This window comes from Stenotrophomonas sp. 05N37 (assembly GCF_056397365.1).
The window spans coordinates 1-57671 of sequence record NZ_JBFTNG010000010.1 but is presented as its reverse complement, the minus strand read 5'-3'; the positions used below and the strand labels follow the sequence as shown (position 1 = coordinate 57671).

General features: G+C 68.5%; 46 protein-coding genes (1 of these 46 running past the window's edge). 24 read left to right on the top strand and 22 right to left on the bottom strand.

Annotated elements, in window-relative coordinates; genetic code table 11:
- Both AC1DGC_RS19320 and gnd read left to right on the top strand, forming a co-directional pair.
- On the top strand, positions 1-763 hold the 3' portion of the coding sequence (locus AC1DGC_RS19320) for a hypothetical protein (RefSeq protein ID WP_478048626.1). It extends 461 nt beyond the left edge of the window; only the last 763 of its 1224 coding nucleotides appear in the window; its start codon lies beyond the left edge, outside the window; its stop codon occupies positions 761-763.
- Positions 764-781: 18 nt separating this feature from the next.
- On the top strand, positions 782-1687 hold the full coding sequence (gnd, locus tag AC1DGC_RS19315; RefSeq protein ID WP_478048622.1) for a phosphogluconate dehydrogenase (NAD(+)-dependent, decarboxylating): 906 nt from the start codon (positions 782-784) through the stop codon (positions 1685-1687).
- A gap of 66 nt (positions 1688-1753) precedes the next feature.
- On the opposite strand, the gene AC1DGC_RS19310 is transcribed toward gnd, so the two are convergent.
- On the bottom strand, positions 1754-2809 hold the full coding sequence (locus tag AC1DGC_RS19310) for an oxidoreductase (RefSeq protein WP_478048621.1): 1056 nt from the start codon (positions 2807-2809) through the stop codon (positions 1754-1756).
- A gap of 168 nt (positions 2810-2977) precedes the next feature.
- On the opposite strand from AC1DGC_RS19310, the gene AC1DGC_RS19305 reads away from it, so the two are divergent.
- From AC1DGC_RS19305 to AC1DGC_RS19290, 4 genes are all read left to right on the top strand, one after another.
- Positions 2978-3364, top strand: a complete 387-nt coding sequence (locus AC1DGC_RS19305) for a BON domain-containing protein (RefSeq protein WP_259207781.1) — start codon at positions 2978-2980, stop codon at positions 3362-3364.
- 206 nt (positions 3365-3570) lie between these two features.
- On the top strand, positions 3571-5391 hold the full coding sequence (locus tag AC1DGC_RS19300) for a sensor histidine kinase (RefSeq protein ID WP_259207779.1): 1821 nt from the start codon (positions 3571-3573) through the stop codon (positions 5389-5391).
- Positions 5388-5828 (top strand): response regulator, encoded by a 441-nt coding sequence (locus AC1DGC_RS19295; RefSeq protein WP_259207777.1) that lies wholly within the window; start codon positions 5388-5390, stop codon positions 5826-5828. Before AC1DGC_RS19300 ends, AC1DGC_RS19295 begins: the two co-directional genes overlap by 4 nt.
- Before the next feature lie 4 nt (positions 5829-5832).
- The gene (locus tag AC1DGC_RS19290) at positions 5833-7350 is read left to right on the top strand and encodes an ATP-binding protein (protein ID WP_259207775.1); all 1518 of its coding nucleotides are present in this window, start codon (positions 5833-5835) and stop codon (positions 7348-7350) included.
- Positions 7351-7391: 41 nt separating this feature from the next.
- Here AC1DGC_RS19290 and AC1DGC_RS19285 read toward each other — a convergent pair whose 3' ends face one another.
- Positions 7392-8126 (bottom strand): proteasome-type protease, encoded by a 735-nt coding sequence (locus AC1DGC_RS19285; protein WP_394164174.1) that lies wholly within the window; start codon positions 8124-8126, stop codon positions 7392-7394.
- Between the two features lie 84 nt (positions 8127-8210).
- Here AC1DGC_RS19285 and folK point away from each other — a divergent pair, with 84 nt between their 5' ends.
- Positions 8211-8702, top strand: coding sequence for a 2-amino-4-hydroxy-6-hydroxymethyldihydropteridine diphosphokinase (gene folK / locus AC1DGC_RS19280; RefSeq protein ID WP_259207770.1), 492 nt, complete (start codon positions 8211-8213; stop codon positions 8700-8702).
- Positions 8703-8771: 69 nt separating this feature from the next.
- Here the strand turns inward: folK and AC1DGC_RS19275 are convergent, their stop codons facing one another.
- Entirely contained in the window at positions 8772-9509 is a 738-nt protein-coding gene (locus AC1DGC_RS19275; protein WP_478048620.1) for a pteridine reductase, read from the bottom strand.
- A gap of 55 nt (positions 9510-9564) precedes the next feature.
- Here AC1DGC_RS19275 and AC1DGC_RS19270 point away from each other — a divergent pair, with 55 nt between their 5' ends.
- Entirely contained in the window at positions 9565-10749 is a 1185-nt protein-coding gene (locus AC1DGC_RS19270; RefSeq protein WP_259207766.1) for a class I SAM-dependent methyltransferase, read from the top strand.
- A gap of 1 nt (position 10750) precedes the next feature.
- A complete protein-coding gene (locus AC1DGC_RS19265) occupies positions 10751-11140 on the top strand; it encodes a VanZ family protein (RefSeq protein WP_478048619.1) in 390 nt (129 codons plus the stop codon).
- Between the two features lie 87 nt (positions 11141-11227).
- Here the strand turns inward: AC1DGC_RS19265 and AC1DGC_RS19260 are convergent, their stop codons facing one another.
- The 3 genes from AC1DGC_RS19260 to AC1DGC_RS19250 form a co-directional block, all read right to left on the bottom strand.
- Entirely contained in the window at positions 11228-13564 is a 2337-nt protein-coding gene (locus AC1DGC_RS19260) for a beta-N-acetylhexosaminidase (RefSeq protein ID WP_478048618.1), read from the bottom strand.
- Positions 13565-13660: 96 nt separating this feature from the next.
- A complete protein-coding gene (locus AC1DGC_RS19255) occupies positions 13661-16291 on the bottom strand; it encodes a TonB-dependent receptor (RefSeq protein WP_259207760.1) in 2631 nt (876 codons plus the stop codon).
- A gap of 138 nt (positions 16292-16429) precedes the next feature.
- Complete coding sequence (locus AC1DGC_RS19250) at positions 16430-17455, bottom strand: glucokinase family protein (protein WP_259207821.1); 1026 nt, start codon at positions 17453-17455, stop codon at positions 16430-16432.
- 368 nt (positions 17456-17823) lie between these two features.
- Between AC1DGC_RS19250 and AC1DGC_RS19245 the strand changes: the two genes are divergently transcribed.
- The 6 genes from AC1DGC_RS19245 to AC1DGC_RS19220 all read left to right on the top strand — a co-directional run bounded on the left by AC1DGC_RS19245 (position 17824) and on the right by AC1DGC_RS19220 (position 27688).
- Positions 17824-19116 (top strand): sugar MFS transporter, encoded by a 1293-nt coding sequence (locus AC1DGC_RS19245; RefSeq protein ID WP_478048617.1) that lies wholly within the window; start codon positions 17824-17826, stop codon positions 19114-19116.
- 42 nt (positions 19117-19158) lie between these two features.
- Complete coding sequence (locus tag AC1DGC_RS19240; RefSeq protein ID WP_259207758.1) at positions 19159-20226, top strand: LacI family DNA-binding transcriptional regulator; 1068 nt, start codon at positions 19159-19161, stop codon at positions 20224-20226.
- 7 nt (positions 20227-20233) lie between these two features.
- Entirely contained in the window at positions 20234-21262 is a 1029-nt protein-coding gene (locus tag AC1DGC_RS19235) for an SIS domain-containing protein (protein ID WP_394164169.1), read from the top strand.
- Positions 21262-22410, top strand: coding sequence for an N-acetylglucosamine-6-phosphate deacetylase (nagA, locus tag AC1DGC_RS19230; protein ID WP_478048616.1), 1149 nt, complete (start codon positions 21262-21264; stop codon positions 22408-22410). Before AC1DGC_RS19235 ends, nagA begins: the two co-directional genes overlap by 1 nt.
- Positions 22407-23474 (top strand): acyltransferase family protein, encoded by a 1068-nt coding sequence (locus AC1DGC_RS19225; RefSeq protein WP_394164167.1) that lies wholly within the window; start codon positions 22407-22409, stop codon positions 23472-23474. The genes nagA and AC1DGC_RS19225 overlap by 4 nt, the downstream gene beginning before the upstream one ends.
- Before the next feature lie 272 nt (positions 23475-23746).
- Positions 23747-27688: an autotransporter domain-containing protein gene (locus AC1DGC_RS19220; RefSeq protein ID WP_478048615.1), complete on the top strand. Its 3942-nt coding sequence runs from the start codon at positions 23747-23749 to the stop codon at positions 27686-27688.
- A 48-nt stretch (positions 27689-27736) separates the two neighbouring features.
- Here the strand turns inward: AC1DGC_RS19220 and AC1DGC_RS19215 are convergent, their stop codons facing one another.
- The 3 genes from AC1DGC_RS19215 to AC1DGC_RS19205 form a co-directional block, all read right to left on the bottom strand.
- A complete protein-coding gene (locus tag AC1DGC_RS19215; RefSeq protein WP_259207753.1) occupies positions 27737-28231 on the bottom strand; it encodes a hypothetical protein in 495 nt (164 codons plus the stop codon).
- A gap of 125 nt (positions 28232-28356) precedes the next feature.
- A complete protein-coding gene (locus tag AC1DGC_RS19210) occupies positions 28357-29577 on the bottom strand; it encodes a multifunctional CCA addition/repair protein (protein ID WP_478048614.1) in 1221 nt (406 codons plus the stop codon).
- 128 nt (positions 29578-29705) lie between these two features.
- On the bottom strand, positions 29706-31697 hold the full coding sequence (locus AC1DGC_RS19205) for a transglycosylase SLT domain-containing protein (RefSeq protein WP_394164163.1): 1992 nt from the start codon (positions 31695-31697) through the stop codon (positions 29706-29708).
- Between the two features lie 133 nt (positions 31698-31830).
- Here AC1DGC_RS19205 and AC1DGC_RS19200 point away from each other — a divergent pair, with 133 nt between their 5' ends.
- The 3 genes from AC1DGC_RS19200 (at position 31831) to AC1DGC_RS19190 (ending at position 36166) form a co-directional block, all read left to right on the top strand.
- A complete protein-coding gene (locus AC1DGC_RS19200; RefSeq protein WP_394164162.1) occupies positions 31831-32238 on the top strand; it encodes an ExbD/TolR family protein in 408 nt (135 codons plus the stop codon).
- A 215-nt stretch (positions 32239-32453) separates the two neighbouring features.
- The gene (locus tag AC1DGC_RS19195; protein ID WP_478048613.1) at positions 32454-35327 is read left to right on the top strand and encodes a TonB-dependent receptor; all 2874 of its coding nucleotides are present in this window, start codon (positions 32454-32456) and stop codon (positions 35325-35327) included.
- A gap of 212 nt (positions 35328-35539) precedes the next feature.
- Entirely contained in the window at positions 35540-36166 is a 627-nt protein-coding gene (locus AC1DGC_RS19190; RefSeq protein WP_259207742.1) for a LysE family translocator, read from the top strand.
- On the opposite strand, the gene AC1DGC_RS19185 is transcribed toward AC1DGC_RS19190, so the two are convergent.
- The gene (locus AC1DGC_RS19185; RefSeq protein ID WP_478048612.1) at positions 36126-36800 is read right to left on the bottom strand and encodes a TetR/AcrR family transcriptional regulator; all 675 of its coding nucleotides are present in this window, start codon (positions 36798-36800) and stop codon (positions 36126-36128) included. The genes AC1DGC_RS19190 and AC1DGC_RS19185 overlap by 41 nt on opposite strands.
- Positions 36801-36929: 129 nt before the next feature.
- Between AC1DGC_RS19185 and AC1DGC_RS19180 the strand changes: the two genes are divergently transcribed.
- Positions 36930-37586 (top strand): O-methyltransferase, encoded by a 657-nt coding sequence (locus tag AC1DGC_RS19180; protein ID WP_449335564.1) that lies wholly within the window; start codon positions 36930-36932, stop codon positions 37584-37586.
- 28 nt (positions 37587-37614) lie between these two features.
- Positions 37615-38481, top strand: a complete 867-nt coding sequence (locus AC1DGC_RS19175) for an SDR family oxidoreductase (RefSeq protein ID WP_478048611.1) — start codon at positions 37615-37617, stop codon at positions 38479-38481.
- A 377-nt stretch (positions 38482-38858) separates the two neighbouring features.
- Here the strand turns inward: AC1DGC_RS19175 and fhuE are convergent, their stop codons facing one another.
- On the bottom strand, positions 38859-41021 hold the full coding sequence (fhuE, locus tag AC1DGC_RS19170) for a ferric-rhodotorulic acid/ferric-coprogen receptor FhuE (protein ID WP_478048610.1): 2163 nt from the start codon (positions 41019-41021) through the stop codon (positions 38859-38861).
- A gap of 323 nt (positions 41022-41344) precedes the next feature.
- On the opposite strand from fhuE, the gene AC1DGC_RS19165 reads away from it, so the two are divergent.
- Positions 41345-41824, top strand: a complete 480-nt coding sequence (locus tag AC1DGC_RS19165; RefSeq protein ID WP_478048609.1) for a VOC family protein — start codon at positions 41345-41347, stop codon at positions 41822-41824.
- A gap of 15 nt (positions 41825-41839) precedes the next feature.
- On the opposite strand, the gene AC1DGC_RS19160 is transcribed toward AC1DGC_RS19165, so the two are convergent.
- Positions 41840-42313, bottom strand: a complete 474-nt coding sequence (locus AC1DGC_RS19160) for an Lrp/AsnC family transcriptional regulator (protein ID WP_449335561.1) — start codon at positions 42311-42313, stop codon at positions 41840-41842.
- Between the two features lie 73 nt (positions 42314-42386).
- Between AC1DGC_RS19160 and AC1DGC_RS19155 the strand changes: the two genes are divergently transcribed.
- The gene (locus AC1DGC_RS19155; RefSeq protein WP_478048608.1) at positions 42387-43265 is read left to right on the top strand and encodes an EamA family transporter; all 879 of its coding nucleotides are present in this window, start codon (positions 42387-42389) and stop codon (positions 43263-43265) included.
- A gap of 95 nt (positions 43266-43360) precedes the next feature.
- Here the strand turns inward: AC1DGC_RS19155 and betA are convergent, their stop codons facing one another.
- The 7 genes from betA to AC1DGC_RS19120 all read right to left on the bottom strand — a co-directional run bounded on the left by betA (position 43361) and on the right by AC1DGC_RS19120 (position 51942).
- Positions 43361-45031: a choline dehydrogenase gene (gene betA / locus AC1DGC_RS19150; RefSeq protein ID WP_478048607.1), complete on the bottom strand. Its 1671-nt coding sequence runs from the start codon at positions 45029-45031 to the stop codon at positions 43361-43363.
- Positions 45032-45056: 25 nt separating this feature from the next.
- Positions 45057-46529, bottom strand: a complete 1473-nt coding sequence (gene betB, locus AC1DGC_RS19145) for a betaine-aldehyde dehydrogenase (protein ID WP_478048606.1) — start codon at positions 46527-46529, stop codon at positions 45057-45059.
- Positions 46530-46562: 33 nt separating this feature from the next.
- Complete coding sequence (gene betT, locus AC1DGC_RS19140; protein ID WP_478048605.1) at positions 46563-48542, bottom strand: choline BCCT transporter BetT; 1980 nt, start codon at positions 48540-48542, stop codon at positions 46563-46565.
- A 121-nt stretch (positions 48543-48663) separates the two neighbouring features.
- Positions 48664-49401, bottom strand: coding sequence for an endonuclease/exonuclease/phosphatase family protein (locus tag AC1DGC_RS19135; protein WP_478048625.1), 738 nt, complete (start codon positions 49399-49401; stop codon positions 48664-48666).
- 53 nt (positions 49402-49454) lie between these two features.
- Positions 49455-50282: a thiol:disulfide interchange protein DsbA/DsbL gene (locus AC1DGC_RS19130; RefSeq protein WP_259207726.1), complete on the bottom strand. Its 828-nt coding sequence runs from the start codon at positions 50280-50282 to the stop codon at positions 49455-49457.
- Between the two features lie 124 nt (positions 50283-50406).
- Positions 50407-51051: a thiol:disulfide interchange protein DsbA/DsbL gene (locus tag AC1DGC_RS19125; protein WP_259207723.1), complete on the bottom strand. Its 645-nt coding sequence runs from the start codon at positions 51049-51051 to the stop codon at positions 50407-50409.
- A gap of 105 nt (positions 51052-51156) precedes the next feature.
- The gene (locus AC1DGC_RS19120) at positions 51157-51942 is read right to left on the bottom strand and encodes a c-type cytochrome (protein ID WP_259207721.1); all 786 of its coding nucleotides are present in this window, start codon (positions 51940-51942) and stop codon (positions 51157-51159) included.
- 155 nt (positions 51943-52097) lie between these two features.
- On the opposite strand from AC1DGC_RS19120, the gene yihA reads away from it, so the two are divergent.
- Positions 52098-52721 carry a ribosome biogenesis GTP-binding protein YihA/YsxC gene (gene yihA / locus AC1DGC_RS19115; RefSeq protein WP_259207719.1) on the top strand — a complete coding sequence of 208 codons (624 nt, stop codon included), beginning with the start codon at positions 52098-52100 and terminating at the stop codon, positions 52719-52721.
- Positions 52722-53340: 619 nt separating this feature from the next.
- On the opposite strand, the gene AC1DGC_RS19110 is transcribed toward yihA, so the two are convergent.
- The 3 genes from AC1DGC_RS19110 to AC1DGC_RS19100 form a co-directional block, all read right to left on the bottom strand.
- Entirely contained in the window at positions 53341-54336 is a 996-nt protein-coding gene (locus AC1DGC_RS19110) for an MBL fold metallo-hydrolase (protein ID WP_478048604.1), read from the bottom strand.
- A 104-nt stretch (positions 54337-54440) separates the two neighbouring features.
- Positions 54441-55271 (bottom strand): helix-turn-helix transcriptional regulator, encoded by an 831-nt coding sequence (locus tag AC1DGC_RS19105; protein ID WP_478048603.1) that lies wholly within the window; start codon positions 55269-55271, stop codon positions 54441-54443.
- Positions 55271-55969: a VIT1/CCC1 transporter family protein gene (locus AC1DGC_RS19100; RefSeq protein ID WP_449336415.1), complete on the bottom strand. Its 699-nt coding sequence runs from the start codon at positions 55967-55969 to the stop codon at positions 55271-55273. Before AC1DGC_RS19100 ends, AC1DGC_RS19105 begins: the two co-directional genes overlap by 1 nt.
- 208 nt (positions 55970-56177) lie before the next feature.
- Between AC1DGC_RS19100 and AC1DGC_RS19095 the strand changes: the two genes are divergently transcribed.
- Positions 56178-57542: a glutamate--cysteine ligase gene (locus AC1DGC_RS19095; protein ID WP_394164149.1), complete on the top strand. Its 1365-nt coding sequence runs from the start codon at positions 56178-56180 to the stop codon at positions 57540-57542.
- Positions 57543-57671 lie beyond the last annotated feature (129 nt).

The following is a 57671-nucleotide window of genomic DNA, read 5'->3' as shown; positions in this document are numbered from 1 at the left end:
CTTCTATGATGGCCGCGTGCGCTCCGAATGCGGGGTGGGGCGGCAGGTGGCGCAGCTGGCGACCCAGCGCGAACTCTATGGCGATGCAGCCTTCGATGCCGAGTTCAGCCCGGGCGAGGTGTCGATCGGCACCTTCCTCACCCTGCACGACACCGACAGCATCCTGCTCGGTCGCCACGCGGGCACCTTCCTTGCCGACGGCAAGGCGGTCAAGACCGCGCAGCTCGGCCGCCAGGCCTTCGTCGGCGCGCCCGGCTTCATCGAACACGTGTTCGACAAACGCTACCTGGACGACATCAACAACCAGGCCGAGAACTTCGTGGTGGTCGATGTGAGCGACGCCGCTGCGCAAGCGCTGCGCAGCCACGGCGGTTTCGCCCATTACGATGCGATCAACCGGCGCATCTGGGCGCTGGCCCAGCGCATGCCCGGCCCCGGGCCGCGGCGCTTCGAACGCCTGCTGGTGGAGCGCGATCCGGTGTGGCGCAACGGCCTGCCGCCGGAGCAGCGACCGTTGCTGGCCGAGCTCGACGCCTTGCTGGACGATCCGTTCTACCAGGGGTTCGTGATTTACGTGCATCCTCGCGGTATACGTCCTGTCGGATACCACATCGCACGCCTGCTCGACCGCAACCCGCGCACGCCGTTTGCGTTCGAACTGGGCCTGCACAACCTGCATACCACGCTGTTCCGGCGCTGGATCGACGCACGCCTTCGCCAGTGCGATTCCCCGCCGGCAGCATCTCCGCAACACAACAACTGACACGCTGGAAGGTGATGGATGGATATTGCAATGATCGGCTTGGGAAAGATGGGCGCCAACATGGCCGAGCGCCTGCATCGCGGCGGCCATCGGGTGATCGGCGTCGATCCCGGCGAGGCGGCCCGTGACAGCGCCGCCACCCGCGGTTTCGAGGTGAGTGCCTCGATTGCCGACGCACTGGCGCAGCTGCCGGTGCCGCGCGTGGTGTGGCTGATGGTGCCCGCCGGCGAGGTGGTCGACCAGACTCTGGCCGCGCTGTCGCCGCACCTGTCCGAAGGCGACGTGGTGATCGATGGCGGCAACTCGTACTACAAGGATTCGATGCGCCGCGCCGAACAGATCAAGGGCGAGGACGTGAGCTACATCGACTGCGGCACCAGCGGGGGCGTGTGGGGCCTGCAGGAAGGCTACAGCCTGATGATCGGCGGCGAGACGGCCGCGGTGGAGCGGGTGGGCGCGATCTTCCGCACGCTGGCCCCGGGCGAGGATCGCGGCTGGGCGCACGTGGGGCCCAGCGGGGCGGGCCACTTCTGCAAGATGGTCCACAACGGCATCGAGTACGGGATGATGCAGGCCTACGCCGAAGGCTTCGCGCTGATGCAGCACAAGACCGCGTTCAACCTCGATCTCGCCCAGGTCGCCAAGGCCTGGCAGCACGGCAGCGTGGTGCGTTCGTGGCTGCTGGACCTCAGCGCCGATGCGCTCGGCCGCAATCCGCAGCTCGATGGCATCGCCCCGTACGTGGAAGATTCCGGCGAAGGCCGCTGGACGGTGGCCGAGGCGATCGACCTGGACGTGCCGGCACCGGTGATCACCCTGTCGCTGCTGGAGCGGCTGCGCTCGCGCGAGAAGAACTCCTTCAGCGACCGCCTGCTGGCGGCGATGCGCAACGAGTTTGGCGGCCACGCGATCAAGACCCGCTGAGCCGGCCCCAGGGCGCGCCGGCCGGTGGCCGGCTCGCCCTGGCCGCTTCAACCTCGAGCCATCGGCTCAGGCAGGCGGCGCATCCAGTTCGATGCGTCGCCCGCTATGCGCGCTGGCGGCCCCGGCCTCCAGCAGGCGCATTACCTGCAGCGCTTCCACCGCGCTCACCGTGGGCGCGCCCACCCCCTGCATGGCATCGCGGAAGGCGGCATACAGGCGGCGGTAGTCGCCCGGCACGTTGTCCACGCTGCTGCGCTGCAGGCGGTCCTCCGCATCCACGACCACGTGCTGGCCGTGCAACGGGTCCAGGCCCCAGCCTGGCGCGCCGGGCGCTACGCCGTCGCGCAGCTGCTCTTCCTGCACGTCGCGGCCGTCCTTGAGGTAGCTGCCGAGGCTGCCGTGCACGCGGAAGCGCGGCCCGGACGCGGCGACCAGCGAGCCGGCGTGCACGATCGCGCGATGCCGCGGGTAGTGCAGCACCGCGTGGAAATAATCATCGCTGCGCGCATCCCCGCGCTGCGCGGCCAGGTCGGCGCTGATCGCCTCGGGCCAGCCGAACAGCTGCAGCATCTGGTCGAGCAGGTGCGGCCCCAGGTCCATCCACAGGCCGGCACCAGGGGCATCGCTCTCGCGCCAGCGATCGCGTACCTGCGGGCGATAACGGTCGAAGTGCGAGTGGCACTCGGCGACCTCGCCCAGCACGCCAGCATCGAGCAGGCGGCGCAGGGTAAGGAAGTCCGCATCGAAGCGGCGGTTCTGGAACACGCTGACCACCCGTTCGGCCGCCTGCGCGGCCTGCACCACCGCCTCGGCCTCGGCCACGTCCAGGGTGAAGGGCTTGTCCACCAGCACATGCTTGCCAGCCTGCAACGCTGCGATCGCCAGCGGCGCGTGGTCGCGGTTGGGCGTGGCGATCACCACCGCGTCCAGGGCCGGATCCTCGAACAGCTGCTGCGGCGTGGCGCAGATGCGCACGTCGGTGAAGCTGCGCAGCAGCCGGTCGCGCTGCGAACTGACGATGCTGTGCAGCACCAGTCCGGGGGTGTGCTGGATCAGCGGCGCATGGAACACGCTGCCGGCCAGCCCGTAGCCGATCAATCCCACCTGCAGGGGCGTGGTCATGGCGAGCTCCATCAAGACGGGGGCAACCAGCGTAGCGGCTGCGCGCGCAGGGCGGAACATGAACGGTTGTGCAGGAAGCTGAGTGGTTCACGGCGGCGTTATGTTCCGCGCACGTGGCGAACACGGGCTTCCCCGGACACTGGCCACACACCCAAGGAGACACCGAACATGACCAACACTACGCGCACTCTGCTTGCTGCTTCGCTGGCCCTCGGCATGGTGCTGGGTACCTCCTCCGCCATGGCCAAGGATCCGCCGAAGACCACCGACCACGCGGCGATGACCCACGCCGACACGCATGATTCGGCCGAGCCGGTGACCGACAGCTGGATCACCACCAAGGTCAAGACCGATCTGCTGACCAGCAAGAATGTCCCGGGCACCGAAGTCATGGTGGAAACCGTGAACGGCGTGGTGACCCTGAAGGGCACCGTGGCCACGCAGGCCGAGTATGACAAGGCCCTGCGCGTGACCAAGGGCATCAAGGGCGTCAAGAGCGTCGACTCCACCGGCCTGAAGGTCGCTGGCGGTGCCGCCAAGGCCGCCAAGCGCTGATCCAGCGGAGTGTTTGACCGCTATGCACGAGGGCGCGCCGACTGGCGCGCCCTCGTCCTGTTTGAATGGTTCAGAAAAAAACAGCAGCCCTATTCACAATGCGCTGCGGTATATTCAGGGCTTCACCTGCGCCGGCGCGCCAGTGGGGCCGAGGCGGCCGCGATGGGGCCACCGCCGGCAACGGCACCGCGAGCTGAAGAGGGAATATGGCGCTGGTTTTCAGTGACGACGTCTGGGATCGCTGGCGCTTGCCGGCACTGGCACTGGCCGCGGTGGCCATCATCGTGGTGCCGTGGCTGACCTTGCGCAAGCTGGCCGATGACAACGTCGAAGCCATGCGCTGGGTGAGCCATACCCAGGACGTGGGCGTGGCGGTGTACCAGCTCCAGGCCGACGTGCGCGATGTGGAATCGGCCGCGCTCACGATGTCCAAGGGCGTCGATGCGCCGGGCCTGCGCGAGCGCCTGGGCCAGGCCAAGGACATCCCGAGGCGGCTGGCGCGACTGGCCGAACTGACCCGCGACAACCCCGACCAGCTGATCCGCATCGGTCGCATCCAGTCGATGGTGGAGCGGCGCATGGAGCTCGCCCGGCAACTGGCCCGCAGCACACCGGATTCGGACCAGCGCGAGCTGGTCCAGGACCTGACCACCCGTTACCCGATCCGCGGCCTGATCGAAGAACTGCAGGCCACCGAGGAAACGCTGCTGAACGAGCGCAGCCTGGCCTTCCAGAAGCAGCAGCGGCAGACCGAGCTCGTCTCCTGGTCCGCGCTGGCGGTGCAGTTGGCGCTGCTGGGGCTGGTGCTGTGGCTGCTGCACCGCCAGATCGCCCATCGCGCCACGGCCGAGCGTGCCTCGCTGCGCTCGGCCGCGCGTGCGGCCTCGGTGCTCCACACCGTGCGCGAGCCGATCGTGCTGCTCGACCGCGAGCTCAAGGTGCAGCTGCACAATCCGGCGTTCGCCGAACTGTACGGCCTGGACGAGGAGCAGCCGGCGGAAGGGCTGCGCCTTGACGGCATCGGCGATGGCGCGTGGAACGATGCGGTGGTGCGCCAGCGCCTGATCGACGTGCTGCTGCGCGGCCGCGAGCTGTGGGATTACGAGCACGAACAGCGCACCGCCGACGAGCAGGTGCGCACGATGTTGATCAATGCCCGGCGCATGCCGCTGCCGGACAAGGACGACGAAGTGGTGCTGATGACCGTCAGCGACGTCACCGTGCAGCGCGCCGTGCAGCAGCGCGTGGAAGAACTGAACCGCCAGCTGGAGGGCAAGGTGGAGCAGGTCTCCGAGGTGAACCGTGAGCTGGAAGCCTTCAGCTACTCGGTGTCCCACGACCTGCGCGCGCCGCTGCGCCACATCGGCGGGTTCTCTGACAAGCTGGCTCGGCACCTGGGCGACCAGGCCGATGAAAAATCCCTGCACTACCTGGGCGTGATCTCCAATTCGGCGCGGCGCATGGCGGCGCTGATCGATGACCTGCTGGTCTACTCGCGGCTGGGTCGCGCGGCGATGCGCATGCAGGCGGTGGACATGCAGTCGCTGGTGGCCGATACCCGCGCCATGCTGATGGCCAACCTGCAGAGCGAGGCCGAAGAGACCGGCGTGCATCGCCAGGTGGAGTGGACGGTGGCCCCGCTGCCGATCCTGGTCTCGGACGAAAACATGATGCGGCAGGTGTGGTTGAACCTGCTTGGCAACGCGCTCAAATATTCCTCCAACCGCGACCCGGCCCGGATCGAGGTCGAGTACCAGCAACAACCCGACGGTGGCCACCTGTTCACCGTGCGCGACAACGGCGCCGGCTTCGACATGGCGTACGCCGGCAAGCTGTTCGGCGTGTTCCAGCGCCTGCACAAGGCCAGCGACTACCCCGGCACCGGCATCGGCCTGGCCAGCGTGCGCCGCGTGCTGACCCGGCACGGCGGCCGCATCTGGGCCGAGTCGGCCGTCGATGCGGGCGCCACCTTCCATTTCCTGCTTCCCCCTGCGCTCGACGCAATCAACAAGGGCCCTGCCGCATGACCGCACTTCGTACCATCCTCCTCGCCGAGGACAGCCCTGCCGACGCCGAGATGGCTGTCGACGCCCTCAAAGAGGCTCGCCTGGCCAACCCGATCGTGCACGTCGAAGACGGCGTGGAAACGATGGACTACCTGCTTCGCCGCGGTGCCTACGCCAACCGCGAGGAAGGCCTGCCGGCGGTGCTGCTGCTGGACATCAAGATGCCGCGCATGGACGGCCTGGAAGTGCTGCGCGAGATCCGCAACACCGAGGAGCTCAAGCGCCTGCCGGTGGTGATCCTGTCGTCCTCGCGCGAAGAAAGCGACCTGGCCCGCAGCTGGGACATGGGCGTCAATGCCTACGTGGTCAAGCCGGTGGACGTGGACCAGTTCTTTGGTGCGGTCCAGACCCTGGGCAAGTTCTGGGCGGTGATCAACCAGGCGCCGGAAGTCGAGTAAGCCCATGCCGCTCACTGGCCCCTCGCTGGGAATGCTGCGCGTCCTGCTGGTGGAAGACTCCCCCGAGGACGCCGAACTGATGTGCGAGCAGATGCTCGATGCCGGGCTTGAGGCCAGCTTCGAGCGGGTGGAGAGCGCCGGCGAGCTGCGCGAAGCGCTGGCCCGGTTCGCCCCGGACATCGTGCTGTCGGACCTGGCCATGCCCGGTTTTTCCGGCAACGAGGCGCTGCAGATCGTGCGCGGCTGGCATCCGGACGTGCCCTTCATCTTCGTGTCCGGCACGATGGGTGAGGAAAACGCGGTGGCCGCGCTGCACCAGGGCGCCAACGACTACATCATCAAGCACCAGCCGGCGCGCCTGCCGTCCGCGGTGGCCCGCGCGGTGCGTGAGTCGCGCAGCACGATCGACCGCCAGCGGGTGGAAGCCGAACTGATGCGCGCGCAGCGCCTGGAGAGCCTGTCGCTGCTGGCCGCCGGGCTCAGCCACGACCTGCGCAACATCCTGCAGCCGCTGCTGATCATGCCGGACCTGCTCAAGGCGCGCACCGATGACCCGCAGCTGCACCACCTGGCCGACATCATCGCCGAGTGCGGCCGGCGCGGGCACGAGATGGCTGAGTCGATGCTGTCCTTCGTGCGCGGCTCGCGCAAACCCAGCGAGCAGATCTGCATCGCCCACCTGTTCGAGGCGGTGGAGCTGCTGTTGCGCAGCAACCTGCCGGACAAGGTGAGCCTGCACCTGGACGTGGCCGACGACGGCCTGGGCGTGGATGCCAATTACACCGAACTGCAGCAGGTGCTGCTGAACCTGTCGTTGAACGCGATCCAGGCCATGCCCAATGGCGGTCGCCTGACCCTGCGCGCCGCCGCCGATCGCGATGGCCAGGGCGAGGACTGGCTGCGCATCTCGGTGACCGACGAAGGCACCGGGATGAGCGCCGATACCCTGTCGCACCTGTTCAATCCGTTCTTCACCACCAAGGCCAACGGCACCGGGCTGGGGCTGATCTCGTGCAAGCGCATCATCGAAGGCGCGCGTGGCAGCATCCACGTGGACAGCACGGTGGGGGTGGGGACGCGGTTCGATCTGCTGCTGCCGATGCAGGAGGTGGGGGCGGACAGCGAAGCGGTGGACCAGCCGATTGCCGCCGGTACCGGCCAGTCGATCCTGGTGGTGGATGGCGAAGCCACGCGGCTGTCGCTGCTGGGCAACGCGCTGTCCAGCCAGGGCTACCACCTGCAGCTGGCCTCCGATGGTGCCGCCGCGCTGCGCTGGATGCAGCAGGAGGCGATGCCGGCGCTGGTGATCGCCGATGCCGGCTCCAAGCTGCTCTCGGCCAGCCACCTGCTGGGCGAGATGGCCGCACTGGGCTTCCGCGGTCCGGCGCTGGTGCTGGAGGAGGCGGACGTCACCGTGCCGCTGGCGGTATTTCCGCCGATGATCAACGTGCACGTGCTGCGCAAGCCGCTGGAGATGCAGCAGGTGTTCCGCTCGGTCGCCGAGGCGCTGGAAACCGCCTGATCCGCACAAGGTGATGCCGGCCAACGGCCGGCGTTACCGGGTCAGCGTTCCCAGGGAAACGCCGGCAGGCTGGCCACGGCCTGCTCCAGCTTGTGCGACCAGCTGCCGTGGATTTCCGCATACAGCGGGCTGTCGCCGGCCAGGCGCATGCGCTGGCTGATGCGCAGGTCGCCCTTGCGGATCAGCACCAGGTCCACCGGCAGCCCCACCGACAGGTTGGAGCGGATGGTCGAGTCCAGCGACACGATCGCGGTGCGCGCGGCGTCTTCCAGTCGCGTCGGCGGGCGGATGATGCGGTCCAGGATCGGTTTGCCGTACTTGGACTCGCCGATCTGCAGGAACGGCGTCTCCGGCGAGGCGGCGATCGCGTTGCCCAGCGGGTAGATCATGTACATGCCGGGCTGCTCGCCGCCGACCTGGCCGCCGAGGATCAGCGTGGCCTGGGTGTTGACCCCGTCGTGGCCGTGCTCGGGCGTGCTGCTCTTGACCTGGCTGTCGACCAGGATGCGCCCCACGTACTCGGCCACCTCGAACAGGTGCCGGTAGGCGCGCAGGTTCTGCTCGCGGCCTTCTTCCACGTCGCGGCGCAGCCGCGAGACCAGCAGTTGGGTGGTGGCCAGGTTGCCGGCGGCCATGATCACGAAGGCGGCCTGCCCGGGAAACTCGAATTCGTGCAGCTTGCGATGCACGCGGACGTCGTCCAGCGACGCGTTGGTACGGGTATCGGCGGCGAAGACCAGGCCCTCGTCCACCTCGATGCCGACGCAATAGGTCATGTCGGTGTCCTATGATGTGCACCCCGATTCTATGCGGAGGCCCTGTTGGCCCCGTGTGGATTCGCCCCACGCACGCTGAATACCATGACCACTGTGCTCCTGAGCCTGGGCAGCAACCTGCAGCCGCAACAGCATCTTCACGCCGCGGTGGAGGCCCTGCGCGCGCGCTTCGGCGCCATCGCCGTCTCGCCCGCATACCGCACCGCCGCGGTGGGCTTTGACGGCCCGGACTTCCTCAACAACGCGGTGGCGATCACCACCGACCTGCCGCTCGATGCGCTGGATGCCTGGCTGCATGCGCTGGAAGACGCGCACGGCCGTGATCGCAGCGGCCCGCGCTTCTCCGACCGCACCCTGGACCTGGACGTGGTGTTCTACGGCGACCTGATCGTGGAAGGCCCGGGCCACCTGCGCATCCCGCGCCCGGAGCTCAAGCACGCTTTCGTGCTCAAGCCGCTGGCCGACATCGCGCCGGCATTCATCGACCCGGTCAGCGGACTGGACCTGGCCACGCTGTGGCGCGCGCATCGCCAGTACGGCGAGCCGTTCGAGACGATGGAGCTGCTGCCCGGGTAACCCGGGCGCGCCGGCCGTTGGCCGCAATGGCGACACTGCCGGGGCATGCAGGCCGGTCCACGGCTGGCATTACGACAGCGTGCGTCCGCCGTCCACGCGCAGGGTGTGCCCGGTGATGAAGGGGGCGTCGGTGACCAGCCAGTACACCGCCTCGGCGATCTCTTCGACCCTGCCGGTGCGCGCCAGCGGGGTGCGCAGCAGCAGCGCCTGCTGGGCGAAATCGTCCTTGCCCTGTTCCGGCCACAGGATCGCGCCCGGTGCCACCGCATTGACCCGCACCTTGGGCGCCAGTTCCAGCGCCAGCGAGCGGGTGATCATTTCCAGCGCGGCCTTGGCCGCGCTGTAGACCGGGTGGTCGCGCATCGGCTGGGTGCCGTGCAGGTCGGTCAGGTTGACGATGCAGCCCAGGTGCCGGCGCAGCTGGGGCGCGGCGGCCTGGGCCAGCAGTAGCGGGGCACGCGCATTGACCGCGAACAGGTCGTCCCAGTGCTCGGCGGTGATCTGGCCGAGCAGGGTGGGGTAGAAGTTGGAGGCGTTGTTGACCAGCGCATCCAGCCGCCCGAACTGGGCCACGGTCTGTTCGACCAGGTCGGGAATGGCCGCTGCGTCGCGCAGGTCGGCTTGCAGGGCCAGCACGCTGCCGGGGCGCAGCATGTCCAGGTCGAAGGCCATCTGCTGCAGTTCGGCGGTGGAGGTGTGGGCGTGCAGCACCACCGACCACCCGCAGGCATGGAACTGGCGGGCGATCGCCGCGCCGATCCGGCGCGCGCTGCCGGTGATCAGCACGACGGGTGCGGTATCGGTCATCGGGGGTACTCCCTGCTCGGCTATGCTGTGCATTGTCACCGCAATCGCCTGCACCATGCATTCCCCACTGCCCACCCCCGATTCCGACGCCCTGGCCCACAGCGACCAGTTGGCCGCGGCGCTGCGCGCCGAGATCCTCGCCAATGGCGGTGCCATGCCGTTCGCCCGCTTCATGGAGCTGAGCCTGTACACGCCGGGGCTGGGCTACTACAGCGCCGGTGCCAGCAAGTTCGGGGAATCCGGCGATTTCACCACCGCGCCGGAGCTGGGGCCGCTGTTTGCGGCGACGCTGGCCAACGCGATCGCGCCGGTGATGCAGCAGCTGGGCCCGCAGGCCCGCTTCATGGAACTGGGCGGCGGTAGCGGTGCGTTCGCCGAGGTGATGCTCAAGCGCATGCTCGAGCTGGACGCGCTGCCCGAACGCTACGCGATCCTGGAGCCCAGCGCGGACCTGCGCGAGCGCCAGCGCGAACGCCTGGAGAAGGCGCTGATCGGGCCGGTGTTCGAGCTGGTGGAGTGGCTGGACGGGCCGTTCGATGACGACTGGGACGGCATCGTGTTCGCCAACGAGGTGATCGATGCACTGCCCACGCCGCGCTTCCTGGCGCGCGATGGGATGGTCTACGAGGAAACCGTGGAGCTGGATGCCGACGGTGCTTTCATCCGCGGCGCGCAGCCGGCCGATGCGATGCTCAGCGCGGCGGTGCGCCACGTCGAGCAGTATCGCGAACGGCCATTCGCCGACGGCTACCGCTCCGAGCTGCTGCCGCAGCTGCCGTACTGGATCCAGGCCGTGGCCGGCGGCATGCAGCGTGGCGCGATGCTGTTCATCGACTACGGCTACCCGCGCACGGAGTACTACCAGGACGAGCGCGACGATGGCACGGTGCGCGCGTTCTACCGCCACCAGGTGCACAACGACCTCTACCGCTGGCCCGGCCTGCAGGACCTGACCGCGTCGGTGGACTTCACCGCGCTGGCCGAGGCCGGCACCGGGGCCGGCTTCGAGATCGCCGGCTACTGCACCCAGGCCAGTTTCCTGCTGGGCAACGGGCTGGACGCGCTGTTGCAGAAGGCCGAGGCGCGGGTGGACGAATTCGGCCAGGTGCGCCTGCGCGACCAGGTCAAGAAGCTCACCCTGCCCACCGGCATGGGCGAGCGCTTCCAGGTGATGGGCTTCCAGCGCGACGTGGATTTCGAGCCCGCGTTCACCCTCGGCGACCTGACCTGGCGCCTCTGAGATGACCCCGACAGGGATGTTGAAGCCGCTGCGCTGGCCGCGCTTCTGGCTGGGCCTGTGGTGGCTGGCGATCGCGGTGACGATCACCGTCTGCCTGATTCCGCCGCCGCCGCTGGACCTGCCGCCGAACAGCGACAAGGTCGAGCATTTCCTGGCCTACTTCGTGCTGGCCGGTGCGGCGGTACAGATCTACCGCACCCGCGCGGCCCTGCTGTGGGCCGCCGCGGGCCTGGTCGGGTTGGGGATCGGCATCGAGTTCCTGCAGGCGGCATTGACCGACAACCGCATGGCCGACGCGATGGACGCGTTGGCCAACAGCATCGGCGTGATTGCCGGCATGGCGCTCGCGTTCACCCCGCTGCGCGACCTGCTGCTGCGCCTGCGCGGATAAACGGCCGGTAGGGCCGGCCCAGGGCCGGCAACCACAGCATGTCGGATTCACGGGGCGCCGGCCCACGGCCGGCGCCTCCACCTGTCTTCAGCGCGGCACCAGCGTCAGCGTATCCAGCACCCACATCGTCGGCCGCGTATCCCCGGTGAAGCGCACGCACAGATCCTGCGTCCCCTTCACCGATCGCGGCAGGGCTGCGTCCAGCGTGATGAACCCGTCCGCCCCCGGCTTGGCCGGCAGCTTCACCGTGGCCAGCGGCGTGCCATCGCAGTTTCCGTTGAGTACGTCCATCTCGCCATGCGCACTGCGTGCGGGGCTGAACGTGCGTTGCGGTTCGTCGTGGGCCAACTGGAAGTAGTACGGAATCTGGCCGGCACGCACGCGCAGTCTGGCGATGCCGTCCACATCGGCGTCCTTCCACAGCCAGCACGGGTTGAAGATGTTCACGTTGAAGATCGCACGCTGGCCATCGGCCGGGCCGTCGTCTTCCAGGCGCAGCAGCAGCTTGCCTTCGCCCGGGCACATCGCCAACTGCTGGTCGTTGCGGCTCAGCAGCGACGTCGCGCTGAGCTCGAAGCGGCTGGCCGCGCTGGCCAGCGGCTGCCCGTTGAAGAACGTCGCCGCCTGCAGCTTGACCGGCAGCGGCTGGGTCAGCGGCGTGCTGTAGCGCGGTGACTGCGCGGTGACCGGGCCGCCATCGGTGCTGTAGCGGACCTCGTAGTTGAGCGGGGTGCGCAGCGTCAACGTGGCGGTGCCGGCCTTGCGGTCGTCGTGGCTGTCCAGTTCCACCTGGAACGGGGTCTGCGCGTAGGCCACGCCCATCGCCTGCCAGCGCTGCAGCTGGCTGGGCAGCCGGGCCAGGAAATCGGCGTAATCGCGGCGCTCGCGCGGCGACCAGCCGGTCTCGGCCACGGCCGCCAGCCGCGGGAACAGGTTGTGCTGCAGGCGCGCGTAGCTGCGCGTGTGCTCGGTGAACATGTTCGCCTGCAGGCCGAGGATGTGCTGTTGCTTGTCGCGGGCCAGCGCATCGGGTACCGGCTCGAAGCCGTACACGCGGCCGAGCGGGGTCGTCAGCGGACGGCCCGGCGGTTCGTTGTCCGAGGGGGTCTGCAGGTAGTCCATGTACATGTCGGTGACCGGCGACATCACCACGTCGTGGCCTTCGCTGGCCGCCTTCAGGCCGCCGTCGGTGCCGCGCCAGGACATCACCGTGGCCTCCGGCGGCAGGCCGCCTTCGAGGATCTCGTCCCAGCCGATCAGGCGGCGGTCGTGCTGCTCCAGGAAGGTTTCCAGGCGCTTGATGAGGTGGCTCTGCATCTCCATTTCATTGCCGGCGCCCACCTCGCGCATGCGCGCCTGCACCCGCGCCGATGCTTCCCACTGGTCCTTGACCGCTTCGTCGCCGCCGACGTGCACGTACTTGGCCGGGAACAGGGTGATCACTTCTTCCAGCACGTTCTCCAGGAACTGGAAGGTGCTTTCCTCGGTGTTGAACAGGTTGGGGAACACGCCCCATTCGCTGAGCGGCTTCAGCGGGGTGTCCAGCGTGCCCAGTTCGGGATACGCGGCGATCGCGGCGGTGGCATGGCCCGGCACGTCGATCTCCGGGATCACCTGGATGTGGCGCGCGGCGGCATAGGCGATCACCTCGCGGATCTGGTCCTGGGTGTAGAAGCCGCAGTACGGCCGCTCCGCGCCGGTGACCGGGTCGCGGCCGCCATCGCCGGCGGGGATGCGGCAACTGCCGACCGCGGTCAGCTTCGGGTAGCGCTTGATCTCCATGCGCCAGCCCTGGTCATCGGTGAGATGCCAATGGAAGGTGTTGAGCTTCTGTTCGGCCATCGCGTCGAGCACGCGCTTGATCTCGTCCAGGCTCTGGAAATGGCGGGCCGAATCGAGCATCAGCCCGCGCCAGCTGAAACGGGGTGCGTCGTCGATGCGCAGCGCCGGCAGCACGCCGTTGCTGCCGCCGCTGAGCAGCTGGGACAGCGTGGCGGCGCCATAGAACAGGCCGGCCTCGGTGGCCGCCCGCACGGTGGCGCCGTTGCCTTGGGAACGCAGCTGGTAGCCCTCGGCGCCGGTCTTCAGCGACGGGTCCAGCACGAAGGCGATGCCGTGCGTGCCGCGCCCGGGTGTGATCTGCAGGGCCGGGCCGCCGCTGTTGCGCAGCAGGGTGGTGAACTGGCCCGCCACGCGCTGCGCGGCCTCGCCGCTGGCCCACACCGGGGTGCTTGCGCGCACGTTGAAGGCGGCGCCGTCGAGGCGTTCCACCTTGGCCGGCGCCGGGATCAGCGGGAGCGAACCGGGCAGCGCGCGTGGGCCGTCGGCGGCCTGCGCATCGGTGGCATGCGCGCGCGGTGCCAGGGACAGGGCCAGTGCGAAGGAGAGCAGTGACAGCGAGGTACGACGGGTGCGGGTATGCATCGGGTCATTCCTGTGGTGCGAATCGGATTCCACCTGTAAAAACGGGCCCGGAGGTCCGGGCCCGTCGTTCAGGCGTTCAGCATAGTGCTATGGCGATCAGAACTTGAAGTGCACCGTGGCCATGTAGCGGCGGCCGCTCTTGTAACGCGAGGCCAGGTGGTCCTTGTCGCCCAGGTACTGGAAATACTCTTCGTTGAGCAGGTTCTGCGCGTCCAGCGTCAGCGACCAGTTCTCGTTGAAGGTGTAGCCGAAGCTGGCGCCCAGCTCGGCGTAGTCGTCCACGCTGGCCGGTGCCGAGCCTGCGACGTAGCCGCCGGCCAGGTAGCTGTCACGCCAGTTGTAGGTCAGGCGTGCGTTGATCGGGCCCTTCTCGTAGTACGGACTGAACGCGACCGAGTTGCGCGACTGGTAGGGCAGCGCATCGCCGGAGTTGTTCTCACCGTTGGCGTAGGTGTAGTTGGCGGTCAGGCCGAAGCCGCTCTCGCCGAAGGGCTGCTGGTAGCTGAGGTTGAAGCCCTTGACGTGGCCGCTGCCGGCGTTGCGCGGACGCTGGATGCTGTAGTCGCAGTAACCGTCGGCGGCGCAACCGTTGGTGCCCACGATGTTGGCCCAGGTGGCCGGCGAGGTGTCGCGGATCGAGTTGTACTGGCGTTCGGTGACCGCGCTGGTATCGATGTAGTTGTCGATCTTCTTGTAGAACAGCGACCAGGCCACCACCGACTGCGGGGCGAAGTAGTACTCGGCCGACAGGTTGTAGTTCCAGGACTCGTACGGCGACAGGGCCGCGTTGCCGCCGCTGCCGGTAAGCGTGGTGTCGTTGAGGAAGGTGTTGTTCACCATCTGGTTGTACGGCGCCCAGGCGATGACCTTGCTGGCGCCGAAGCGGAACACCCAGTCACTGTCGGTGTCATAGACCAGGTTGACCGACGGCAGCAGGAAATCTTCCTTCTTGGTCTGGGTCTGCCACTTGCTGTCCAGGTCGGTCAGGGTCGGGGTGCCGCCGTAGACGAAGCCGCTGCCGGCGGTCTTGGAATCCACGTAGCGCACGCCGACGTTGCCGCGCACCGGGCCGTTGGAGAAGTTCAACTGCGCGTAGGCGGCGTTGTTGGTCTGCTCCAGCGCCCAGCTGTTGTTGAGGTAGCTGGCCGGATCCGGGTTGGCGTAGTCCAGCGGGCTGCCCTTGACCCAGTTCAGCACGTTGTCGCGGCCCACCTGCACGTGGCGGCCCTGGCCGTCGCTGAAGCCCTGGATGTCGGTCAGGCCGATGGTGCCGACGTCGGCCAGGGTGCCCGGGCGCACGCCGCCGTACACGTTGAGGTCGAAGCTTTCTTCATGCTTGCCGTGGCGCACGCCGAACTGCAGCTGGTTGAAGATGCTGTCGAACTGCACGTTGAAGTCCAGCTGTGCGTAGGTGTCCTTGCTGTCGGTGGAGAAGATGCCGTTGTTGCCGAACCAGCCACCGGCCGAGCCCCAGTTGGCCGGGTTGCGGGCCGCATCGGGGTTGTCGAAGGTGATGCCCTTGTCCAGGTTCCAGCTGAAGCCACCGTTGTAGAACGGTTCGATGAAGTACTGGGCCAGGTCCTTGTTCTCGGACTTGCTCTGGCCCACCTGGCCGCTGATGCCCCAGCCGTCGCCCTTCCACGCGCCACGCAGGTCAAGGCCCTTGGTGGTCACTTCGGATTCGCGCACGTTGTTGTCGTAGATCACCGTGCCGCTGTTGGCCGTCGCGCTGGCGTTGGAGTGGCCGCTGTTGACCACGCCGTTGCGCACGTCGCCGAGCTGGTTGACGGCACCGACGGTGCCCGGGTTCCAGGTCAGGAAGGAGTACATCGACTGGTTGTAGTTGTCGAAGTTTTCCTTGATGTACAGGCCGCTCAGGTTGAACTCGAGTTCGTCGGTCGGCTTGAACTGCAGGTTGACCACGGCGCTGTCGCGCTTGCGGTCCTGCTGGAACCACGCGGCGTTGACCGAGTTGGGCACGTCCGCGTTGGGGTCCACGCCCGGCGCGTTGGTGAAGGTGGAGGCCTTGGCGTAGCCGAACACTTCCATGCCCTGGCGGTCCACGCGCTCTTCATAGTGCTGCGCGGCGACGTTGATGCCGAAGGTTTCGTCGGTGTTCTTCCAGCTGTAGATGGCCGAGGCGTTCGGCTTGCCCTTGCTGGCCTGGTCGCTGTAGCTGTAACCCACCGAGGCGGCCACTTCATTGGCGCGCATGTCCAGCGGCTGGCGGGTGTGCATCAGGATGGTGCCGCCCAGGCTGCCTTCGGTCAGGCGCGCTTCGGAGGACTTGATGACTTCCATGCGGCCCAGGATCAGCGGCGACAGCAGGGTGTAGTCGAAGCCGCGGTTGGGCTGCTCGCCGTACAGCCAGATCGCCTGCGCGACCGGGTGGCCGTCCAGGAAGGACAGATTGAGGCTGGGATCGGTGCCGTCGATGCTGACCCGCTCACCCTGGCCGAAACGACGGTCCAGCGAGATGCCGGGCAGCTGCGACAGCGCCTCGGCCACGTTGGTGCTGGGGAACTTGCCGATGTCCTCGGCGGTGATCGCCTCGGAGATGGTCACGTTGTTGCGCTTGGTGTCCAGCGACTTTTCCAGGCTGGCGCGGATGCCGACGACGCTGACCGTGTCCAGGTCGGTCGGGGTGGTGGAGGTTTCCTGCGCCTGCGCGCCGAACACCAGACAGCTGAAAATGGCTGCCGAAAGCAGACTCTTGCGGTGGTTCATGATGTCTCTCCTCATCAATCCGATGGTTCGCCGGCGACGGCGTGTGTCTTCGTGCGTCTGGTACGACTTTGCCGCGCGTCCCTGACCGGGGGCGCGCCATGGGTGCCACGTACTGCGTGTTGCTTGCCCGGCGCGCCGTCAGGCGTTCGGGTGGTCCCTATGTCCCAGGTACCAGCTGGCGGCGCCGATGACGCCCAGCTGCCCGTGCTCGACCACCTTCACGGGAATGCGTTCCAGCGCTTCGCGCATCGGGCCCTTGTTGAGGTACCGGGACACGAACGTGCTGTTCAACAGGAATTCGCGGATCTGCGGCAGGATGCCGCCGGCCAGGTACACCCCGCCGGTGACGCCGTACTGCAGGGCCATGTCGCCGATGGTGCTGCCGAGCAGGCCGCAGAAGACCTCCAGGCTCAGGCGCGCGGTCGGGTCCTGGTCGGCCATCGCGGCGGCGGTGACCGCATCGGGCGTGGTCAGCGTGGGCGTCTGCCCGTCCAGCGCGCACAGCGCGCGATACAGGTTCATCAGCCCGGGGCCGGACAACGCGTGCTCCACCGAGACGTGCGCATGCTCGCGCTGCATCTGGCGCACGATCGCCATTTCCAGTTCGGTGGTGCTGGCCAGGGTGGGCTGGCCGGCCTCGGTGGCCAGGACCACCGCGCCATGAGGGGTGGGGATCCAGACCGCCGCACCCAGCCCGGTGCCGGGGCCGACCACCAGGGTGGGGCCGCGCGGGGCCGTGGCCGGGCCGGTCAACTGCAGCACGCCGCTGGCATCGACCTGGGCGGCGGCGTAGGCCACCGCTTCGAAATCATTGACGATGTAGACCTGCTCCAGGCCGACATCCTGCTCGATCCGGCGCGCCGACAGCGGCCAGGGCACGTTGGCGGTGATCACGGTGCCGTCTTCGCGCGCCACGCCAGCGGTGGCCACCACGCAGTGCGCCGGGCGCGGGCCACTGCCGAGGAACTCGGCCAGGATGGCGCTCAGGCCGGGGTAATCGGCATTGCGGAACTTGCGGTACTCCAGCAACTGCACCGGATGGTCCGGGTCCAGGCCGGCCTGCACCCTGGCCACGCGGACATGCGTACCCCCCACGTCGGCGGCCAGGAACGGCGGCACCGCATGGGGCAGGGCATGGGCCGGTACAGAGTGGGCGGCTGCGATCACACGGGCTCCCTTGGGTATGCACGACCGGTCTGACCCGGCGATTGAGGCGGAGTCTGTAATCGTTCTGACAACGATGTCAACGATAACCTCACACTTTCGATGTTGCGCCGCAGCGGCCAGTGCCGCAGGAAAACGTTTCCAGCCACGGCCCGCCATGTTTCTGCACACCGCCCGAAAGGGGTGACGTAGCGGCCGTAAGGCGTGGCGGGGCGTGCAATCTGCGCAGGTGCAACATCCCCGAACCAGCGGCGGCGACGAAAACCGGTTGTTGACAAACCCGCAGGCGGCGACGAATAAATGTGACAACGTTGTTCCCAGTCACTCTTCCGACGCCGCCTGGCGCCGTCGATGCAGGAGCTCTCTTGATGTCTGCCGTGCCTGCTGCCTCCGCGCGTTCGAGCGTGCTCACCTCGATCCTGATCATCGGCGTGCTGTTCTTCCTGATCGGCTTCTTCACCTGGCTCAACGGGCCGCTGATCACCTTCGTCAAGCTCGCCTTCGAGCTGGACGAGGTCGGTGCCTTCCTGGTGCTGATGGTGTTCTACCTCTCCTATTTCTTCCTGGCGCTGCCGGCCTCCTGGATCCTCAAGCGCACCGGCATGAAGAAGGGCCTGAGCCTGAGCCTGCTGGTGATGGCGGTCGGCGCGGTGGTCTTCGCCCACTTCGCGCAGCAGCGCTGGTACCCCGGTGCGCTCAGCGGCCTGTTCATCATCGGCAGCGGCCTGGCCCTGCTGCAGACCGCGGTCAACCCGTACATCAGCATCCTGGGCCCGATCGAAACCGCGGCCCGGCGCATCGCGCTGATGGGGATCTGCAACAAGATCGCCGGCATGCTCGCCCCGGTGTTGATCGGGACGCTGGTGCTGCACGGCATCGGCGACCTGGACGCGCAGGTGAAGGCGGCCGATGCGGCGGCCAGGACGGTGCTGCTCAACGACTTCGCCGCCAAGATCCAGCTGCCGTACATGGCCATGGCCGGGCTGCTGGTGGTGCTGGCCGTCGGCGTGTTGTTCTCGCCGCTGCCCGAGCTGAAAACGTCGGAAGCCAATGCCACCCCGGCCCGCGCGCCGGGGCTGGCCGAGCGCACCAGCATCTTCCAGTTCCCGCACCTGTGGCTGGGCGTGCTGTGCCTGTTCGTATACGTCGGCGTGGAAGTGATGGCCGGCGATGCGATCGGCACCTACGGCCACGGCTTCGGCCTGCCGCTGGACCAGACCAAGATGTTCACCTCGATCACCCTGGGCGCGATGCTGCTGGGCTACCTGGTCGGCCTGGCGCTGATCCCGCACCGGGTCTCGCAGTCGCGTTACCTGAGCATTTCCGCCGTGCTCGGCGTGCTGTTCTGCATCGGCGCGCTGCTCACCCACGGCTATGTGTCGGTCGGTTTCGTGGCCGCGCTGGGCTTTGCCAACGCCATGATGTGGCCGGCGATCTTCCCGCTGGCCATCCGCGGGCTGGGCCGCTTCACCGAGACCGGCTCGGCCCTGCTGGTGATGGCCATCGCCGGTGGCGCGATCATTCCCCAGCTGTTTGCCGTGCTCAAGCAGCACGTCGACTTCCAGTGGGTGTTCGCCGGGCTGATGGTGCCCTGCTACCTGTACATCCTGTTCTACTCGGTGCGTGGCCACCGGGTGGGGCTGTCCCGCGACGGGCAGTGATCGGCGATCATGGACGTCCAACGGGATCCGCAGGAAAAGAGCATGCGCAGAGCGACCATCAAGGATGTCGCCGAACGGGCCAAGGTGTCACTGAAGACCGTCTCGCGCGTCATCAACAATGAGCCCTCGGTCATGCAGGCCACCCGTGCGCGGGTGCTGCGGGCGATCGCCGAGCTGGACTACGAGCCCGATCCGGCCGCGCGCAACCTGCGCACCGGCACCACGCTGGTGGTGGGGCTGGTCTACGACAACCCCAACCCGTACCACATCATCGGCGTGCAGAACGGCGTGCTGGCCGCCTGCCGCGAGACCGGGTTCGGCCTGCAGATCCATCCCTGCGATTCGAGCTCGCCGATGCTGGCCGAAGAGCTGGCCGACTGGGTGCAGCGTTCGCGCCTGGCCGGGCTGGTGCTGACCGCGCCGATGTCCGAACGCGCCGATCTGGTGGCGGCGCTCACCGCACGCGGCATCAAGCTGGTGCGGATCATCGCCGCCACCGCCGACCCCGAAGACGGGGCCTGCGTGTTCGTCGACGACCGCGAGGCCGCCTATGAAATCACCGAGCACCTGATCCAGCTTGGCCACCTGCGCATCGGCTTCCTCTGGGGCGGCAGTTCGCACCGCTCCAGCGGCGAGCGCTACGCCGGTTATGAAGCGGCATTGCGTGACTACGGCATGAGCATCGACAAGCATCTGGTGGTGCAGGGCGACTACACCTTCGACGATGGCTTCCGTGGCGCGCGCCGGCTGCTGGCGCTGCGCGAGCCACCGACGGCGATCTTCGGGTCCAACGATGAGATCGCCGCCGGCGTGCTGGCGGCGGCCAAGTCGGCGGGCATGAACGTGCCCTACGACCTGTCCATCGCCGGCTTCGAGGACAGCCCGTTCTCGCGCCAGTCGTGGCCACCGCTGACCACCGCCAAGCAGGCCACCGAAGACATCGCCCGGCATGCCGCGCGCCTGCTGATCGCGCAGCTGCGCAGCGATGCCTACGACGACGCGCCATTGCAGCTGCAGAACCAGGGCTTCGTCCCGCAGCTGGTGGTGCGCGGATCCACCGCACCGATGCGCCCGCAGGGCACGCGCCCTCCTTCTCCTGAAACCACCTGAGTCCCGCATGTCCCTGCCTGCCCCCCACGACACCCTGATGTACCGCGAAGCCGCGGAAGCCGCCGACGTGATCGCCGCGCAGTTCGCGCGCAACCAGGTCGCGGTGGAGACCCTGGCCGCCAGCCTGCGCGCGGCGCCGCCGCCGTTCGTGGTGACCTGCGCGCGGGGCAGCTCGGACCATGCCGCCACCTACGCCAAGTACCTGCTGGAGACCCGGCTCGGCCTGGTCACCGCATCGGCCTCGCCGTCGGTGGGTTCGGTCTACGAAGCGCCGCTGAAGCTGCGCGGCGCGCTGTACATCGTGATTTCGCAGTCGGGCAAGAGCCCGGACCTGCTGCGCAACGCCGAGGCCGCACGCGCGGCCGGCGCGCGGGTGGTGGCCCTGGTCAACGTGGAGGATTCGCCGCTGGCGCAGCTGGCCGAAACGGTGATCCCGCTGGGGGCCGGCGCCGAGCGCAGCGTCGCGGCGACCAAGAGCTACCTGGCTTCGCTGTCGGCGATCCTGCAACTGGTGGCCTACTGGACCCAGGACGCGGCGCTGATCGCCTCGCTGCGCGCACTGCCCGACGCGCTGCGGCAGGCCTGGGACAGCGACTGGTCCGCGCTCACCGACGGCTTGGTGCCGGCGCACAACCTGTTCGTGCTCGGCCGCGGCCTGGGCCTGGGCGCGGCGCAGGAGGCGGCGCTCAAGTTCAAGGAAACCTGCGGCCTGCATGCCGAGGCCTACAGCTCGGCCGAAGTGAAGCATGGCCCGATGGCGCTGGTCGGTCCCGGCTTCCCGGTGCTGGCTTTCGCCCAGCCCGATGAAACCGGGGCGGGCACCCGCGCGGTGCTGCAGGAGTTCGGCGCACGCGATGCGCAGGTGTGGCTGGCCGACGTCGGCGGCGACCTGCCGCTGCCGGTGGCGCCGCACCCGGCGTGCGCGCCGCTGCTCACCGTGCAGGCGTTCTATCGCGCCATCAACGCACTGGCCCTGCGGCGGGGGCACAACCCCGACCTGCCGCCGCATCTGAACAAGGTAACGGAAACCGTCTGATGAGAACCGTGCTGCGCAACGCCCGCATCCTGGCGGGCGACGAGTTCCGCGACGACCTCGCGGTGGTGATCGAGGACGGCCGGATCACCGCGCTGCTCTCCGACGCGGCCCCGCAGCTGGGCAGCGCCGATGAACAGATGGACCTGGGCGGCGGCTGGCTGCTGCCGGGCTTCATCGATGCCCAGGTCAACGGCGGCGGCGGCGTGCTGTTCAACAACACGCCGGACGTGGACAGCCTGCGCACGCTGGCCGCCGCGCACCGCCGCTTCGGCACCACCAGCCTGCTGCCCACCCTGATCAGCGACGATGCGCAGGTGATGCGCCGCGCGATCGATGCCACCCGCGCTGCGATCGCGCAGGGCGTGCCCGGCGTGCTCGGCATCCACCTGGAAGGCCCGTATATCGCGCCAGCGCGCAAGGGCACCCACGACGCCAACAAGTTCCGCGTGCCCGATGCCGACGAGATCGCGATGGCGGCCTCGCTCGACAATGGCGTCACCCTGCTCACGCTGGCCCCGGAGCGGGTGCCGCTGGAGAGCATCCGCGCGCTGGTCGAGCGTGGCGTGATCGTCGCCGCCGGCCACACCGCGGCCAGTTACGAGGAAGCACGCGCCGGGCTGGATGCCGGCATCCGCGGCTTCACCCACCTGTACAACGCGATGTCGCCGCTGACCGGGCGCGAGCCGGGGGCGGTGGGCGCGGCGCTGGAAGACCGCGACAGCTGGGTCGGGATCATCGCCGATGGCGTGCACGTGCACCCGGCCAGCCTGCGCGTGGCGCTGGCGGCCAAGCCGCGCGGCAAGGTGATGCTGGTGACCGACGCGATGCCGCCGGTGGGCGCCGACAGTCCGAGCTACGAACTGTATGGAGAGGTGATCACCGCGGTGGACGGGGTGGTGCGCAACGCGGCCGGCTCGCTGGCCGGCTCGGCGCTGGACATGGCCACGGCGGTGCGCAACGCGGTGCAGCTGCTCGGCCTGCCACTCGAGGAAGCCGCGCGCATGGCGTCGCGCTACCCGGCGCAGTTCCTCAACCTGGACGATCGCCTGGGCGAGATCGCCGAGGGTTACCAGGCCGACCTGGTGCTGCTCGACGACGCGCTACAGGTGCGCAGCACCTGGATCGCCGGCCAGCGCGAGGACGCGTGAGCGCGGCCGCATCGCCGCGCATGGGCTCGATCGACGCCCTGCGCGGGCTGACCGTGGCCGCGATGCTGCTGGTCAACAACCCTGGCGACTGGAACCACGTGTATGCGCCGCTGCTGCACGCGGACTGGCATGGGTTCACCCCGACCGACCTGATCTTCCCGCTGTTCCTGTTCATCGCCGGCGTGTCGATGGCCTTCAGCCTGGCCCCGCGTGCCGGTGATGCCAGCCTGCGCCCGGCGCTGCGCAGCGGGCTGCTGCAGCGCGCCCTGCGCATCCTGCTGGCCGGTGCGCTGCTGCACCTGCTGGCCTGGTGGCTGGTCGAGCTGCCGGCGTACCGGCTATGGGGTGTGCTGCAACGGATCGCGCTGTGCGTGGCGGTGGTCGGGCTGCTCGCGATCTACACGCGCGCGCGCACGCAGTGGTGGGTCATCGGCGTGCTGCTGGCGGCCTACGCGGCGATCCTGCTCGGGGCCGATTCGCTGGCGCCGTGGGTGAACCCGGCCAGCCGGCTGGATACCGCGTTGTTCGCACCGTTTCTGTACAAGTACGACCCCGTCAGCGGGCTCGGGCATGACCCCGAAGGCCTGCTGAGCAGCCTGGGGGCGCTCGCGACCACGTTGCTGGGCCTGCGCGCGGGCGCCGCGCTGCGTGCGGGGCAGGTGGGCGGCCTGGCCGTGCTGGCGGCGGCCTGCCTGACGCTGGGCGGCGTGGCCAGCCTGTGGCTGCCGCTCAACAAGCACCTGTGGACGCCCAGCTTCGTGCTCTGGAGCGGCGGGCTGTCGGTGACTGCGCTGCTGCTGGCGCACCTGCTGATCGATCGCTGGGGTGCCCCGGCGCTGGGCCGACGCTTCGGGGTGAACGCGATTGCCGCCTATCTTGGGTCCTCGGCGATGGCCTTGGTGCTGGGTGCGAGCGGTGCCTGGGCGTGGGCATTCACTGCGCTGGCGGCGGCCATGCCGGCGGCGCCTGCGCGGGCGTCGCTGCTGTGCGCGCTGGGCTTCGTGGCGGTGTGGTGGGGCGTGGTGTGGGCTCTGGATGGCCGCCGGATCTACCTGAAAATATGATCGGCGCCATCAAAATTTACGTTCGCATCACAACTGAGCAGTAAAAGTACGTAAGCGCACCTGCGTAAATAAAGAAGCCACTGGGGAGCGGTCAGCCGATCGCCCGCGCCGGTTTCCTTGCTGTCTCGACACGTTGTCCCATCCACCGAACATGCAGTCCCCGGCAGTGTCCTGCCGACGTGAACTCCAAGGTGATGCGTGCAGTCAGGAGCAGGGGGCTTCGATGACCTGCCATGCCGCCGCCGCTCTCTTTGTCGTCCAGAGGAAGGCGCATGATCAGGTCCACGCACCACCCCCTCGCGCTGAGCATCGCTGCGCTGCTCGCCTCCTTCGGCGCCCAGGCCGACTGTGTCACAAGCGGTGCCACCACGACCTGCACCACGGCCGCGCCCAATCCTCACCCCACCCGTATCGGCAACGGCAATATCGCCGCCGAGGACGGCCGCACGGTGGATGTGCAGGCCGGCGCCCAGCTGGTGGTGGGCAACGACACCGCGATCTCGCTGCGCGACGCCGCCAACATCCATGTGGGTACCGGCGCCACGGTGAGCGCCACGGCGGTGAGTGCGGGGGCCGGCGGCAACACGGTCGAGTTCCGCAACGGCGGCACCTTGACCATCGACGCCGGTGGCCAGGTGCTGGCGCTGGGCAGCCAGGGCAGTGCGGAGGTCGTCAACTTCCAGGGCGCGGGCAACACCATCGTCAACAGCGGCACGATCCGCGCCAACAACGCGGTGGCGATCTGGTCGCAGAACACCACCGGCCTGAACACCGTCATCAACACCGAGACCGGCATCATCCAGGCCCCCGGTACCGTCATCGGCGGCTCCGGCAACGGTGCACTGGACTTCAGCAACCGCGGCCAGGTGATCGGCAACATCTCCCTGGCCGGCGGCAACGACATCCTGCGCCTGTATACCGGCTCCTCGATCACCGGCAATTTCAGCGGTGGCGCCGGCAACGACGCGATTTTCCTCAGTGGCACCGGTGACTCGACCCTGCCAGGCAACTTCGTCGGTTTCGAATCGCTGACCAAGAATGATGCCGGCAAGTGGACGCTGACCGGCACGATCACCGGGGTGACGGTGGCCACGGTGGCGCAGGGCACGCTGGCGCTGACCGGCAACAACGCCAATTACACCGGTCCGGTGATCGTCGACGCCGCAGGCATCCTCGAAGCGCGCGCGCAGAGCCTGCCGCCCGGGGTCACCAACAACGGCCTGGTGCGTTTCACCCAGCCTGACGACGGCAGCTATGCCGGCAGCATCAACGGCACCGGCGCGCTGGACAAGACCGGCGCCGGCACGCTGACGCTGGCCGGCCTCAACAGCGTCACCGGTGCGACCACCCTCAATGGCGGCTCGCTGGTGCTGGGCAATACGCTGGAAACGGCCGGCCTGACCATGGCCAACGGTACAACGCTGCAGATCAATGGCACGCTGCAGCAGCGTGGGGGCGCGGCGGCCAACGTGATCGGCGCCAGCGGCGCGCAGACGCTGATCGTCAACGGGCGGCTGACCGGCGCGGCGCTGCTCGGCGATGGCGATGACCTGCTCGATGTGTCCGGGGTGATCGTCGGTAACGTCGACCAGGGCGACGGCAACGACACCGCGATCGTACGGCCCGGCGGCAGCATCGGCGGCATGCTGGCGCAGGGCAACGGCAACGACCGCTTGCAGATGCTCGGCGGCAGCATCGCCGGCGCGGTCACCCAGGGCGCCGGCAACGATGCGCTGGTGATCAGCGGCGGTACGCTGGCCTCGGTGGACCAAGGCGACGATGTCGACCAGATGGAGGTCAGCGGCGGCACCATCACCGGCACCGTGCAGCAGGGCGGCGGGCAGGATGTGTTCCTGATGACCGGCGGCACCGTTGGCGCGCTGCTGCAGGGCGACGGTACCGACCGCTTCCGCATGACCGGTGGGCAGATCATCGGCGGCTTCGACGATGGTGATTACGCCGAGATGACCGGCGGTCGCATCGGCCGGGTCAACATGAAGCTGGAGAACAACACGTTCGACATGTCCGGCGGCACCATCGACGGCAACCTGGTCACCGGCTTCGGCAACGACACGATCATCCTGTCCGACGGCTATATCGGCGGCAACATCAGCGTCAGCGGCGGCGACGATGCGATCACCATCACCGGCGGCACCGTGCGCGGCGAGATCCGCGCCAGCACCGGCAACGACCGCCTGGACTGGTCCGGCGGCGGGGTGGTGTACGGCACCGTGGACATGGGCGAGGGCAACGACGTCACCACCCTGAGCAACCTCAACAACAGCCACCTGGGCGCACTGCCGCTGTTCACCGGCGGCTTGGGCACCGACGTGCTGACCATGAACAACGTCAACACCAGCGGCGTGGCGCGCTTCACCGGCTGGGAACAGATCAGCCTGCAGCAGGACAGCCAGCTGACCTTCGATGGCGACCTGGTGCTGTCGGACGCCACCACCTCCGGCGGCACGCTCAACATCGACGCCACCAGTGCGGTGTTCGCCGGCGGTCTCAATGCCAGCGTTCGCAGCTTCACCGCCGGCCAGCAGGTCACGCTGAACAACGCCGGCCGCATCGACCTGAGCAATGGCAGCAGCGGCGCCGGCGACGCGTTCACCATCGCCGGCAACTACGTAGGCAACGGCGGCGGGGTGTACCTGCAGTCGGTGCTGGGTGCTGATGGATCGCCGTCCGACCGCCTGGTGATCTCCAATGGCGTGGCCAGTGGCAGCACCGGGCTGGGCATCATCAACACCGGCGGGGGCGGCGCCGAAACGCTTGCCGACGGCATCCTGGTGGTGCAGTCGATCAACGGTGGCAGCACCGCGCCGAATGCGTTCGCGTTGTACAACCCGGTCGCGGCCGGCGCCTACCAGTATTTCCTGTTCAAGGGCGGTGTCAGCGCGGGCACCGGCGAGAACTGGTACCTGCGCTCGACCCTCGTGGCCGGCGTGACCCCGGCGCCGGCCAATCCGCCGCTGGGCACGCCGCACATGACCCCGCCGCCGCCGCCGGAGGATGCCGGTACGCCGCCACCGCCGTTGGCCCCGCCGCCGTCGCCGGACGTGCCGGAGAATCCGGACCCGCTGGCGCCCGAGCCCGCGCCGCCACCGCCGCCGCCCGAGCCGGCCCCGGTCGCGCCTGCGCAGGGGGATGCGCCGCCGCCGGTACCGACCACGCCTGCCGCGGTGCCTGGCCCGCTGGCGGTGCCGCCTACACCCGGCGCGGTACCGGCCCAGGGCGACATCATTCCGCTCTATCGCATCGAGGCGGCCACCTACGCGGTGGTACCGCCGCTGCTGCGCGAGACCAGCCTGCTCAGCCTCGGTACCTTCCAAGAACGCCAGGGCGAACAGCGCCTGTTGGCCGGGCAGGGCGGGTTCCGTTCGGCCTGGGCGCGGCTGATCGGCCAAAGCCACGAGCAGCATTGGGAAGGCGATGCCAGGCCCAGCTTCGATGGCGACATCCAGGGCGTGCAGGCCGGTATCGATCTGTACGCCAGCGCCGATGATCGGTATCGCGACCAGGTCGGCGTGTTCGTCGGTCGCACCCGCGCGCAGGGCAACGTCAACGGCTTCGCGATCGGTTGGGACAACGTCGCCGTCGGGCGCACGCGGCTGGATGACAAGCACCTTGGTGTGTACTGGACCCGCGTGGGCAGCGCCGGTGGCTATCTGGATGCAGTCCTGATGCAGAGCCGCTACGACGGCGATGCCGCCTCCGCGCGCGGGCTCGGCATCGACCTGCATGGCGATGGCACCACCGCCTCGCTGGAAGTGGGCAAGCCGTTGCTGCGGTTCGGCCAGTCGGCCTGGTGGCTGGAGCCGCAGGCGCAGGTGATCTGGCAGCGCAGTTCGCTCGACGACAGCGCCGACCGTGTCTCCACGATCGCCTACGACAACGACACTACCTGGACGGCGCGGGTCGGCCTGCGCCTGGCGGCGGATTACGACCTGGCCGGCAATGGCTGGCAACCGTACGTCAAGGTCAACTACTGGCAGACCTTCGATGGCGAGGATCGCATCCGCTTCGGCAGCAACGAGCTGAGCAACCAGCAGGGTGCGCGTGCGCTGGAAGTGGGCGTCGGTCTGGTCGCGCGCTTCAACGCCAACGTCAGCGCGTTTGCGGTGGCCGATTACACGCGCGATCTGGAGAGCAGTGCGCAGAAAGAGCGCAAAAGCGTCGAGGGGAATATCGGGGTGCGGTTTGATTGGTAGCGCATTGCGGGCAACCCAAGGACGCCTCACCTGCGTAGAAAACTACAACTACGCGTTGTCTTCCCTTCTGCGCGCCTTCGATTCTTCAATCCATAGATGAATGGCGGTGGAGAGCCTTTCGCGTGATTCCTCCAGTTTGAGCTTCTTATGCAAAGGCGCCATTGGACGAGATTCAATCTCCTCAATCTCCTGGCGCAATTGAATGATCAAGGATTCTGCGAGGCGCTCAAGATCGCCTGGCGGCGACGGCGCCTTTTTGGGAGGCGGCTGCAATGTAAAACTGGCGGCCAGTAGTGCTACCCCGAGCCCGAAGATGCCTGCCGACGCGACCATGCTTCCTGTTTCGCCAAAGTTGAATCTGGACAGCCAGTAGCCGAAGCAGACGATGGCCAGCCCGACAGCGTGCAGCAGTGCTGGTCGCTTCATGAGCTTCGCGCGTGCTTGCCAAAGCGCCCCAGCGACGCAGGCGAAAAGGCCGAGCATTGCCAGACTTCCAATTTCCTGCACGACGGTGAGCAGGTGCTCCGATGGATTGCTTGCCATTACCACTCCCTGGTAGCAGTTTCATTGCCCGGAGATCCAGGATGGTCTCTGCGATGAAACACGATGTTGACGTATGGAAAGGGGATGGCCGGAAACCGTGGCCATCGGGGCTGGATGAGCGGTGCTCAGCGCACCGCGCCAATCGCCTGCGTACGCGCCCTCGCCAAAGCATCACCCACCGCCGGGCCCTTCAGGTGGGTCAGGTCGAGGTCGCGTGCCTGGATGGCCAGCGCGGCCTGGTGCACGCGCTTGAGCGTTTCACCCTGCGGGTAGTCGCTGTCCTCGAAGCCGCGCCGGCCGCGCTTGTCCGCCTCGCAGCACAGTGCGATCTGCGCGATGCGCTCGGGACGGCGGAAGCCATCGCAGCGGCTGAGCAGCGCCAGCACGGTGGCATCGCGCAGTTCGTCGAGGCGGTGCACGTTGAGGTGATCGCGGCACACCGCCTCGGCCAGTTGACGGTGCTCCAGTGGCACCTTCAAGCGATCGCACAGCTCGGCCAGCGGCGCAAGGCCGCGTTGTTCATGCTGCAGGTGGCGCGGCCATTCGTCCGGCGGGGTGAGGCCCTTGCCGAGGTCGTGGGTGAGCGCGGCGAAGCCGATCAGGTCATCGCCGGGCGCGAGGCGCGCGGCCATGTCGCTGACCATTTCCTGGTGCACGCCGGTGTCCACTTCGGGATGGAACTCGGCCCGTTGCGGGACGCCGTACAGCGCGTCCAGTTCGGGCAGGATCGCGCGTAGCGCGCCAGCGTCGTGCAGCGTGCGCAGGAAGGCCGAAGGCTGGGCGCAGGTGAGCGCGCGGCGCAGTTCCTGCCAGACGCGTTCGGGTACCAGCGCGTCCAGCTCACCGCTGTCGGCGATCTGGCGCATCAGGTCCATGGTTTCCGGGGCAACGGTGAAGCCGAGCGGGGCGAAGCGGGCCATGAAGCGTGCCGCGCGCAGCACCCGCAGCGGGTCTTCGACGAAGGCCGGGCCGACATGGCGCAGCACGCGCTGTTCGATATCACGCAGGCCGCCATACGGGTCCACCAGCGCGCCGGTGGCTTCATCGCAGGCGATGGCGTTGATGGTGAAATCGCGGCGCAGCAGGTCGTCTTCGAGCGTCACCGACGGATCGGCATCGACCACGAAGCCGCGGTAGCCACGCCCGGACTTGCGCTCGGTACGCGCCAGCGCGTACTCCTCGCCGGTATCGGGATGCAGGAATACCGGGAAATCGCGGCCGACCGCCTTATAGCCCAGTGCTTCCATCTGCGCCTGTGAGGCGCCGACCACGACCCAGTCGCGGTCACCGGGGTCGCGTTGCAGGATGCGGTCGCGTACCGCGCCGCCAACAAGATAGATCTTCATGCGGCCATGATGCCGCAGTGAGCCGACGGGATGCCAATGGCGGTGGTGCCGGCCGTTGGCCGGCTGCTGGAAATTCCAGGCCATCGGGGGAGCCGGCCAATGGCCGGCCCCCCCCTGGCGCGCGTTTCTCAGTCGCCGCCCTTGTCCGCGTTGGCCGCGCAGGCGAAGTTCTTGCGCTTGGCCTGCAGGCGGCCGTTCATGCGGTCGGTCACCGGCAGCGCGGTGCCGTTCAAGCGCCAGTCGTAGATGACGCTGAAGGCCAGGATACGCGCGACGTACTCGCGGGTTTCCTTGTAGCTGATGGTCTCGATCCAGATGTCCGGGTCGAAGCCCGGGCGCTGGGTCTGCCAGCGTGCGGTCGGGGTCGGGCCGGCGTTGTAGGCGGCGATGGTGATGTAGGGCAGGCCTTCGTACTTGTTCATCAGCTGGCGCAGGTAGGCGGTGCCGATGGCGATGTTGGTGTCCGGGTCGTACAGGCTGGCCGCGCCGCCGTAGTTGGCCAGCCCGATCGACTTGGCCACGCTGGCGCCGGTGGCCGGCAGCACCTGCATCAGGCCCATCGCGTTGGCCGGCGAGCGTGCCTTCGGATTGAAGATGCTCTCGGCGCGGATCTCGGCGGCGACCCAGGCCGGATCGATGGCATTGCGTGCCGATTCGCGGCGGATCGCATCATCGTGGTGCAGCGGGAAGCGCAGCGAGTACAGGCGCTGCTCGTCCGGGGTCTTGCCGAGCGAGAACACCGCGCGGTCGAACCAGCCGTTGTCGCGCGCCACTTCCACCGCGATGCGGCGCTGGGTGGTGTCGTAGCGGCTCAACGCGTCGTTCCATTCGGCCACGGCCCAGCCGGCGCGCTCGATCTTGAACAGTTCCATCGCGCGGATGATCGCCGGATCGCGCGCGACCGCCGCCTGCGCCTGCGCGCTGTCGTTGGGTTCCCACGGGCACAGCGTGTAGGTGGACTGGCCGAGCTGGTCGGCGGCGAGGAAGCCGTGGAACGTGGCTGCGCGCGCCGCCTCGCGGTACAGCGGCTGGGCCTCGCTGCGCTTGCCGGTCTTCTCCAGCATGCGCGCCTCGAAATAGCGCCAGCGCGAGTCGCTGCGCTGGGTCGGGCCCATCTTGCGGATCGCCGCCAGCGCCTGCGGCCAGTCGCCGCGCGACATCGCCTCGCGCGCCCGCCATTCGTGCAGGCGCTCGTCGTAGGCCGCGTCGGGCACGGCATTGAGGCGGCGCGCGGACTCGGGACCGTAGGAGGCCACCGTCCACAACGCTACCTGGTACAGCACCTGGGCCTGCTGGGCGGCGCTCAGCTGCAGCGCGTTGGCGTACTGCGGCAACTGCTGCTCGGTGGCGGCCGGATCGGCCTTGGCCAGCTTGGCCAGGCCATCCGTGGCGATGCGCCGGCTGCGCTCGTTGCGCGGCCAGTTCAGTGCGCTGGCATTGGGCTTGTCGACGAAGGCGGCATAGGTGTTGGCCAGCGCCAGGTCGGCCGCGGGCAGGCCGCGTGCGGCGCTGCGCATCACCGCTGGCTGTTGTTCGTCCGCGGCGGCGTCGATCCGCGCCCAGCGCAGGTCGGCACTCAGGCCGCCCTTGGCATCGAGGACCGCGAAGACCGCATCGCAGGCATCGGGCAGCGACTTGCCGGTGCTGCGCCAGATCGCCTGGGCTTCGCTGGTCCACTGCGCGTCGGCCTTGCCGGTGGCCTGGCGCGCATTGAGTTGGGCACAGCGCAGGCCGACGTTGTCGGTGGGGACCCAGTTGGCCAGCAGGGTCGGCCAGTCCTGGCGGCGCGCGACGGCGGGCAGCCACACGCTGCGGAAGCTGCTGGCCACCGCCTGGCCGTTGTAGCGCTTCAGGAAATCCTGGGCCTGGGCGGTGCCGACGGTATCGATGTTACGGCGCAGGTTGGCGTACTCCAGCCAGCCATACAGCGGATGCTTGCCGAGGGCGGCGGCCTGGGCGGCGTCGAACTGGCCGCGCTCGGCGCTGTCGATGGCGGCCTTGAGCTGCGCGCGCTGCGCGTCGAGGTTCTGCGCATCGGCTACCGGGCTGACGCCGGAACAGGCCAGCAGGGCAGATACGCTGAGGAAACAGAGGGGAAGTCGAGTCATGGCCGAAAGCATAACGGCGCCGGGTGAACGGCGGTGAGGGCAAGCCGACTCGATCATGAACAGCCGCCTGCCGGCCGCGCGGCAGTGGCCTGGGCCGGGCGTAGTCTCGGGCTGGGGCAACCGGCCCCCACGCAAGGAGCAGACCATGGCATTCCGTGCAGCAGGGAACTCTGGACCACTGGCCGAGATCAACGTGACACCGTTGGTCGATGTGATGCTGGTGCTGTTGATCATCTTCATCGTGACCGCGCCGATGATCTCGATGCCGATCCCGGTCGACCTTCCGCAGCGGACCACGGCGGTGACGCCGCCGCTGGACCCGCCGCCGCCGATCGAACTGCGCGTCGACGCCGCCAACCAGGTCACCTGGAACGGGCAGTCCATGCCGGTAGCGGCCTTGCAGGCGCGCATGCAGGAGCAGGCGCAGACCCACGCCGGCAACCTGCCCGAACTGCGCATCGCCACCGATCCGGGCACCGAGTACGAAGTGATGGCCAAGATCCTGGCGGCGGCCAACAACGCGCACCTGCAGCGCATCGCGTTCGTGCAATAGCCCGTTTTCTGCATTGCATCGCACCACTGACGCCCCTGTCCGCAGGGGCGTCATGCGTTGCGGCGCCTGCATCTTGCCTGTTCGGATTTGTCTGAGCGGCGTGAAAAAGTGTTGGTCGTCACTTCTTCACTTTTACCGTTTGTTTACAAAGGAGACGTTGCCGCGCATTGGGGGGCGCGGCGGCCCAGCCCAACATTCCTTTGGAGAGAGAGCGAATGACCGACCTGCACCACCGCCCCTTGGCGGTCGCTGTATCGCTGTGCCTGTTGTTGGCTGCCCCGGTGCTCGCCGGTGCCCAGGATGCGCCGCGCACCACCACCGAGCTGGACCGCGTCGAGGTGACCGGCACCCGCATCAAGCGGGCTGAAGTGGAAGGCCAGGTGCCGATCCAGACCCTGACCCGCAGCGAGATCGAACGTACCGGCCTCACCTCGATCGGCGAAGTGCTGCAGCAGCTGACCGGCTCCGGTTCGGCGCTCAATGCCAAGTTCAATTCCTCCGGCAACTTCGGCTTCCCGCCGGACGGCAGCGGCGTGGGGGCCGGCTCGGCCCAGGTCGACCTGCGCCACCTCGGCGCCAAGCGCGTGCTGGTGCTGGTGGATGGCATCCGCTGGGTGAATGAATCCTCGGCCTCCGGCGTGGGCGCGGCCACCGACCTGAACACCATTCCGCTGGCCATCGTGGAGCGCATCGAAGTGCTCGAGGATGGCGCCTCCTCGCTGTACGGCTCCGATGCGATCGCCGGCGTGGTCAACATCATCACCCGCCGTGAATTCGATGGCGGCCAGGTCACCCTCAACTACGGCGAGTACAGCAAGGGCGACGGCACCCAGAAGGGCGTGGACCTGGCCTGGGGCACCAGCGGCGACCGCTACAGCCTGTTCCTCGGCGCCAGCTGGACCAAGCAGGATCCGGTGTACGCCAGCGACCGCGAGCAGTCGCGCTTCCCGATCCCGGGCACCGGCCTGTCCTTCGGCAGTTCGGCCACCCCGACCGGGCGCTTCATCTTCACCGATCCCACCACTGGCATCACCCACGACCTCACCCCGAACACCGGCGCCACGTCGCCCACGTTCAACGGCGCCGACGGTTGCGCGCGCACCGACAGCTACCACTGCTTCGGCACCGCCGACCGCTTCAACTTCGCCGAATACAACATGGTGCTGACGCCGTCGGAGCGGAAGGGCATCTTCGGCCAGTTCCGCTTCGACATCACCGACAACCTGCAGTGGTACGTCAAGGCGCTGGCCAACCGCCGCGAGTCCACCAACCAGGCCGGCCCCGAGCCGCTGTTCTTCGGCCCCGACGGCGCCACCGGCAACCCGCTGGCCGACAACATCGTCATTTCCGCGCTCAACCCGTACAACCCGTTCGGCTTCGACCTGGATTCCTCGGACAACCTGATCATGATCGGCCGCCGCCCGGTGGAAGGCGGTGCACGCGTGTTCGAGCAGGAGGTCAACACCCGGTACGTCGCCACCGGCCTGGTCGGCCAGTTCGAGGCCGCCGACCGCAGCTGGTTCTGGGACGTCAATGGGATGTACAGCAAGAACAAGGCCGAGCAGACCAACTACGGCAGCTACAACATCTTCAACGTCAACATGGCCCTGGGCGATCCGGCCGTGTGCGCGGCCACGCCCGGCTGCGTGCCGCTGAACATCTTCGGCGGCCCGGGCACGATCACCCCGGCGATGCTGGCCTGGATCCAGCCGGTGGTCCGCGACCGCAGCCAGAACGAGCTGAGCCTGGTCACCGCCAACCTCAGCAGCGACCTGTTCACCCTGCCGGCCGGCCCGGTGTCGTTCGCCACCGGCCTGGAGTACCGCAAGTACGAGGGCTCATACCAGCCCGATCCGCTCACCGTGATCGGCCATTACAACGGCGTACCGTCGCTGCCCACGTCCGGTTCCTACGATGTCAGCGAGGCCTACCTGGAGTTGAGCATCCCGATCTTCGCCAAGAGCGCGATCGGCGAGAAACTCGACCTCAGCCTGGCCGGGCGCTACTCGGACTACTCCACCTTCGGCGGCGAGTTCGTGCCCAAGTACGGCCTGCGCTGGCAGGTGACCAACGACTTCGTGCTGCGCACCACCTATGCCGAAGGTTTCCGCGCCCCGTCGATCGGCGAACTGTACGGCTCGGCCGCGCGCGCCGACCTGCAGCTGTTCGATCCGTGCTCGGTCGGCCTGGGCGGCACCCCGCCGCGCGGCAGCGCGGCCAACTGCGCCGCGCTCGGCGTGCCCACCGGCTTCCAGCAGGCCAACTCGCAGATCTCGGTCACCACCGGCGGCAACAGCGCGCTGGACCCGGAGCGTTCGCGCAGCTTCAGCGCCGGCTTCGTGTGGAGCCCGTGGTTCGGCAGCAACGCCTCCTGGTCCGAGCGCTTCGACGTGGACGTGACCTTCTACCGGCACACCATCGAGGGCGCCATCCAGGCGATCAACGCCCAGACCCAGCTCGACCTGTGCGTGGACACGCTGGACCCGCTGTACTGCGGCGGCATCACCCGTGCCTCCACCGGTGCGGTCAGCGGCTTCAACAACCGCCTGACCAACCTGGGCTCGATCAAGACCGATGGCTGGGACGTGGACCTCTTCTGGACGCTGCCGGAAACCTCGGCCGGCCAGTTCAAGCTGGGCTGGCAGAACACCTTCGTGGGCCGGTACGAGGCGATCGGTGCAGCGGGGCAGCGCCAGCCGCAGGAGCCGGGCGTGGAAGTGTCCGACAGTTCCATCCCGGAGTGGACCAGCAACGCCACGCTGAGCTGGAACCTGGCCCACTGGAACGCATCCTGGACGGTGCGGCACATCTCCAAGCTCACCGAAGACTGCGGCGATGCGGTGGCCTTCCCGGTGTGCAGCAACCAGATCGAGGGCACCAACGAGCTGAAGGCCACCACCTTCCACGACATGCAGGTGGGCTACAAGATCGACTGGATGAAGGGGCTGCAGCTCAGCGCCGGCTTGAACAACGTGTTCGACAAGGATCCGCCGATCTGCCTGTCGTGCTCGCTCAATGGCTACGACGCCTCCACCTACGACATCCCGCGCGGGCGCTACTGGTACCTGCGCGCGGACCTGCGGTTCTGAGCCTCGGTTGAGCGTGCAGCGCCACCGGGGCACCCGAGCGGTGCCCCGGTGGGCGTGGACGGCAGCGGCGGGCCATGCCCGGTGGCTGCAACGACGGTCAAATGTGTTGCGCGTGGCGGCCATGGCGCGTTTCTGGCCGCCGGGCGCCTTGTCCGTCAGGCATCATGGGGCGCCCGGCCAGCGGCCGGCTCCCCTTTCCAAGTGTTGTTGCCATGAACCTGCATACCTGGTGGATCTTCGCCGTCACCGTGTTCGTCCTGTGCGGCACGCCGGGGCCGAACATGCTGCACGTGATGACCCGCAGCGTGCGCGTGGGCTTCCGCCGCAGCATCGCCGCCATGGCCGGTTGCCTGAGCGCGCTGGTGCTGGCGCTGTCGATTTCCGCCGCCGGCCTGGGCGCGGTGCTCAAGGCCTCGCCGCTGGTGTTCGACGTGCTGCGCTACGCCGGCGTGGCCTACCTGGTGTACCTGGGGATCAAGGCCTGGCGCGGCGGCGATGCGCCGATCGATGTCGGCAACACCGCGGCGATCGCGCCCAGCAAGCGCCGCATCCTGTTCCGCGATGGCTTCATCATCGGCATCAGCAACCCCAAGCTGCTGCTGTTCGCCTCGGCGTTCCTGCCGCAGTTCGTCGATCTGGCCCAGCCGCAGCTGCCGCAGTTCGTGATCCTGGTCGGCACCTTCGCGCTGATGGAAATGTTCTGGTACGCGGTGTACGCCGCCGGTGGGCGCGGGCTGGCCGGCTACCTGGCGCGTCCGGGGCTGCGCAAGGTGTTCGACCGCGTGGTCGGCACCATCTTCATCGGCTTCGGGCTGGCGCTGCTGCGCGCGCGGCCGTAGTGCCGGCAGGCGTCAGGGCCTGCAGGTAGGCGCAGAACATGTCGGCCATGGCATCGGCATAGGCGTCGATGGCGGCAGGCGAAGGCGCGCTGCTGGAGAACTGCTTGCCCACCGTACTCAAGGTGGTGCCGATCAGGTCGACGGCCAGGGCGCGCGTTTCGGCCGTTGCTTCGGGCAACGCTTCGCACATGAAGGCGTCGAGCGCGGCGTCGCCCTGCGCGCGGGCCTGGCGTGTTTCCGGCGCATCGCGGTACAGCGGGGCGGCGTCGCTGAGCGCCACGCGCATCTGCGCCTCGTCGCACTCCGAGCGGATGAACGCATGCACCAGCAGGCGCAGCCGCTGCAGTGGCGGCGTGGCGGCATCCTCCAGCACGCGCCTGAGCACATCGCCGGTCTGCGCCCACTCCTCGGTCTGCAGGCGGAACAGGATCGCGGCCTTGTTCGGGAAGTACTGGTACAGCGAGCCGATGCTGACCCCGGCACGCTCGGCCACCCGTGCGGTGGTGAAACGGGCGGCGCCCTGCTGGGCCAGAACCTGAGCAGCCGCCTCCAGGATCACCGCCACCAGCGCGTTGGAGCGGCTCTGGCGCGGGCGTTTTCTTGAGGAAATCTGCGGGGTTGCGCGGTCGTTCATGCGGCGGGGACCCGTGCCAGGGAATGCGAATAGTGCGGATCGGGGATCGGCCGTATTCTGGAAATGCGACGAATCACTCGCATTCTAGGTGGGCGCGCTCCCGCGCTCAACCGCCCTGACAGGACCCCCATGAACACCCTCACCAATGCCCCCCTCGCACCGCTGCTGGAGCGCCTGTTCGATGCGTCCGACGCCGCCACCCGCCCCGTGTTCGCCGATATGTCCGGCGCCGAGCGCGACCGTCTGCTGCACAGCCGTACGGACTACCTGACCCTGTACACGCGGCTCAAGGACCTGTGGCTGCCGGTGTCGCGCGAGACCGGCACGCTGCTGTACATGCTGGCGCGCAGTCGCGGTGCACGCGCCATCGTCGAGTTCGGTACGTCCTTCGGCATCTCCACCCTGCACCTGGCCGCGGCGCTGCGCGACAACGGCGGCGGGCGCCTGATCAGCAGCGAGTTCGAGCCGGGCAAGGTGCAGCGCGCACGCGAGCACCTGCGGGCGGGTGGCCTGGAGGACCTGGTGGAGATCCGCGAGGGCGATGCGCTGCAGACGCTGCGCGAGGATCTGCCCGCGTCCATCGACCTGGTGCTGCTGGACGGCGCCAAGGCGCTGTACGGCGACATCCTGGATCTGCTGGAATCCCACCTCGCACCGGGTGCGCTGATCGTGGCCGACAATGCCGATGACGCACCGGACTACCTGGCCCGGGTGCGCGCGCCCGGCAGCGGCTATCTTTCCGTGGCGGTCGGCGACGATGTCGAACTGTCGATGCGCCTCGGCTGACCTTTCATTGGCAACAGGGAATTCCATCATGCATGTCTTCGTTACCGGCGCGACCGGCTGGGTCGGCTCGGCCGTGGTCCATGAACTGCTGGCGGCCGGGCACCGGGTCACCGGGCAGGCGCGCAGTCCAGAAAAAGCCGGGGCACTGAGCGCCATCGGCGCGGGTATCGTCCACGCCACCCTGGACGACCTGGACACGCTGCGTGCCGCCGCAGCGGATGCCGATGCGGTGGTGCACACCGCGTTCAACCATGATTTCTCGCGCTTCATCGAGAACTGCGCGCAGGACCGGCGGGTGATCGAAGCGCTCGGCGATGCGTTGGCCGGGTCGTCGCGACCGCTGCTGGTGACCTCCGGGCTGCTCGGCCTGCCGCGCGGGGCGGTGGAAACGGATCTGCCCGATCCCGCCTCGCCGCGCCAATCCGAGCCCACCGCACGCGCGCTGGCCGAACGCGGCATCCGGGCGGCGACGGTGCGCCTGCCACCGTCGGTACATGGGCTGGGCGAGCACGGGTTCGTACCGATCCTGATCGCGCTGGCGCAGCGCACCGGCGTGTCGGCGTACCTGGACGATGGCGCGAACTGCTGGTCCGGCGTGCATCGGCAGGATGCGGCGCGGGTGTATCGATTCGCGTTGGAGCAGGCAGCGGCGGCGCCGGTGTATCACGCCATCGCCGATGAAGCGGTGCCGTTCAAACGCATCGCCGAAGTGATCGGCGCGCAGTTGAAGCTGCCGGTGGAGTCACGTGGGGCCGAACACTTCGGCTGGTTCGCGCGGATGGCCGGGGCGAACATGGCGGCCTCCAGCGCCGCCACCCGCGCGCTGCTGGGCTGGGCACCGGTGGGGCCGGCGCTGCTGGCCGATCTTGATCAGCCCGGGTATTACGCCGGTTGAGCGCGGTTGGGGTTGCCTGGAGGCGGCCAGCGGCCGACACGACCGGAACCCCACGCGCGCGTGCCTGCGACCCACCATCGCGGCCATGCCACGCATGGCTGCGCGACCCACCACTACCGCCAGGCCACGCTACGGGGCGCGCGATGCACCACCACCACCGCCCGGAAACGGGTAGAGCCACGCCATGCGTGGCTGCGACCCACCCCCACCGCCCGGAACGGGTAGAGCCACGCCATGCGTGGCTGCGACCCACCACCACCGCCCGGAAACGGGTAGAGCCACGCCATGCGTGGCTGCGACCCACCACCACCGCCCCATAACGCAGAGAGCCGGGCTATGCCCGGCTCTCTTGTCCACGCGATACGACCGCTGACCCGTCAGAACGACCAGTTGAACGTAATCGACCCGTTGCGGCCATCGCCGTACGCGCCATACCCGTTGATCTGCGAGAAGTACTTCTTGTCCAGCAGGTTGTTGAGGTTGGCCTGCACGCTGAACTCCGGCGAGATGCGGTAGCGCACGAAGGCACTGACCAGCGCGTAGCCATTCTGCTCGATGCGGCCATACGCCGGCACCGGGTAGTAGATGCGGTTCTGCCAGTTGGCCCCGCCGCCCACGGTCAGCGCGGTCAGCGACTGCGGGGTGTAGCTGGTGAACAGCTTGATGGTGGTCTGCGGCAGGTTGGTATTGATGTCCGCGTCGTTGACGTCCTTGGCCACGTAGCGCGACGCACCGAAGGTCGCATTCCAGCCCGGGGCCAGTTCGCCATTGAGTTCCAGCTCGAAGCCACGGCTGACCGTGCCGCGTGCGGCGATGTAGGCGAACTCGCCCGGACGGCTCGGGATCGGCTCGCTGGTGATCTGCGCCACGTTGTCCTGCTCGATGCGGAAGGCCGCGACCGATGCGTTCAGGCGGTTGTCGAACCACGCTCCCTTGACGCCGATCTCGTAGCTCTTGCCGTCCACCGGATCCAGGTAGCTGCCGCTGCGGTCGCGTGCGGTCTGCGGCTGGAAGATCTCGGTATAGCTGGCGTAGGTGGAGTAGGTGTCGTTGAGGTCGAACACCAGGCCGGCGTACGGGGTGGTGACCTTGTGCGAGCGGTCGTCGCCTTCGCCTTCGCTCTTCCAGTCGGTGTAACGCGCGCCGAGGATCAGCTTGAGCGGATCGGCCAGCGACAGGCGGGTGGCGGCATAGCCGGCCTTCTGGGTGATGGTGCCTTCGCTCTGCAACGGCAGGGTGGTGGCCCAGCTCGGCTCCGGGAAGTTGCCGACACCGGCCAGGTAGTTGCCCAGCGGCGCCCAGCCCACCTGATAGTCGCCGTAGTTGGCGAACTCGCGCTTGTTGTAGCTCAGGCCGGCCATGAACTGGTGCTCGCGGCCGAACAGCTGGAACGGGCCGTCCACGAAGCCGTCCACCGCGTTGACCTTGCGCTCGGTGTTGTAGAACCCTGCCGAGGGCGCGACGCCGGCGCCGGTGGTCTTGTCCAGCAGCGAGGCGCCCGTGGTCCAGTCGTTGTAGGCCGGGTAGAACAGCTTGTCATCGGCCTTGGTGGTGTCATGCGTCGCACCGAGCTTGACCTTCCAGTCGTTGGCGAAGGCATGCTCCAACGTGGCGAACAGGCGCTTGCTGGTGGTATCCCAGTAGGTCCAGCCCGGGTTGGCGCTGAAGGATTCGTCGAACGGGGTGGGGCTGCCATCGGAGAACAGCATCGGGAAGCCACCCCAGGTCGCGCCGTTGGCGCGCTTCTGCTGGTAGTCGTAGCCCACGCTCAGCTGCGTGTCCGGGGTCAGGTCGGCGTCGATCACCGCATAGCCCAGCGTCTTGTGCTGGTCGTAACGGTCCATCTGCGATTCGGTGTCCAGGTAGCTGCCGATCACGCGTGCGCGCACCGAACCGCTGGCATTCAGTGGCGTGGTGACATCCACGGTGCTGCGGGTGCGGCCCCAGCTGCCGACGTTGACCGACACGTTGCCGGTCAGCTCTGCGCTGTCGGCGTGCTTGCGGATCAGGTTGACCGAGGCCGACGGATTGCCCGCGCCGGTCAGCAGACCGGTGGCGCCGCGGACCACTTCCACGCGGTCATACAGGGCCAGGTCCAGGCCGGAATCGCCGTAGCTCCAGTTCTGCACCATCTGCGTGGGCAGGCCGTCGAACTGGTAGCTGTCGATGTAGAAACCGCGCGCGTAGAACTCGGTGCGCTCGGTGTCGGACTGGGTGCTGCTCACGCCGGTGGTGTTGGCCAGTACGTCGAGGATGTCGTCGAGGTTCTGGTCCTCGATGCGCTGGTGGCTGATGATGCTGACCGACTGCGGGATCTCGCGCGGGGCCAGGTCGAAGCGGGTGCCGGCGGAGGTCCGGCGCACCGAGTAACCCTCGGCGCGCTCGCCCTTGACCACGACCTTGTCCAGGGTGGTGGCATCCGGGCTGGCGTCCTGCGCGAATGCAGGCGCAACGGCCAGCGTGCACAGCGCGGCGAACAGCGCCTGCGGCAGGGCGCGCCGGCTCGGGGAGTGGGGCAGCACAACGGTCGAACGGGTCATCGGCGATTCCAGGGCGGCGGCGCGGGCATGGCCGATGTCCATCGGTGGCCAGGCGCCGCGCAGTAAGTGGGGGTCAGTGCGCGGCTGGCGGGGCCCTGGTGGCAGGGCGCGGGCTCCGGGTACTGATCACCGCAGCGCCTCCTGGCGCGGACGGGACGAAGATATGTTAATGCGAATCATTGACACCATCAATTCACTTTCCTGAAACGCCCGGGTTTCGCGCTCGGCCGTCCGCGTATCACACTGGTCTGCGACACCGCGGCGCGCGCTTAACGCCTGCGGCCGTAGGCTTGCCGCGTCCATGCCCGCCGCAGGAGACCGCCATGCCCAACAAGAACACGCTTTGCCTCTGGTACGACGGCACCGCGCTGGACGCCGCTACCTTCTACGCCCAGACCTTTCCGGACAGCGCGGTCAACGCGGTCCACCATGCCCCGGGCGACTTCCCGTCGGGCAGGCAGGGTGACGTGCTCACCGTCGACTTCACCGTGGTCGGCATCCCCTGCATCGGCCTCAACGGCGGCCTGGCGTTCAAGCACAGCGAGGCGTTCTCCTTCCAGATCGCCACCGAGGACCAGGCCGAGACCGATCGGCTGTGGAACGCCATCGTCGGCAACGGCGGCGAGGAAAGCGCGTGCGGCTGGTGCCGCGACAAGTGGGGCCTGTCCTGGCAGATCACCCCGCGCGTGCTCACCGAGGCGGTGACCAGCAAGGACCCGGCGGTGGCCAAGCGCGCCTTCGAGGCGATGATGACGATGCGCAAGATCGACGTGGCGGCGATCGAGGCGGCCGTGCGCGGTTGAGCCTGGTTCGTCGCGTTACAGCGGCACGTCCAAGCCACGCTTCAACGTGCTCAAGGCCACGGCGGTGCGGAAGCGCTCGATGTTGTCGTCATTGCCGAACAGGCGCTCGCTGATCGCCTCGTACTCTTCCATCGAGGCGGCGGTGAGCAGCAGCAGGAAGTCGGCCTCGCCGGTGATCGCGTAGCACTGCTGCACGGCGGGATCGTCCTGCACGCGGCGGCGGAACGCGGCAACGCGATGCGGTTGCTCGCTGGCCACGCGTACCTCGACCATGATCGTCAGCGGGCGCCCCAGTCGTGCCTGGTCCAGCACCGCGACGTTGGCGCGGATGATCCCCGCGTCCTGCAGTCGCCTGATCCGCCGCTGCACGGCCGGCGCGGACAGGTGCACGGCCTCGGCGATCGCGCGCTGCGCGGTGGTGTTGTCGCGCTGCAGGATGGCCAGGATGGCGCGGTCGAAGTCGTCGGGGGCGTAGGGCACGGCAGCCATGGGCGAGTGAAACGTGCGGGAAGATGCCTGCAATTGAGCCTTTGCTTCGGCCCGAGCGCAATATGCTGGCGCCATGTCGACCTCACGCTTTTCTTCGCTGATCCCCGTGCTGGCCGTGCTCGGCTCGGTCACCGCCCTGTCCGTGGGCACCTCGTTTGCCAAGCAGCTGTTCCCGGTGATCGGCGCGCAGGGCACCAGCGCGCTGCGCGTGGGGTTCTCGGCGCTGGTGCTGCTGGCGGTGTTCCGGCCGTGGCGCTGGACCACCACGCGCGCCGATGCCGCGGCGATCTTCCGCTACGGCATCACCCTGGGGGTGATGAACCTGTTGTTCTACATGGCGCTGCGCACGATTCCCTTCGGCATCGCGGTGGCGATCGAGTTCTGCGGGCCGCTGGCGGTGGCGATGTGGTCCTCGCGGCGGCCGATCGATTTCGTCTGGGTGGGCTGCGCGCTGGCCGGGCTGTTGCTGCTGTTGCCGCTCGGACACGGCGCGCCGCTGGACCCGGTCGGGGTGATGTTCGCGCTGGGTGCGGCGGTGTGCTGGGCGCTGTACATCATCTTCGGCAAGCGCGCCGGCCACCTGCATGCCGGGCATACGGTGTCGCTGGGCCTGTGCGCGGCGGCGCTGGTGGTGGTGCCGGTGGGCGTGGCGCATGCGGGCATGGCGTTGCTGGACCCGAAGATCCTGCTGTTCGGGCTGGGCGTGGCGATCGTCTCCAGTGCGATCCCGATGTCGCTGGAGATGATGGCGCTCAAGCGCCTGCCGAAGGAGACCTTCGGCATCCTGATCAGCATGGAGCCGGCGGTGGCCGCGCTGCTGGCGATGGGGCTGCTGGCCGAACACCTCACCGCGCTGCAGTGGGCGGCCATTGGCTGCACGGTGGTGGCGTCGGTGGGGAGTACGGTGACGGCACGGCGGGTGGCGCCGAAGATGCCGGGCGCGCCCGCATGAGCACGCTGGCGTGATCGGGAGTGCCGGCCGTTGGCTGGCTCCCGTTGCAGCAGATCACCGGGCAGTCGGGCAACGCTGGGCGCTACCCGTTCTGCTCAGCGCCTGACCGGCGCATCCCCGGCCACGTAGTACGCGGCCGTGCTGCGTGCCAACGGCGCACGCCCGCGGATGCGGTCGGCGATCTTCTCGGCGATCATGATCGTGGTGGCGTTGAGGTTGCCGGTGATGATGCGCGGCATGATCGAGGCATCCACCACGCGCAGGCCTTCCATGCCGTGCACGCGGCCCTGGCCATCCACCACGCTCATCGCGTCGGTGCCCATCGCGCAGGAACACGACGGGTGGTAGGCGGTCTCGGCGCGGGCGCGCACGAAGGCGTCCAGCTCGGCATCGCTCTTGCAGTCCGCACTTGGGCTGATCTCGCGGCCGCGATACTCGTCCAGCGCGGGCTGGGCGATGATCTCGCGGGTGATGCGGATGGCATCGCGGAATTCCTGCCAGTCCTGGTCGGTGGACTGGTAGTTGAACAGGATCGAGGGATGCTCGCGCGGGTCCAGCGATTTTGCATGCACGCGCCCACGGCTGGGCGTGCGCATCGAGCCCACGTGGGCCTGGAAACCGTGTTCCTTGACCGCGTTGGTGCCGTTGTAATTGATCGCCACCGGCAGGAAGTGGTACTGGATGTTGGGCCACTCGAACTCGTCGCGGGTGCGGATGAAGCCACCGGCCTCGAACTGGTTGCTGGCGCCCACGCCGGTGCCCGCAAACAGCCACTCCGCGCCGATCGCCGGCTGGTTCCACCACTGCAGTGCCGGGTACAGCGACACCGGCTTCTTGCAGGCGTACTGCATGTACACCTCCAGGTGGTCCTGCAGGTTTTCGCCGACGCCGGGCAGGTCGTGCACCAGCGGCACGCCGAGTGCGGCCAGCAATGCCGGGGCGCCCACGCCGGAGCGCTGCAGGATCTGCGGCGAGGCGATCGCACCGGCGCACAGCAGCACCTCGCGGCGCGCGCTGGCGTCGATCGGCTCGGCACTGCCGCCGGTGAGGTAGCGCACGCCCACCGCGCGCTTGCCCGCGAACAGGATGCGGTCGGTGGTGGCATGCACCACGATCTCCAGTCCGGCGCGGTCCCTGGCCATGTCCAGGTATCCGCGCGCGGTGCTGGAGCGGCGGCCGCGCGGGGTGACGGTGCGGTCCATCGGGCCGAAGCCTTCCTGCTGGTAGCCGTTGAGGTCCTCGGTGCGCGGGTAGCCGGCCTGCACGCCGGCCTCGACCATGGCGTGGAACAGCACGTTGTTGCCGTTCTTCGGCGTGGCCACGCTGACCGGACCGTCGCCGCCGTGGTAGTCGTTGGCGCCGATGTCGCGGGTTTCGGCCTTGCGGAAGTAGGGCAGCACGTCGTGGTAGCTCCAGTCCTCCAGCCCGTCGAACGTTGCCCAGTTGTCGAAGTCCAGCGCATTGCCGCGGATGTAGCACATGCCGTTGATCAGCGAGGAGCCGCCCAGGCCCTTGCCGCGCCCGCACTCCATGCGCCGGTTGTCCATGTGCGGCTCCGGCTCGGTTTCGTAGGCCCAGTTGTAGCGGCGGCCCTGCAGCGGGTAGGCCAGCGCGGCCGGCATCTGCGTGCGGAAATCCAGCCGGTAGTCCGGGCCGCCGGCTTCCAGCAGCAGCACGCTGACGCCGGCGTCTTCGGTGAGGCGCGCGGCCAGCGTGTTGCCGGCGGAGCCGGCGCCGATGATGATGTAGTCGTACTCGCGCTTCATCGCGGTGTTCTCCTGTCAGGCCGGTTCAGAACACCGACGCGTAGCGGTCCAGTTCGATCTGGATGGACTTGGTGCGGGTATAGGCGCGCAGCGTGGCCAGGCCGTTCTCGCGGCCAACGCCGGACTGCTTGTAGCCACCCACCGGCATCTGCGCCGGCGATTCGCCCCAGCAGTTGACCCAGCAGATGCCGGCGTCCAACTGGTGGATGAGGCGGTGCGCGCGGCTCAGGTCGCGGCTGACCACGCCGGCCGCCAGCCCGTATTCGGTCGCGTTGGCGCGGGCGACGGCTTCTTCTTCACTGTCATAGGACAGCAGGCTCAACACCGGCCCGAAGATCTCCTCGCGCACGATGCGCATGTCATCGCGGCAATCGCTGAACACCGTCGGCGCCACGTAGCAGCCCTTGCCCAGCGCGCCATCGGTCAACCGCTCGCCGCCACAGACCAGCCGCGCGCCCTCGGTCTTGCCGCTGGCGATGTGGTCCAGCACGCGGCGCATGTGCGCGGCACTGACCAGCGGGCCGAAGTTGGTGTCCTCCTGCAACGGATCGCCGATGCGGATGCGCGCGATGCGCTCACGCAGGGCCAACTCGACATCGGCCAGCAGGTCCTTGGGCACGAATACGCGCGTGCCGTTGGTGCAGACCTGGCCGGAGCTGTAGAAGTTGGCCATCATCGCCACGTCGGCGGCCAGGTCGAGGTCGGCGTCGGCACAGATGATCAGCGGCGACTTGCCGCCCAGCTCCATGGTCACCTCCTTGAGGGTGGAGCTGGACGCACTGGCCATCACCTTGCGACCGGTGCTGGTGCCGCCGGTGAAGGAGATCTTCTCGATGCCGGGGTGTTCGGTCAGCGCCGACCCCACGCCGGCGCCGTCGCCGGGCAGCACGTTGAACACGCCATCGGGCAGGCCCGCTTCGGTGAAGATCTCGGCCAGCTTCAGCGCGGTCAGCGGGGTCACTTCGCTGGGCTTGAAGATCATCGCGTTGCCGGCGGCCAGCGCCGGGGCGGCCTTCCAGAGGGCGATCTGGATCGGGTAGTTCCAGGCACCGATCGCCCCGACCACGCCCAGCGGTTCCTGCCGGGTATAGAAGAAACTGCCTTCGCGCAGCGGCACCTGGCTGCCTTCGAGTCCGTGCATCACCCCGGCGTAGTACTCCAGCACGTCCGCACCGGTGACGATGTCCACGCTGCGGGTTTCGCTCAGCGGTTTGCCGGTATTGAGCGTTTCCAGCTCGGCCAGCGCATCGTTGCGCTCGCGCAGCAGGGCCACCGCGCGCAGCAGGATGCGCGAGCGCTCCACCGTGGTGAGCGCGGCCCAGGCCTTCTGCCCGGCCTGGGCGCTTTCCACCGCGGCATCCAGGTCGTCGCTGTTGGCGCTGTGCACGTTGGCCAGGACCTCGCCGGTGGCCGGGTTGACCACCTCGAAGGTGCGGCCGCCCTGCGAGGGGACGTAACGGCCGCCGATGTAAAGCAGTTGGTCGGGGAAGCGGGGCATGGTGATGACTCCTTTGCAGCGGGAGACCAGGGTTCAACGGGTCAGATGCAGGAACTGCAGGTGGCGCTCGTACTGGTCGATGATGTCGTTGATGATCTGCTGGCGGCTGTAGCCGAACAGCTCGTAGTCCTGTCCACCTTCATAGAGGTGCACTTCGGCGCGGTAGTAGCGCAGGTTGCGGAAGCGCTGCGCGGCGAAGGACGGGGTGAGGTAGCCGCGCATGATCACCTGGTAGGTGAACACCTGCTGCTCGCCGTGGTCCACGGTCAGTTCCATCTGGCCCGGCTCGAACTTCGTGCGTACATCCAGGCCCTGTTCGCCCAGTTGCGCGGCCACCGCCTCGATGGCGGGCTTCACGTCGGTGTCCATGAAGCGGTAGACCTCGTCGCGTACCGGGAAATGCACGGCCTGGGTGATGCGCTGGCGCCAGCCGCGCTGGTGCCGCGACTGCCCGATCAGCGGGATCGGCGAATACTGCGAGGCCTTCTTGCGTTGCGACTCCTCGCCCAGCGCACGGGTCAGGCCCCACAGCATCAGCAGCAGCACCACCGAGAACGGCAGCGAGGCCAGCACCACCGCCGACTTGAGCGCATCCATGCTGCCGGCCAGCAGCAGCCCGGCGGTGACCAGGCCGGTCATCACCCCCCAGAACACGCGCAGCCAGCGCGGGCCGTCGTCCTCCGGCGCGCCGCCATGCGAGGACAGGGTGGACAGCACCACCGTGCCCGAGTCGGCCGAGGTGACGAAGAAGACGAAGCTGACGATCACCGTTACCGCGATCACCGCCCGGCTCCACGGGTAGTGCTCCAGCAGCGCATACAGCACCGTGGGCGGGTTATCCACGGCCATCTGCGCCAGCTGCACCTGGTCGTGGTGCAGGATCTGGTCCAGCGCGCTGTTGCCGAAGATCGACAGCCACGCCAGGGTGAAGCCCAGCGGGATCAGCAGCACGCCCAGCACGAACTCGCGGATGGTGCGGCCACGCGAGATGCGCGCGATGAACAGGCCCACGAACGGCGCCCAGCCGATCCACCAGGCCCAGTAGAACACCGTCCAGTTGCCCAGCCAGCCCGGGCGGCCGCCGTAGGCATACACGTCGAAACTCTTGCCGACCACGTTGCCCAGGTAGTCGCCCATGTTCTGCATGAAGGCGTTGAGCAGGTACTGGGTGGGGCCGGCGAACAGCATGAACAGCAGCAGCCCGATCGCCAGCAGCATGTTGATGTTGGACATCCAGCGCACGCCCTTCTCCACGCCGGAGACGGCCACGGTGATCGCCGCGCCCATCATCAGCACGATCAGGCCCACCTGCACCCAGGCCGCGTGCGGCACCGGCAACAGGGTGTTGAGGCCGGCATTGAGGTGCAGCACGCCAAAGCCCATGTCCGCGCCCAGCCCGAACACGGTGGCCACGATGCCCAGGGCATCGACGGTGTAGCCGATCGGCCCGTTGATGCGTTTGCCGATCAGCGGGTACAGCGCCGAGCGCAGCGCCAGTGGCAGGTTGTGGCGGTAGGCGAAGTAGGCCAATGCCATCGCCGCCAGCGCGAACACGCCCCAGCCGTGCAGGCCCCAGTGCAGGAACAGCAGCTGCATGGCCTGGCGCGCGCTGGCCTCACCGCCGCCCACGCCGCCCTGGGGCGGCAGCAGGTAATGGGTGAGCGGTTCGGACACGCAGAAGAAGAACAGGGTGATGCTGATGCCGGCGGCGAACAGCATGCCGGCCCAGGAGAGGTAGCTGAACTCCGGCTCGTCGTGGTCCGCACCGAGTTTGACGTTGCCATAGCCGGACAACGCCACGCCGACCACGAACACCAGGTACACCGTCATCGCCAGCAGGTAATACCAGCCCACATTGCGCGAGGCCCAGGTCTGGGCATCCAGCAGCAGGGTGCCGGACTGGATCGGGAAGAGGGTGACCAGCGCTGCGAATGCGGTGACCAGGGTCGCCGCAAGCAGGAACACGGGACGAAGCGTGCGCACCTCGGGCGGATGCGGCTCCACGGTACTCATGGGGTGGGGGATGCTCCCGGTGCCACGGTGGGCTCAGGCGGAGCGTTATCGCATACGGGTCGTGGATGCTGCGTGTGCGCAGCCGCAGATGCCCGCCGCACGGGGCGGCGGGGTATCGGGGTTACCGCAGCGCGGTGCTGGGCACGTCGATCGACATCGCCAGGGCGAGGTGATCGGAGAACGCGGCCGGGACCGCCTCGGCGCTGCGCTGCTGCAGGCCGGCGCTGAGCAGGATGTGGTCGATCGCGCGGTCCGGACGCCAGCTCGGGAAGGTCGGCACCGCACAGCCGGGGGGCTGCAGGGTGGTCTTCTGGTATAGCGCCTGCATTTCCGGGCGGTCGGCCAGGCAGTTGAAATCGCCCATCAGCACCGCGTTGGGATGGTCGCTGAGCAGGTCGGCAATGAAGGCCAGCTGCGACATCCGCGAGTTGGTGCCCAGCGACAGGTGCGCCACCGCCACTGCCAGGCCTTCGCTGCCTTCGCCGAACTTGGCCAGCAGCACGCCGCGCCCGCCGATGCGGCCGGGCAGGGCATGGTCCTGTACTTCCACCGGCTCCAGCCGGCTCAGCAGGCCATTGGCACTGGAGGCCACGCCGCCCATGCGGCGGTTGGGCTGGTGGCTCCAGTAGTTGAAGCCGGCGCGCTCGGCCAGGTAGTGGGTCTGGTTGGTGAAGCCCGAGCGCAGGCTGCCCGGATCGGCTTCCTGCAGCCCGACGATGTCGTGGCCGCGGGCAAGCTGGGCGATCGCGTCCAGGCTGGTGCGCTTGCGCCCCGCCGGCAGCGCATGCGACCAGCTGCGGGTCACATAGTCGCTGTAGCGGCGGGTACTGCTGCCGGCCTGGATGTTGGCCGTCAGCAGGCGCAGGGTCCGCGTGGTGGGGGAATTCACGACGGTTGCCGATTCACGCTTGATCAGTTGCCCTTGGCGGCGCGTTCGCGGGCGATCAGGTGATCGGCGATGCGCAGCATGTCCGGGAAGCTCTTGCCCTTGACCAGGTACTTGCCGTTGACGATCACCGAGGGGGTGCCGGTGATCTGGCTGCGCTGGGCGAAGTTCTTGGCGGCGTTGGTCTTGGCACCCACCGCGAAGCTGCTCATGGTGCTGGCGAACTGCTTGGCGTCGGCGCCGTGCTTGGCGTAGAAGGCGGCGATGTCTTCAACCGAATCCTTGCCGCGCTCGCCCTTCAGGGTCTTCTCGGCGTGGATGGCCGAATACAGGGCCTCATGGGTCTTTTCCTGCAGGCCCATGCTCTGCGCGGCGTAGAAGGCGCGCGCGTAGTTGTCCCAGGTGCCGCCGAACATGGCCGGCACGTAGACGAAGCTGACGTCGCTGGGCAGGCCGGCCTTCCACGGCCCGATCAGGGGCTGGAACGCGGCGCAGGCCGGGCAGACGTAGCCGAAGATCTCGGCCACTTCGATCTTGCCGGTGGCCGGCTGGAACGGCTGGCCGTTTTCGATCAGCACATAGTCGGTGCCTGCCACCGGCTCCGGGCCGGTCGGGCGCGACGACGCCGGTGCCGGCGCAGGCGTGGTGGCCTCGGCGGCGGCGGTTTCAGCGGCGGCCGTTTCGCCGGTGGCGGCCGGGGTCTCGCTGCTGGCCGGCGCGGTGTCGGTGGCCGGGGCACTGCTCGGGGCCGCCGGCTCGGTCGGCGCGGCGGTGTTGGCGGTGCCATCCTGGGCCTTGCAGGCCACCAGGATCGGCAGCAGGGCCAACAGCGAAATCGCGAAACGGGTCTTCATCTAGGCATCTCCAGCGGAGGAACGTATAGGGGCCGGCGCGTCGCGCGCCAGCCAGAGGGGAATGATGGCACGCGGCACTGGGCGTACCGCGTGCACGGTGTGTGACGGTTCAGCGAGCCTGCACTCAGCGCTTGGGCTGGGTGCGCGCCTGTGCGATCAGGGCATCGGCGTTGCGCAGCATCGCCTCGAACGAGTCGCCCTTGACCAGGTAGCGGCCGTTGATCACCAGCGCCGGGGTGCCCGGCACCTTGGTGCGCTGGGCGAAGGCGCGCGCGGCCTTGAGCTTCTGCTCCACCGCATCGCCCTTGATGGTGGCCAGGAAGCGCTCCGGGGCCACGCCGTAGCCCGTGTAGAACGCGGCCAGTTCTTCCGGCGCCACGTTCTGCATCGGCAGCGAATGGGTCTCGTGCAGGGCCTCGAACATGGCGCGGTGGCTGCGCTTGGCGACGCCCAGCTGGTCGGCGGCCAGGTAGGCGCGCGCGAACGAATCCCAGATCCCGCCGAACGCGGCCGGCACCGGGGTGAAGCGGACATCCTTGGGCAGCTTGGCGGCCCAGGCTTCCAGCTGCGGCTCGAAGCGGGCGCAATGCGGGCAGGTGTAGCCGAACATCTCCACCACTTCGATCTTGCCCGCCAGTGGCGCGTACGGGCCGGGCGCGTCGATCAGCTCGTAATCGGTACCTTCGACCAGCGTGGCCGGCGCGGCGGCGAGGGTGGCCAAGGGGCTCAGTGCCAGCAACAACACCATCAGGCGGGGGATCAACTTCATCTACATCCATCTCCATCGGAAAAAACAACGCCGGCCCAGTGCCGGCGTGGCGTTGAACATAACCCGCCGCGAGGGCGGTGCGGCCAACCCGCCGCCGAACGGTGGCTAGGGGGCCTTGGGCGGCGCGGCCGCGGCGATGTCGTCGGCGCGGTTGTGCAGGCCCTGCAGGTAGCTGCCCAGTGCCTGGATCTCCTGTTCGGACAACTGCTTGGCAATGGTCGCCATGATCTGGAAGTGGGCCTTGTCGGTTTCGTGGGTTACGCCGGCCTGGTACTCCTGCAGCCGTCGGGCGACATACGCCGCATGCTGGCCGCCGATATGCGGATAGGCCGGCCCCGGGTTGCCGGCGCCGGTGGGACCGTGGCAGGCCATGCACGCCGGAATGCCCCGGGCGGCATCGCCACCGCGATACAGCTGCTGCCCGATCTCGTAGAACTTCTTGCCGGCATACGGACCTTCGCCGACCAGGCCATCGTCGGCAAGCCCGGCGTTGGCCTTCTGCGTTGCGAAATAGGCACCGATGTCGCGCATGTCCTGCGGGGTGAGGTCCTGCACGAAGGGCACCATCGCCGCCGAGGCCCCGGAGGTGCGCTGGCCGTTGGCGATCAGGGCCATCTGCTGGGCCACGTAGCGCTCGCTCTGGCCGGCGATGCTCGGGTACATCTCGACAGTGGAATTGCCGTCGGCCGAGTGGCAGGCCGCGCAGGCGGCGGCCTTGGTCTGGCCGGCCTTGGCATCGCCCCAGGTGGTCTTGCTGAAATCGACCTCCAGCGAAGCGGTCTTGATCGGGCCGTTGTCGGGCAACGGGGTGATCGAGGTCTGGGCGACCGCAACGGCGGCCAGCAGCGATACAGCGACAGCGGAAACGGCAAGAACGCGAGCATGGCGCATGCGGAAGCTCCGTGTGGACCGGCCTGGCGAGTGCAGGCTGCACTGGCTTAGGATCGCCCGATTATCCATGCGCTTTCACGCCACGGTCAACGCGGCAGTGCGTCAAAACCGCCCCCGGCAGCCCGCGGCCGGCCCGGACATGCGATCCTATGGGCATGTCATTGCTCCTCGAACGTGCCACCTACCTGCTTTCGGCCCACAACACCCGGCAATTGCCGGAGGATGTCGGGGCCGAAGTCGCCTTTGCCGGGCGCTCCAACGCCGGCAAATCCAGCGCCCTCAACGCCCTGACCCGCCAGAACAGCCTGGCCCGGGTCTCCAAGACCCCCGGCCGCACCCAGCAGCTGGTGTTCTTCGAGGTCACCCCGGAGGCCAAGCTGGTCGATCTGCCCGGCTACGGCTACGCCAAGGTCCCGCTGGACCTGCAGGCGCACTGGCAGGCCTTCATCGACCAGTACTTCCGCACCCGCGAGGCGCTGCGTGGCCTGGTGGTGGTGATGGACATCCGTCATCCGCTCAAGGATTACGACCGCCAGATGCTGGCCTATGCGGTGCAGCGCGGCCTGCCCGCGCACGCGCTGCTGACCAAGGCCGACAAGCTCGGGCGTGGTCAGCAGGGCATCGCCCTGCAGAAGGTGCGCAAGGAACTGCAGTCCTCCTTCGGCGACACGGTCAGCGTGCAGACCTTCTCCGGCCCGGCCCGCCAGGGCGTGGACGAGGCGCGCGGGATCATCGGCGGCTGGCTGGGATTGAACAAGCCGGCCCCGGAAGCGGCCTGACCCAAGGCCGGTGCACCCACGCCATGCGTGGGTGACGTTGCCCCCGGCACGGGCGAACAACGCGTGTACGCGGCCGACCGGCGTTGTCCCGGTCGGTGCGGCCGCGCGTGCGCGGCATCCACGCATGGCGTGGATCTACGCGTTGGGACATCCGGGCGTTTACCTGGGGCAAGCCCGCAATGGGTGTGCGCCGCTGACCGGGCTCTGTCCCGGTCGGGGCGCCGCGCGTGCGCGGCATCCACGCATGGCGTGGATCTACGCGTTGGGGCATCCGGGCGTTTACTTGGGGCAGGCCGACAACGGATGTGCGCCGGTGACCGGGCTCTGTCCCGGTCGGTGCGGCCGCGCGTGGCGCGGCATCCACGCATGGCGTGGATCTACGCGTTGGAACATCTGAGGCGTTTACCTGGGGCAGGCCCGCAACGGGTGTGCGCCGCTGACCGGGCTTTGCCCCGGTCGGGGTGCCGCGCGTGCGCGGCATCCACGCATGGCGTGGATCTACGCGTTGGGGCACCTGGGGCGTTTACCTGGGGCAAGCCCGTAAGGGATGTGCGCCGCTGACCGGGCTTTGCCCCGGTCGGGGTGCCGCGCGTGCGCGGCATCCACGCATGGCGTGGATCTACCTGCCCGTGGGCTGGGCGGTGGCCGGCAACGGCGCGAACTCACCCGGCACCCAGGCGAATGCTTCGCCTTCGCGGCGCACATGGCCCAGCCCCGGGAACGGCAGGTGCGCGCCGGCCACCCACCAGCCTCCGTCGGCGGCCTGCGCCATCATTCGGCGGCGGCTGGCGATCGCGGCGGTGCGGTCGCTGTCGGCTTCGTAGGAGGCCTGCGGCTGGGCGAACTGCACGGCATGGAAATGCACGATGTCGCCCCACACCAGCAACTGCTGGCCGGCGCCGCCATCGATCCGATAGGACACGTGGCCTACCGTATGGCCATGGCTGTCCAGCGCAGTGATGCCGGCCGGCAACGCATCGCCGGGCCCAAAGCGCTTCAGCTTTCCAGTCGCCTCGTAGGGCGCCACCGCTTTGCGCGCCAACGCGAAGGCAAAGCGCACACCCTGTGGCGCGCCGGCGGTGCTGGCCGGGTCCAGCCAGTAGGCCGCGTCGGCCGCGGACAACCAGACCGTGGCGTTGGGGTAGGCGACCTTGTCCTGCGCGTCCAGCAGCCCGCACAGGTGGTCCGGATGGGCATGGGTAAGCAGCACCTCGTCCACCTCGGCCGGGTCATAGCCGGCCTTGCGCAGGTTGCCCAGCACCTGGCCCAGGCCCGGGCCGAAGCACTGCGCGGTGCCGGTATCGACCAGGGTCAGGTGCTCGCCACGCTGCACCAGGTAGGCGTTGACCGCGGTCTGCAGGCCCTTGCCGTCCTCGGGCACGTAGCGGTGGTCCAGCAGGCGGGTGACCGCGCCGGCGTCGATGCCGACCAGTTCCTGGCGTCCCAGCGCGACGGTGCCATCGAACAACGCGGTGACCTGCAGCGTGCCGATCTGCTGGTGGTAGACGCCCGGCACCTGTGCATCCGGGGTGTGGGCGGTGGTGGCCAGGGCCGGGCCGGTGGCGACGGCGAACAGCAGCGCGGTGGCGAGCGTGCAGGCGCGTGGGAAGGACATGGCAGGTTCCGTACAGGGCGGCAGCGCCGCGGTGCCCCATGCTGCGCGCGGCCTGCCGCGCGATGCGCTCAGAATGCCGCGCGATCCGCTCGCATCGGCCGGGCTCAGCTGTTGCCGATCGCCCCCGGGTCCAGCCCGTAGCGGGCGGCGAAGCGCTTGCTGAAGCTGCCCAGCGAGCGGTAGCCCACGCGCGCGGCGACGGTCTTCAACGGCAGGCGGGTGGTGTAGAGCAGGTTCATCGCATGCGCCAGCCGTGCGTCGGCGATCAGTTCACGCATGCTGGCCTGCTCGCTGGCCAGGCGCCGGCGCAACGTGGCACCGCTCACACCGAGCTGCTGTTCGAAGTCGCGGGACTGCCAGTCGCGCTCGGGCTGCGCCGCGATCAGGTCGCGGATGCGCTCGCCCAGGCTGGGTTCGGGGGCGAGCAGCAGGCTGCCATGGCCCCGCCGGCAGAACGCCACTACCAGCGATGCCAAGGCCAGGCGCGCCTCGGTGTAGCGGGCCTGCTCCAGCGCGTGGCGCCATTGGCGCAGGGTCTGGCCATGGTCTTCCAGGGACAGCTTGCCCAGCGCGTCGCCGGGGCCGGGCAGGGGCTCGTTCCACAGCACGCGCGCGGCGGCCAGCGCCTCGGCGCACAGCGGCACGATCGCGCTGAGGTACACGCCACTGTGCGGGTCGGGAATGTTGAACACGTCGATGCGGCAGCGCCGGGTGATCAGGAACAGGTCGCCGGGCACGAACGCGAGCGACTGCTGCGCGCAGCGCACCTGCTTGCGCCCCTGCAGCAGGATCGCGACCTGTGGCTGGGCGATGTCCACCGAGGAGGCGCCATGCTCGCGGCGGGCAGTGATGCAGGCGTAGCCGTCGGCACGCTGGCAGTCGGCCAGGCTCGCCATTTCGGCCAGCAGGGAGTCGGGGGGCAGGCGCATGTCCATTACAGCGCAGTATCGAACAACTGGCCGATCAGCGCCGCCGCGCCCATGGCCAGTGCGCCCCAGAACATCACCCGCGTCGCGCCGCGCAGTGGCGGGGCACCGCCGGCGCGCGCGGCCATCGCACCGGTCAGGCCCAGCCCGGCCACGGTGACCGCGGTGGTGACCTGGGCGACGTGCGCGTGCGGGGCGAGCAGGGCGGTCAGCACCGGCAGCGCCGCGCCGCTGACGAAGGCGCCGGCCGAGGCCATCGCCGCCTGCATCGGCCGCGCGCGCAGCTCTTCGGTGATGCCCAGCTCGTCGCGCGCATGCGCGGCCAGCGCGTCGTGGGCGGTCAACTGCACCGCAACCTGCTGCGCCAGCTCGGGGCTGAGGCCGCGATGGCGGTAGATGGCGGCGAGCTCTTCCAGTTCGCTGTGCGGGTCGTCGTGCAGTTCGCGCTTCTCCACCGCCAGGTCGGCCCGCTCGGTGTCGGCCTGCGACTGCACCGACACATATTCGCCGGCGGCCATCGACATCGCACCGGCCACGGTGCCGGCGATGCCGGTGGCCAGCACCGTGGAGGCGCTGGCGCCACCCGCCGCGATGCCGACCACCAGCCCGGCCACGGAGACGATGCCGTCATTGGCGCCCAGCACGGCCGCACGCAGCCAGCCCACGCGGTCGGAGCGATGTACTTCCGGATGTCTGGATCGGCTCATGCCGACAGTCTAGGGTGTCGGCCGCCGTGGCCGGCGGAATGACTCGCAGCCGCGCCTGCGCATCGGCAGCGTCAAGTGGTAGCCAGTAGGATGCTGAAAACCGTCACGGTGACACGACGGTGGGGGACGCCACGATATAGTGCGCCCTTGCGATGCGGGGGCGTGGACCCCACATCCCCGCCCTGACCAGAATCCTGCGAGCCTCCCCTTGTCGAGCCCCAGCCACGTCGCCGAGACGCCGATCACCGACCGAAATGAACTGGTCGCCACGCTGGCCTCCGGCGAAAAGCCCAAGGCGCAGTGGCGCATCGGCACCGAGCACGAGAAGTTCGGCTTCCGCCTGGACGACCTGCGTCCGCCCACCTTCGACGGCGACCGTGGCATCGAAGCCCTGCTCAAGGGCCTGACCCGTTTCGGCTGGGATCCGGTGCAGGAAGGCGGTCGCACCATCGCGCTGCTGCGCGACAACGCCTCGGTGACGCTGGAGCCGGCCGGCCAGCTGGAACTGTCCGGCGCGGCGGTGGAGACCATCCACGACACCTGCGTGGAAACCGGCACCCATCTCAACGAAGTGGCGCAGGTGGCCGGCGAACTGCAGCTGGGCTTCCTGGGCATGGGCTTCCAGCCCAAGTGGACCCGCGACGAGATGCCGTGGATGCCCAAGGGGCGCTACAAGATCATGCGCGAGTACATGCCCAAGGTCGGCACGCTGGGCCTGGACATGATGACCCGCACCTGCACGGTGCAGGTCAACCTGGATTACGCCACCGAAGCGGACATGGTGAAGAAGTTCCGCGTGTCGCTGGCGCTGCAGCCGATCGCCACGGCGCTGTTCGCCGATTCGCCGTTCACCGAAGGCAAGCCGAACGGCTACCAGAGCTACCGCTCGCACATCTGGACCGACACCGACAACGACCGTACCGGCATGCTCGACTTCGTGTTCGAGGACGGCTTCGGCTACGAGCGTTACGTGGATTACCTGCTCGATGTGCCGATGTATTTCTCCTACCGCGACGGCAAGTACCACGATGCCAGCGGCCAGAGCTTCCGCGATTTCATGGTGGGCAAGCTGCCGGTGCTGCCGGGCCAGTTGCCGACGCTGCGCGACTGGTCGGACCACATGACCACCGCGTTCCCGGAAGTACGCTTGAAGAAGTACCTGGAAATGCGCGGTGCCGATGCCGGCCCGTGGAGCCGCCTGTGTGCCTTGCCGGCGTTCTGGGTGGGTCTGCTGTACGACGATGCCGCGCTGGATGCCGCCTGGGACCTGGTGCGTGATTTCAGCCTGGTCGAGCGCAATGTGTTGCGCGATGGCGTGCCGAAGCACGGGCTGAAGCTGCCGTTCCGCAATGGCACGGTGCTGGATCTGGCACGCGAGGCGCTGAAGATCGCCGTGGCCGGCCTGAAGCGGCGCGCTGCGCGCAATGCCGATGGCCAGGACGAAAGCAAGTTCCTGGAGGTGCTGCAGGAGATCGTCGATTCCGGCTTGACCCCGGCCGATCGCAAGTTGGCGCTGTTCCATGGCGAGTGGGGCGGCAACATCGATCCGGTGTTCAAGGCGTTCGCTTACTGACGCTTACTGAAGTGGGTGAAAGCGGTAGTCGGTGGATCGGTCGCTGGGCCCCCATGCCCTTTCCGGCGACGCCCCCGGCCGCTGCGCGGCCTCCTCCTTTATTTCGCCTCCAAGGGCATGGGGGCCCAG

Bases quoted from the DNA above. Each gene is read 5' to 3' on its own strand.
- AC1DGC_RS19105 (WP_478048603.1), bottom strand. From the start codon at position 55,271: ATGGACATGCGCCTGCCCCCCGACTCCCTGCTGGCCGAAATGGCGAGC.
- AC1DGC_RS19245 (WP_478048617.1), top strand. From the start codon at position 17,824: ATGTCTGCCGTGCCTGCTGCCTCCGCGCGTTCGAGCGTGCTCACCTCG.
- AC1DGC_RS19240 (WP_259207758.1), top strand. From the start codon at position 19,159: ATGCGCAGAGCGACCATCAAGGATGTCGCCGAACGGGCCAAGGTGTCA.
- AC1DGC_RS19220 (WP_478048615.1), top strand. From the start codon at position 23,747: ATGATCAGGTCCACGCACCACCCCCTCGCGCTGAGCATCGCTGCGCTG.
- AC1DGC_RS19215 (WP_259207753.1), bottom strand. From the start codon at position 28,231: ATGGCAAGCAATCCATCGGAGCACCTGCTCACCGTCGTGCAGGAAATT.
- betA (WP_478048607.1), bottom strand. From the start codon at position 45,031: ATGAAGCGCGAGTACGACTACATCATCATCGGCGCCGGCTCCGCCGGC.
- AC1DGC_RS19235 (WP_394164169.1), top strand. From the start codon at position 20,234: ATGTCCCTGCCTGCCCCCCACGACACCCTGATGTACCGCGAAGCCGCG.
- AC1DGC_RS19265 (WP_478048619.1), top strand. From the start codon at position 10,751: ATGACCCCGACAGGGATGTTGAAGCCGCTGCGCTGGCCGCGCTTCTGG.
- AC1DGC_RS19305 (WP_259207781.1), top strand. From the start codon at position 2,978: ATGACCAACACTACGCGCACTCTGCTTGCTGCTTCGCTGGCCCTCGGC.
- yihA (WP_259207719.1), top strand. From the start codon at position 52,098: ATGTCATTGCTCCTCGAACGTGCCACCTACCTGCTTTCGGCCCACAAC.
- AC1DGC_RS19110 (WP_478048604.1), bottom strand. From the start codon at position 54,336: ATGTCCTTCCCACGCGCCTGCACGCTCGCCACCGCGCTGCTGTTCGCC.
- AC1DGC_RS19175 (WP_478048611.1), top strand. From the start codon at position 37,615: ATGCATGTCTTCGTTACCGGCGCGACCGGCTGGGTCGGCTCGGCCGTG.
- AC1DGC_RS19130 (WP_259207726.1), bottom strand. From the start codon at position 50,282: ATGAAGACCCGTTTCGCGATTTCGCTGTTGGCCCTGCTGCCGATCCTG.
- AC1DGC_RS19155 (WP_478048608.1), top strand. From the start codon at position 42,387: ATGTCGACCTCACGCTTTTCTTCGCTGATCCCCGTGCTGGCCGTGCTC.
- folK (WP_259207770.1), top strand. From the start codon at position 8,211: ATGACCACTGTGCTCCTGAGCCTGGGCAGCAACCTGCAGCCGCAACAG.
- AC1DGC_RS19270 (WP_259207766.1), top strand. From the start codon at position 9,565: ATGCATTCCCCACTGCCCACCCCCGATTCCGACGCCCTGGCCCACAGC.
- AC1DGC_RS19160 (WP_449335561.1), bottom strand. From the start codon at position 42,313: ATGGCTGCCGTGCCCTACGCCCCCGACGACTTCGACCGCGCCATCCTG.
- AC1DGC_RS19300 (WP_259207779.1), top strand. From the start codon at position 3,571: ATGGCGCTGGTTTTCAGTGACGACGTCTGGGATCGCTGGCGCTTGCCG.
- AC1DGC_RS19260 (WP_478048618.1), bottom strand. From the start codon at position 13,564: ATGCATACCCGCACCCGTCGTACCTCGCTGTCACTGCTCTCCTTCGCA.
- fhuE (WP_478048610.1), bottom strand. From the start codon at position 41,021: ATGACCCGTTCGACCGTTGTGCTGCCCCACTCCCCGAGCCGGCGCGCC.
- AC1DGC_RS19295 (WP_259207777.1), top strand. From the start codon at position 5,388: ATGACCGCACTTCGTACCATCCTCCTCGCCGAGGACAGCCCTGCCGAC.
- AC1DGC_RS19125 (WP_259207723.1), bottom strand. From the start codon at position 51,051: ATGAAGTTGATCCCCCGCCTGATGGTGTTGTTGCTGGCACTGAGCCCC.
- AC1DGC_RS19285 (WP_394164174.1), bottom strand. From the start codon at position 8,126: ATGACCTATTGCGTCGGCATCGAGGTGGACGAGGGCCTGGTCTTCGCC.
- AC1DGC_RS19205 (WP_394164163.1), bottom strand. From the start codon at position 31,697: ATGCTTTCGGCCATGACTCGACTTCCCCTCTGTTTCCTCAGCGTATCT.
- AC1DGC_RS19180 (WP_449335564.1), top strand. From the start codon at position 36,930: ATGAACACCCTCACCAATGCCCCCCTCGCACCGCTGCTGGAGCGCCTG.
- AC1DGC_RS19200 (WP_394164162.1), top strand. From the start codon at position 31,831: ATGGCATTCCGTGCAGCAGGGAACTCTGGACCACTGGCCGAGATCAAC.
- betT (WP_478048605.1), bottom strand. From the start codon at position 48,542: ATGAGTACCGTGGAGCCGCATCCGCCCGAGGTGCGCACGCTTCGTCCC.
- AC1DGC_RS19290 (WP_259207775.1), top strand. From the start codon at position 5,833: ATGCCGCTCACTGGCCCCTCGCTGGGAATGCTGCGCGTCCTGCTGGTG.
- AC1DGC_RS19255 (WP_259207760.1), bottom strand. From the start codon at position 16,291: ATGAACCACCGCAAGAGTCTGCTTTCGGCAGCCATTTTCAGCTGTCTG.
- AC1DGC_RS19120 (WP_259207721.1), bottom strand. From the start codon at position 51,942: ATGCGCCATGCTCGCGTTCTTGCCGTTTCCGCTGTCGCTGTATCGCTG.
- gnd (WP_478048622.1), top strand. From the start codon at position 782: ATGGATATTGCAATGATCGGCTTGGGAAAGATGGGCGCCAACATGGCC.
- AC1DGC_RS19275 (WP_478048620.1), bottom strand. From the start codon at position 9,509: ATGACCGATACCGCACCCGTCGTGCTGATCACCGGCAGCGCGCGCCGG.
- nagA (WP_478048616.1), top strand. From the start codon at position 21,262: ATGAGAACCGTGCTGCGCAACGCCCGCATCCTGGCGGGCGACGAGTTC.
- AC1DGC_RS19190 (WP_259207742.1), top strand. From the start codon at position 35,540: ATGAACCTGCATACCTGGTGGATCTTCGCCGTCACCGTGTTCGTCCTG.
- AC1DGC_RS19165 (WP_478048609.1), top strand. From the start codon at position 41,345: ATGCCCAACAAGAACACGCTTTGCCTCTGGTACGACGGCACCGCGCTG.
- AC1DGC_RS19185 (WP_478048612.1), bottom strand. From the start codon at position 36,800: ATGAACGACCGCGCAACCCCGCAGATTTCCTCAAGAAAACGCCCGCGC.
- betB (WP_478048606.1), bottom strand. From the start codon at position 46,529: ATGCCCCGCTTCCCCGACCAACTGCTTTACATCGGCGGCCGTTACGTC.
- AC1DGC_RS19210 (WP_478048614.1), bottom strand. From the start codon at position 29,577: ATGAAGATCTATCTTGTTGGCGGCGCGGTACGCGACCGCATCCTGCAA.
- AC1DGC_RS19100 (WP_449336415.1), bottom strand. From the start codon at position 55,969: ATGAGCCGATCCAGACATCCGGAAGTACATCGCTCCGACCGCGTGGGC.
- AC1DGC_RS19195 (WP_478048613.1), top strand. From the start codon at position 32,454: ATGACCGACCTGCACCACCGCCCCTTGGCGGTCGCTGTATCGCTGTGC.
- AC1DGC_RS19310 (WP_478048621.1), bottom strand. From the start codon at position 2,809: ATGACCACGCCCCTGCAGGTGGGATTGATCGGCTACGGGCTGGCCGGC.